Genomic DNA, 56578 nt, shown 5'->3' on the forward strand with positions numbered 1-56578 from the left:
GCTCGCGCCCAAACCCTTCCCATCGGGCGGGGGCCAGGGAGTTACACGATGACGATGATCCGAAAGTCGATCCTTACCGCTGCCGTTGCCGCCGTCGCGCTCGCGGGCAGCGCGATGCCCGCCGCCGCGCAGGAGCGGTGGGACTGGGGTGGTGGCCGCCCGGGTGACCGCGACTATCGCCTGGTTGGCGCGGGCGTGCCGATCCTGTTCCCCGAGCTGCGCGGGACCAACCGCGGCCGCGCGTTCGTGCTGCGCAATTTCGACTTCAACCATGACGGTCGCGTCAATCCGCGCGAGGCGGATGCCGCCAACCGCGCCTTCGCGCAGGTTGCCGGCCCGCGCCGCGACCGGTTCGACTGGGCGTCGCGCGACCGCGTCGTCGTGGTCGAGGACCGCCGCGGTCCGCCGCGCGGCGGCTGGGACCAGCGCGCGATGCGCGGCTACGGCTTCCGCCAGACGTCGCGCGGCGCGATGATGCGGCTCGATGAGGACGTGCTGTTCGCGACCGACAGCGCGGTGTTGCGCCCGGGCGCGATCGACAAGCTCAAGGGCCTTGCCGACTATCTGCGGTCGGAATCGGGGGTGCGGGTCGCGATCGACGGCTATACCGATTCGCGCGGGACCGATGCGCACAACCAGGCACTGTCCGAGCGCCGCGCGGATGCGGTGCGGACCGCGTTCGACCAGATGGGCGTGACTCGCGCGCGCTTCTCGGTGGTCGGGCATGGCGAGGCCAATCCGGTCGCGCCCAACACGACGCCGCAGGGCATGCGCCAGAACCGCCGCGTCGAGGTGACGTTGCTGGGGCAGCGCGCCGACCGGTTCTGAGACTTGCTACCGCCCCGGCAGCGTGCCGGGGCGGACTGGCGCCTTCGCAACACATTTGCAAAAACGTCCGTCATCCTGAACTCGTTTCAGGATCCAGCTCTCCGCGAGTCCGGACCGGGTTCGTTGCGGGGTGGATGCTGAAACACGTTCAGCATGACGGCAGCTTTAGAGCGAGCGGTGACGATCAGGCCTCCGATTGCTTTTGTGGTCCCGCACCCCGCCGGGGTCGCCGCCGCCATGCATCGGATGCACGCACGATTGCGTTGCGCGGATTCCGATTGCGATTGTAGCGAACGCGTTACGGGCAGATATTCCCACCCGCACCCCTGACGGGGCGCTGCGGCCCCGGCATCCTTCGGGGGCGTTCGGGGCAAACCTTTCATGAAATCGCTGGATCTGTGGCTCGTCGGCTTTGGCTTGCGCTGCGCGGGGCTGCTCGTCTGCGAGCTGGCCTGTTTCGGCTTCGTCATCCCCACGCTGTTCAACCTGCATAGCGACCTCGCCAATCTCGGCGCGGCGCTGCTCGCGCTCGTCGCGCTCGTGGCCGGCTTCCTGTCGGTCACCGCGCTGACGCGCGAATTCACCCTCCTCCTATTGGACCCAGATAATGAAAAGAACAGGGACAATGACTAGACTCGTTCGTTTCGCCCCTCTCGTGCTGATCCCGTTGATCGCGATCCTGCCGATGAGCTCGTGCAGCCGGGTGGAGCCGGGGCATGTCGGCATCAAGGTCAGCAATTTCGGCAGCGCCGCCGGCGTCGCCGACCATGCGCTCGGCGTGGGCTGGTACTTTACGCCGTTCGGCACCAACATCTTCGAATATCCGATCTATACCTCGACCTATGCCTGGACCAAGTCGAGCACCGAGCAGAGCGGCGTGGACGAGGAGTTCCCGTTCCAGGATCGCAACGGGCTCAACCTGTCGGCGGATGTGTCGGTGGCGTATCGCGTCGATCCCGTGAAGGCGCCGATCCTGTTCCAGAAATACCGGATCGACATGGCGGGGATCGTCGCGGGGCCGTTGCGCAACGCGGTGCGCAGCGCGCTCAACGAGGAAGCGGCGGGGCTCGGCGTCGAGGAAATCTACGGCCCGAAGAAAGCGGCGTTGCTGTCGGCGGTGCAGCGCGATGTCGATCGCTATTTCGAACCCGTCGGGCTGCATGTCGAGCAGCTCTATTGGGCGTCGAACATCCGCGTGCCCGACCAGGTGCTGAACCAGATCAACACCAAGATCGCCAACGAGCAGGCGGCACTGGCGGCGCAGGCGAACGTCGCGACGGTCAAGGCCAATGCCGACGCGCGGATCGCCGAGGCCGAGGGCAAGGCGAAGTCCTCGCAGATCGAGGGAGAAGCGCTGCGGGCCAACCCCGCGATCCTGCGGCAGCGTGCGATCGAGAAATGGGACGGCAAGCTGCCGACCTACAACGCCGGGGGCGGGCAATTGCCCTTCATCGTCGAGAAGTAGCGCAATTCGGCCCGGGGGTGGCGTCCCGGGCCGCCTACCCATTTCGCTTCCGTTTCCAGCCCTGAATCCCTATACGCTTGGCATGGCAGAAGACCCCAATACCAACGACTATGGCGCAGACTCGATCAAGGTGCTCAAGGGCCTCGACGCAGTGCGCAAACGCCCCGGCATGTACATCGGCGATACCGACGACGGCTCGGGCCTCCACCACATGGTGTTCGAAGTCTCCGACAACGCGATCGACGAGGCTTTGGCCGGGCATTGCGACCGGATCGACATCACGCTCAACGCCGAGGGATCGGTCACGGTCGAGGATAACGGCCGCGGGATTCCGACCGGCATCCACACCGAGGAAGGCGTCAGCGCCGCCGAGGTGATCATGACCCAGCTTCACGCGGGCGGTAAGTTCGAGAACACCTCGAACGATAACGCCTACAAGGTGTCGGGCGGGCTCCACGGCGTCGGCGTGTCGGTCGTCAACGCGCTCAGCGAGTGGTTGGATCTCACGATCTTCCGCGACGAGCAGGAGCATTACATGCGCTTCGCGTTCGGCGATGCGGTGGCACCCCTCAAGATCATCGGCCCCGCGCCCGGCAAGAAGGGGACGCGCGTCACCTTCTTCCCGTCGCCCGCCACGTTCAAGATCACCGAATTCGACTTCGACAAGCTCGAGCATCGCTACCGCGAGCTGGCGTTCCTCAATTCGGGCGTGCGGTTGTTCCTCAACGACGCACGGCACGCGGACGTGAAGACGGTCGAGCTCTATTACGAAGGCGGGATCGCCGCGTTCGTGAAATATCTCGACCGCAACAAGGTCGCGCTGATGCCCGAGCCGGTCGCGATCAGCGGCACGCGCGACGACGTCACGATCGACGTCGCGCTCGAGTGGAACGACTCGTATTACGAGAACGTCCTCGCTTTCACCAACAACATCCCGCAGCGCGACGGCGGGACGCACATGGCGGCGTTCCGCGCGGCGATGACGCGGACCCTCAACAATTATGCCGAGAAATCCGGCATGTTGAAGAAGGAGAAGGTCAGCCTCACCGGCGACGACATGCGGGAAGGTCTGACCGCGATCGTGTCCGTAAAGCTGCCTGATCCGAAGTTCAGCAGCCAGACCAAGGACAAGCTCGTCTCATCCGAGGTGCGCCAGCCGCTCGAATCGCTGATGGCGGACAAGCTTGCCGAATGGCTCGAGGAAAACCCCGCGCACGGCAAGGCGATCGTCCTCAAGATCATCGACGCCGCCGCCGCGCGCGAAGCCGCGAAGAAGGCGCGCGAGCTGACCCGGCGCAAGGGCGTGATGGACATCGCGTCGCTTCCGGGCAAGCTCGCGGATTGCCAGGAGCGCGATCCGGCGAAGTCCGAACTGTTCCTGGTCGAGGGTGACTCCGCTGGCGGGTCGGCGAAGCAGGGGCGCGACCGCCACTTCCAGGCGATCCTTCCCTTGCGCGGCAAGATCCTCAACGTCGAGCGGGCGCGGTTCGACCGGATGCTGTCGTCGAAGGAAATCGGCACGCTGATCCAGGCGATGGGCACGGGCATCGGGCGCGACGACTTCAACGTCGAGAAGCTGCGCTACCACAAGATCGTGATCATGACCGACGCAGACGTCGACGGCGCGCATATCCGCACGCTGTTGCTGACGTTCTTCTACCGCCAGATGCCCGAGATCATCACCAAGGGGCATCTCTACATCGCGCAGCCGCCGCTCTACAAGGCGACGCGCGGACGGTCCGAAGTGTATCTCAAGGACGACAGCGCGCTCGACGAATATCTGGTCGAGAATGGCGTCGCGAGCGTCGTGCTCGAGGGTGCGCAGGGATCGCGTTCTGGCGCGGACCTGCGGACGCTGGTCGATCATGCGCGGCGGATGCGGACGCTGATGCGCTTCGTGCCGAGGCGCTACGATCCGACGATCGTCGAGGCGCTCGCGATGGGCGGTGCGCTCGATCCGGCGCTCGAGATGGACGCACGGCGCGAGCGCGTGGTGCAGGTCGTGCGCGGGCTCGACGCGGCGGACCAGGACGCGCGCTGGTCGGCGACGCTCGCCGAGGACGGCGGCTTCCATGTCGAGCGCGTGTGGCGCGGCGTGACCGATCACCACATCATCGAGGCGGCGTTCCTCGGCTCGGCAGAGGCGCGCAAGCTCCACACGCTCGCGGCGGAACAGGCCGAGGCGTTCGTCGACACAGCCCGTCTCGTGTCGAACAAGGCAGCGGCAGCCGCACAGGCGGAAGCGGATGCCGCGGCGGACGAAGCCGAGGCGACCGCGCCCGAGGGTGGCCGCGCCGGCGCGCCCGCGACGGTGAGCAAGGGGGCGACGATGGTCGCACGCCCGTCACAGCTGCTCGACGCGATCCTGACCGCGGGGCGCAAGGGTCTCGCGATCCAGCGCTACAAGGGGCTGGGTGAGATGAACGCGGACCAGTTGTGGGAAACCACGCTCGACCCGCAGAACCGCTCGATGCTTCGCGTCGAGGTCGATCAGGCGGATGTCGCGGATGAGATCTTCACCCGGCTGATGGGCGACGTGGTCGAACCGCGCCGCGAGTTCATCCAGGAAAATGCGCTTAGCGTCGCCAACCTCGACGTCTGAGCGGTTTGCGACGCCGAAGCCATGAGCGCCGCCAACCCGTCGGGTTGGCGGCGCTTTCGTTATGCGTGGCGGACGGTGGTGCGCACCGCGCTACGACGGCGGGCGGCGCTCCCGATCATGCCGAAGCCGAGCAGCATCAGCGCCCAGGTCGCGGGTTCCGGAACCGCGGCGACCGGCTGGCCGATGTTGAGCGTCACCCGTTCGGTGCCGATCGCATAGACATACGACCCGACGGAGAGGCCCATGCCGGACAGGGTCAGATACTGCCAGGTGGCAGTCGAGTTGATCGCTGCGCCGCTGACATAAGCGACCGGCAGGAAGAGGCGGTTGTTGCCCAGATTGAAGCCGAACGGATCCCCCGACGAGAAGGACGCGCCCGTCATCGCGGTCGTGCCGAACGTGGGACCGGTAAATCCCGAATAGGCGTTGACGATCGCCCCATTGGTGCCGGCAAAGAAGAAGCTCGTGCCACGGACCGTGGGAACCAGCGTCGCGGTGGCGACCTTGGTGAAACCCGCCGTGTTGAGCGAACCGCTGGTCGTCGCGGTCACGCCGCCGGCGTTCTGCGTGATGGTGATGGTCACTGCGGCCTGCGCGGTCGTTGCACCGCACGCCAATGCTACAGCTGCCGTAAGCGCTGAAATCTTCATTGCCCGTCCCCCATGGATGGAGCGTATCTTCGCCCCGTGTTCACGAATAAGCAAGTAATGTACCAATGGTTGATCATTTGGAAAGAAGGCATGAAAATACATTCGGCACATCATGACCTGTAAAAATATATTACGATATTAAGTCATTCCGGTCTCTTGCCAGTTTGGCGAGGGTAACTTCGCCAATCGCCTTCGATACTGGCAAATTGCCTCAAGGGGAGGGGCTCCGTCGGCCAGCGACGCCACGGGAACGGCACACCACCATCGGATGGCTTTGCCAAAGGCCCGTGATCCGGACGCGATCCGCGGAGAATCCCGGCCCGGCATCAGTCGCATTTTCGCGGCGCTTTCCCGACTTGCGGTTGATGCCCTGATTCATGGTACGAAGCGGGATGCTCCGCAGACCTCCCTGGCTCGCCCTACTTCTTCTTGCGGGATGCGGGCCGCAGCGTACCCCGCCGCCGTCGTTGCTGTTCGAAGGGTTGCCGGTGCGCGGCAGCCTCGCCGATGCGCGCCACGCGGGGTTCACCGATTGCGTCCAGCCCGATTGGGACCGTCTGCGGTGTCGGCGGCACGGCGTGACGGTGAAAGGCGCGGGGCCGTTCGAGGCGGCGGTCGATCTGGCAGGGCATGACGGCAGCGGCGGGTTCGACCAGTTGATCGTGTGGCACGAGGCCGACCAATATGCGGTCTACAAGATCACCGACGTGCTCGACGCGGAGCATTGGCGCAATTGCAGTACCGGCACGGGCGATCGTGGCGATCAGATCGTCTATACGCGGACGGGCATGCCGGTGCGGATGTCGATGGACCTGAGCTATTGGGGCAAGCGCCGGTTGCGGGTGATTCCGGATGCGGCGACGAGGCGGCCGTGCTGAGAGGGGGGGGCGCGCGCGGCGGAGGTGCCGCCGAAGTTTTCCACTTTCTATCTGTCCACTTCCCCGGCGAAGGCCGGGGCCCAGTAGCGAGGGCCTGAGTCAGAGGGCGCAGCGTCTGCCATGACCGGCCCGCTACTGGGCCCCGGCCTTCGCCAGGGAAGCGTGTGTCGGGTGCAGGCGCAAACGAACCCTCAGTGCGCCGTCCCCTTGCCGAACAGCGCGATGACGCGCGGCACGATCAGCGCGAGCACGCCCCCCGCGACCAGCCCGACCACCGCCGAAGCCAGCGCGAAGCCGAACCAGTGCCCGACCCCGGGGGCGAACGACAGCACGCCCGCGAACCACGCCGCGACCGCCTCGGCGATGTGCGGGATCGGGGTCAGGTGGAATTGCTCGAGCCCGTGGACCAGGATGCCGCCGCCGACCCACAGCATCGCCACCGTGCCGATCCTCGCGATCGCGCCGAGCACCACGGGCATGGCGGCCACCATGCCGCGCCCGATCCGCTGCGTCACCGCGCTCTCGCGCTGCGCGAGATGCAGCCCGATATCGTCCATCTTTACGATCAGCCCGACGACCCCGTAGACCCCGGCGGTGATCAGCAGCGACACCGCGACCAGCGCGGCGGCCTGCGTGAGGATCGTCTGGTCGGACACTTCGGCAAGCGCGATCGCCATGATTTCGGCGGAGAGGATCAGGTCGGTGCGGACCGCCCCCGCGACCTTGCTGTTCTCGAGCTGCTCCGGGGTCTGGTCGCCGACTGCGGCCTCGTCGTCGGCGGCATGGTGCCCGAGCAGGCTCCCGAGGATCTTCTCCGCGCCCTCGAACGCGAGATACAGCCCGCCGAGCATCAGGATCGGCGTGATGGTCCACGGCACGAACGCGCTGAGCAGCAGTGCGGCGGGCAACAGGAACAGCAATTTGTTGCGGAGCGACCCCTTGGCGATCCGCCAGATGATCGGCAGTTCGCGCGCCGGGGTGAGGCCGGAGACGTATTTGGGCGTCACCGCGGCATCGTCGACCACCACGCCGACCGCCTTGGACGAGGCCTTCATCGATGCCGCCGCAACATCGTCGACCGACGCCGCGGCAAGCTTCGCGATGGCAGCGACGTCATCGAGCAGGGCGACCAGACCAGATGGCATGCGTAGTATCTCCGGGGGATTATGAACGATATGTCATGAAGCTGTGCGAGCGGGAACGGCGGGGCCGTCATATCGATCCGTCGCGGTTGCGCAACGAAGCCCGCGACCGTGCCACCTTTCGTCACGAAGCCGCTTGTTGGAACGGCAGCGTTATGGTGAACTGCGCCAAACCGCGACGGATCGTCGCGAAGGGGAGACGATGATGCGCACGATCCTGACAGCTTTGGCGGCGACCGCCCTGATGACGACCGGCCCGGTACCGACGGGCGCCGGCGCGGCGACGGTGACGCCCGCGTCGAAGCACGCCGCGAAGGACACGCAGCGCGCGGTCGCGAAGGCGCTCGCCGACTCGGCGCGCGCCGACCAGCAGGGCGACGACGCGCGGCGCAAGGCCGCCGAGGTGCTCGCCTTCTCAGGCGTCGGCCCGGGGGACGAGGTGCTCGATTTCCTGCCGGGCAGCGGATATTGGACGCGGATCTTCTCGGGCATCGTCGGCAAGACCGGGCATGTCTATGCGGTGTGGCCCGCCGCCGGCGCGAAATATGCCGAGAAGGCGATCCCCGCGCTCGAGGCGAAACATATGGCCAACACCTCGCTGACGGTGATGTCGGGACCCGCCATTCGGGCGTCGGAGCCGGTCGACCTGTTCTGGACGGTGCAGAATTACCACGACGTCAATAACGAACCCGGCGGCGAGGCCGTGCTCGACGGGTTCAACCGGCAGGCGTTCGCCGCGCTCAAGCCCGGTGGCACCTATATCGTGATCGACCACGCCGATGCCGCGGGCAGCGGGATGACGGGGACCTCGACCCGGCACCGGATCGATCCCGCGGCGGTCAAGGCGCAGGTCGTCAAGGCCGGCTTCGTGTTCGAGGCCGAGAGCGACGCGCTGCGCAACCCGGCGGACGATCACAGCGCCGCGGTGTTCGACCCCGCGATCCGCGGCAAGACCGACCAGTTCGTGTTCCGCTTCCGCAAGCCACGCTGATCGTCACGCCGCGACGGCGTGATCCGATTGCAGAAACGAGACGAAGGCATCGGTCGAGGATAACAGATCGCGCGCGCTGACCGACAGGTCGGCGGCGCTGCGGGTGACCGAGGCGGAGAGCGCGGTCGCCTTGCCCCCGGCGCGCGCGACATCTGCGATCCGCCGTTCGACTTCGTCGGCAGTGGTCGCCGCGCGCGCGGCCCCGGCGTCGACGTCCCGCGCGGTGTGGCGCTGTTCGGCGACCGCAGTGGCGATCCCCGACGCGGCGAGCGAGACCTGCCCGATCGCGCCGTTGACGCTGCGGAGCTTGTCGCTGGTGTCCGCGACGCCTTCGCGAATCCCCGAGATGAGGCTGCCGATCCGGTCGCTCGCGCGCGTGGTGTCCGCCGACAGCGTCTTCACCTCGCCCGCGACCACCGCGAAGCCGCGCCCCGCGTCCCCCGCACGCGCCGCCTCGATCGTCGCGTTGAGCGCGAGCAGATTGGTCTGCGCGGCGATCTTGCGAATGTCCGCGAGGAAGCCCTCGATCTGGATCGCATGTTCCTCGAGCATCGCGACGGTCTGCACGCTGCGCTTGGCCTCGCTGCTCGCGGTCTCGGTCAGGGCCGACTGGCGGTCGGCGGCGATCGCGATCGTCTGGACCGATTCGGAGAGCGTGCGGATCGAGGACGCGACCTGCGCGATGTCCGTCGCCGCGCGCCCGGCTCCCGCCGCGACCTGGTCGGCTTCGTTGGTAGTGCTCTCGGTAATGTCCTCCAGTTGCACCGCCGCCTGTTCGAGCTGCTCGGTCGCCTCGCCGATCGCCTTGATCACCGAGGTGACCGAGCGTTCGAATTCGTTCGCGATTCCGAACAGTTCGGTGCGCCGCGCCTGGGCGATCCGGGTGGCCTGTTCGGCGCGCTCGCGGCGTTCGCGCGCGGCCTCGGCTTCGGCGAGCCGCGCCTGCTCCATCGCGCGCTCGGTCTGGCGCTGCCCGTGTTCGGCGGCTTCGGTCAGCTCATGCGAGCGGCGCAGCGCCGCCTGCTGGCCGAGGAACAGGCGTTCGAGCTGGACCGTCAATGCCGCCAGCACCCCGAACTGGAGCCCGACCGCGACGACGTGGAACAGGATCCGCCCGACGTTGCCCGAGCCCGTAAAGACCCATTCGGGCGCAAGCCACTCGAGCGAAATGTGGTGACCCGCGGTCAGCACGGTCGCAAGCGCGATCGGGCGCCAGTCGGCGAGCATGACGAGCGCCGCCATGCCGACGAAGAAATACATGTGCGCATCCATCTGCCAGGGATGCCCCTTGAGCAGGAACACCAGCATCGCGGGGATGACCGCAGCGCTCGCGCCGATCATCGTGCGCGCCTCGCCGTCGTATCGCCCCGCCAGCGCCATCAACGTCGGGCCGATGTTGATCGCGATGCCGACGACCAGCAAGGGCAGCCAGACGCCCGCGTGGAGAATCGCATTGCCGATCAGCAGCAGCGCGAGCGAGACCCAGCCGATCAGCGCCCACAGCCGCACGCCGCGCCGGCGCAGCGTATCGAGCGAGTCGAGCGCGGGCGGCTTCGGCGCGTCCGCGCGGCGCCGTGCGAACGGTGCGAGGAGGCGCGTCATGCCGCGGGTCCGAACTGGCGGTCGTCGCCGCAGCCCGCAGCCGGGGCGGCGAGCAGGATGACGTTCCACGCCCGGATCTGCCGCAGCAGGCGGGCGCGATCCCCGAGCACGACGAGCGACCCGGGGAACGGCCCGTTGCCGACGAGCAACGCCCCGCTCGCGCGCGCCAGCGGGACGAGCGACGCGGCGTTGTTCTGCAGCATGGGGATCAGCAGGATCGCCCCCTTGGCGGGCGGCCAGAGCGCCAGCCCGAGCACGGCAAGCACCGCCACTGCCGCCTGCAGGGGTATCGCTATCGGAAAGGGGATGTGTCGCATCCCGCCGGTCTATGGGTATGCGGTTAACGGATGGTAAGTTATCGGAAAAAGGGGCGTGCGTCTTTAGTCTTAGCGGGGTGGCGGTGCCGCTCAGTCCCGCGCCGCGCGCAGCGTCGCTCGGACGCCGTTGCCGATGCTGTCATACTCGACGATCGTCTGCAGGCTTTGCGCCATCGCGCGGATCAGCTTGGTGCCGACCCCGGTGCCCTGCGGAGTCGCGTCGGCGGGCATGCCGATGCCGTCGTCCTCGACCAGCAGTTTGAAGTGCGTCGCCCCGTCCTCGTGGAGCGAAACGCGGACTTCGCCGCCGCCGACCGGATAGGCGTATTTACACGCGTTGCTGACGAGCTCGGTGACGATCACGCCGAGCGACACCGCGCGATCGGTCGCAAGCCGGATCGGTTCGGCGAACAGCGACAGCGTGCGCGGGGCGGTCGGGGTCGACCAGGTCTCGCCCAGCTCGTCGACCAGCGCTTTCAGATATTCGCGCATGTCGACCTGTTCGACGTCGTTGCTGGTGTAGAGGCGACGGTGGACCTGCGCGATCGCGGCGATGCGGCGCTGCGTATCCTCGAGCGCGAGCCGCGCATTATCGTCCTGCAGCGCCGTCGATTGCATCCGCACCATCGCGGAGACGATCTGCAGGCTGTTGGCGACGCGGTGGTTGACCTCGCGCAGCAGCGCTTCGAGCCGGGCGTTGCTGGCGCGCAGCTGGTCCTCGGCGGCGGTCTTGTCGCGTTCCAGCGCCGCGCGTTCGAGCACCTGCGCGAAGGCGCTGGCGAGCAGGTCGAAGAAGTCGCTACCGACCGTCTTGACGACATAGTCCGACGCGCCCGCCTTGAGCGCGGCGACCGCGATCCGGCCTTCCTCGGACCCAGTGACGTAGACGACCGGGGGCGCGGCCGGCAGCTGGCGGATCGCGTCCAGCGTCTCGATCCCGTCCATTCCGGGCATGTAATGATCGACCGCGATCAGGTCGAAATGCTGTTCGCGCGCGAGCGCCAGCCCTTCGGCCCCGCCCTCGGCGACCGTGACGGTAAACCCGAGCCGCGACAGCGCGCGCGCCGCGAGCCGTCGCAGCCCCGCGTCGTCATCGATGTAGAGGACCGCTGGCCCGGCAGTCTGGCCCGAGCGTTCGATCACCCGTGGCCCTCGGCGTCGGGGACCTGGATCACCGACAGGAACAGCCCGAGCTGGCGGATCGCCTGCGCGAAGCTTTCGTAATTGACCGGCTTGGTGATGTAGACGTTGCAGCCGAGATCGTAGCAGCGCTGGATCTCGACCTTGTCGTCGGTGGTCGTCAGCACGACGACCGGGGTGCGCTTGAGCGGACCGTCCGAGCCCTTGATCTTCGCGAGGATGTCGGTGCCGCCCATGTCGGGCAGGTTGAGATCGAGCAGGACGAGCGCGGGGCCACCGTGGCCGGGGCCGCGATCGCTGTTGAACAGATATTCGAGCGCGCTCGTGCCGTCGGTGAAATGCTGGATTTCGTTGAGGATGCCCGCGCGCCGGATGTTCTTCTCGATCAGCCGGGCGTGCCCCTCGTCATCCTCGATCATGATGATGCTGACGGTCTGGTGGTCGGTCATCTCAGCGTCCTCGGGTATCGGGCTTGGGTTCGGCATAGGTCGCCGGAAGCGTCAAATGGAAGGTCGCGCCGCGTCCGAGTTCGGACGTGACATCGATCACTCCGCCAAGCCGATACGCGAGCGCGCGGACATGTGCGAGTCCGATCCCTTCGCCCGGCTGGTCCTGCGTGCCCGAGCGGCGGAACAGGTCGAACACGCGTGCATGATCCGCGGGCGCGATGCCGCGGCCATTGTCCTCGATCTCATAGCGGATCCGCTTGCCCTCGCGGTGCCCGCGCACGACGATCCGGCCGGGGCGCTTGGGATCGAGATATTTGACCGCATTCTCGATCAGGTTGGAAAAGATCTGCTCGACCGCGAGCCGGTCGCTGACGAGATCGGGTAGCGGGCGCTCGACCGACAGCGTGGCGTCGCGCTGCTCCATCTGCTGCGTCAGGCTCGCGCCGATCCCGTCGATCAGCGCAGGCATGTCGAGCGGCTCGGCGGTGATCATCCGGCGACCCTGGCGCGACAGCTTGAGGATCGCGTTGATCAGCCGGTCCATCTTTTGCGTCGAGGTGCGGATGAAGCGGATCGCCTCGGGCAGGTCCTCGCGCGCCGCCAGCCGGGCGTCCTCGCTGACGATCTCGGGCGCCTTTTCCTCGGCACGATCGATCAGTTCGGTGATCGCGCCGGTCGCCGCCTCGAGCTCGGCGGTGAAGCCCATCACGTTGACCAGCGGGCTGCGCAGGTCATGGCTGACGATATAGGCGAAGCGCTGGATTTCTTCGTTCGCGCGGCTGAGGTCGGCGGTGCGTTCCTCGACCTGATTCTCGAGCGTATCGGCGAAATCGCGCAGCGCATCGCGCGAGGTCGCAAGCTCGCGGGTGTAGCGCAGCACCGTCACCAGCGTGACGAGCGCGACCAGCGCGAGCAGCAGCCCGGCAAGCCCGAGCGTGACGTAGAACAGACGGACGCTGGACTGCTGCGCCGCATCGCGGATCGCGAGCAGGCGCTGTTCCTCGGCGACCATCCGGTCCGCCAGCGCGCGGACGGTGCGCATCCGGCGCGCGCTCGTTTCGGCTTCGAACTGCGCGACCGCGGCGGTACGGTTGCCCTGCCCGGCGAGGACGATCGTGCGTTCGCGCTGTTCGGCGAGCGCTGCGGTCTGCCCGCGCAACGCGGCGACATTGGCCTGCTGGCGGGGGTTGTCCGCGGTGAGCGTGGCGATCCGGTTGATCGCACGGGGAAGCTGGGCCATCGCGGCGCGATAGGTCGTCAGATAGATCGGATCGTCGGTGATCAGATACCCGCGCCGCGCGGTTTCGCCCTGTTCGATCGCGATCCGCGCGCGGCCGATCGAGAGTTCGACCTCATAAGTGTGGTTGACGTCGCGGGTGTGACGCTCGTTCTGATCGGTCGACCAGGCGGCCGCGACTCCGGCGGCGACGAGCAGCAGGAATCCGAGCGACATGCACGCCACCAGGAACCGGCCCATGCGGCCTTCGCTGACGCCAAACCCTGGGACCAAACGCTTGTACATGGCTGCGTCCTTACGCAGCGGCAACGATAAACGCCAGTGGCACGGCGTTGATGACGATCAATCAGATCCCCCGCCGTTCGCCCTCAGCGACGTCGCAAATTCCGACCGTTCGCCCTGAGCGAAGTCGAAGGGCCAGCGCTGCGCAAAGGCTTCGACTTCGTTCAGCCCGAACGGAACGGGCCCGAACGGAATCGGGCCGCCCGCGAGGACAGTGCCCTACAACAGCTTCCCCTGCGGCGACGGCCGCCCGACGACACCCCCGCCGCGTCTGCGCGCAAGCTCGGTTTCGGCGGTGAAGCGCACGTCCAGGTCGCGGTCGCCCAGCATGATCGACAGCGAATCATCGCTGATCTCCTGCCAGCTCTTGCCGCGATCCGGCCCGGGGCGGATCACGCGGGGCAGCAGCCCGGGGACCGCGGACCAGGCGAGCAGCTGCTCGGGACCGACTTCGTTCAACATGTCGCGCAGGTGGAAGGCGGTGACATAGGCGTCGGGGAAGGCGCGGTGCGCGGGCAGGCCAAGCTCGTGGACCATCCCCTCGGGCTTGCGCCAGTAGCGGAGCATCTGGTTGGAAAAGCTCGGCGTATCGGGCCACAGCCGCAGCGCGCATTTCCACGTGCAGATCCACGGCGCGCCGCGCGTCAGCGGAGACGTGCAGAACTTCTGTTCGTAATCCGCGCGATGCGCGGCGAGCGCGATCCGGCGCGGATAGGGATCGAGCACCCCGCGCGCGACGTCGTGCCAGAAGGGCGCGTCGGCGACCTGTTCGTCGAGGATGTGGTGGATCGCCTGGGTCAGCGGCGGGATCGGGCGACCGGGGTTGACGAGCCGCGCGCCGCCTTCGCCCTCGATCTCCCAGCGGCCGTCCTTCTGCAGCGCGACGTCCTGCCAGCCGATCTCGCACACGCCGTGGATCGGCGGGCCTTCGCCGGTGGTCTCGAGGTCGATGACGCGGATGATCTGGGGCGCGGGGGGAGGCATTGCGCCTAGGTGGCGTGTTTTGAAGGGGATTGCGAGGGGAGTGTAGTGCGCTCTTCAGCTTTCGTCGTGCCGGGCGTGTCCCGGCATTCACCGTAGTCTGCGGCTGCGCGCGTCGGGCAAGGCCACGGTAGACCCCGGGACAAGCCCGGGGTGACGGCTGGGGTGGACCCCGGGCAAAGCCCGGGGTGACGGTCAGGACAGGACCTTAGTGCGCCGCCTGCGGGCCACGCTGCAGTCCGCTCTTCTCGAGCTGGTCGTCGATCATCGCGAGCAGGCGGTCGAGCGCGGGCTGGTCCTTCGCCTCGGCGCGCGCGACGAGGACGTCCTGCGTGTTCGATGCGCGGAGCAGCCACCAGCCGTCGGGGGTGTTGACGCGTGCGCCATCGGTGCGGTCGACCTCGGCACCATCCGCCTCGAGCCGCGCGAGCACTTCCTCGACCACCGCGAACTTGCGGCTCTCGTCGACCTGGAAGCGCATCTCGGGCGTATTGACCAAAGCGGGCATCGCGCCGCGCAGCTCGGTGACCGACTTGCCGATCATGTGCGCAGCCCGGATGAAACGAACCGCAGCGTATTGTGCGTCGTCGAACCCGTAATATTCGTGCGCGAAGAAGATGTGGCCGCTCATCTCGCCCGCGAGCGGGCTGTCGGTTTCCTTCATCTTCATCTTGATCAGGCTATGCCCGGTCTTCCACATCAGCGGCTTGCCGCCGAGTTCGGCGACCCGGTCGTACAGCATCTGCGACGCCTTGACGTCGGCGATGATCGTCGCGCCGGGAAGCTCCTTGAGGACAGGTTCGGCCAGAATGGAGAGAATCTGGTCCCCCCAGATCACGCGGCCTTCCCCGTCGATCGCGCCGATCCGGTCGCCATCGCCATCGAACGCCAGACCGAAATCGAGGTTCTTTTCCGCGACGAGCCGCTTGAGATCGACCAGATTGGCCTCATCGGTAGGATCGGGATGATGGTTGGGAAATTTGCCGTCGACATCGGTGAACAGCAGGTGATGCTCACCCGGGAGGAGCTTGACGAGCTTCTCGATGATCGGGCCCGACACGCCATTGCCCGCGTCCCAGCCGATCTTGTAGGTGCCGCCCGCGAACCCGGCCATCAGGCGGCCGACATATTCGTCCTCGACGTCGGCGGTCGAGACGGTGCCTTCGCCCGTCTCCCAATCGCCTTCCTCGGCCATCCGCCCGAGATCCTGAATGTCCGCGCCGAAAAACGGCTTGTGCTGCAGCACCATCTTGAAGCCATTGTAATCGGAGGGATTATGGCTGCCGGTTATCTCGATGCCGCCATCCACTTCTAGCGTGGCCTCGGCGTAATAGAGCATCGGGGTCGGCCCCATGCCGATCCGCACGACGTCGACGCCCGCCGCGGTCAGACCGCCGACGAGCGCGGCTTCGAGTTCGGGCGAGGACAGGCGGCCGTCATAGCCGACCGCGACGCGCGTTCCCCCGGCGCGGCGCACGCGCGTGCCGAAGCCGCGACCGATCGCGTCGGCGTCTGCAGTGCCGAGCGTTTTGCCGACGATGCCGCGGATGTCATATTCGCGGAGCGAAGTCGGGTCGAAACGATGCGTCATGGTGGTCCTCCTGGGATTCGTTGCACGATCAAATCGATCAGACGTGCGAAAGTTCAATGATCAGGGTTTAAGCAGTACATCCCGCGCCGCGTTGATACGACGGGTAAGCTCGGCCGATCCCCCCTTGTCGGGGTGGAGCGAGGTGACGAGGCGACGGTGCGCGGCGCGGATCGCGGCGGCATCGGCCGTCGGGCCGACCCCGAGCACCGCGCGCGCTTCGCTCTCCGCGGTCTGCGGGCGCGGTTTCGCCTTGGGCCTGGGCCGCAGCAGCAGCCACACGCCGACCAGCAGCGCGACGAGGAGCAGGACCTTGCTCATCAGGCGAACGTCGGCAGCACGGATTCGGGCAAGGCGAGCGCGCCCATCATCTCGCGCAGCTCCTGCCGCGCGGCGACATGCGCCAGCCCCATCGCGCCGAATTCGCCCGAATCGAGCATCGTCAGCCCGGCAGGGAACAGTTCGCGATAGATCACGCGCTCGCCGAGCCCCGGCACGATGCGGAACCCGACTCGCTTGGCGAGCTGGTCGAGCGCGTCCGACACGCGGCGCATGTTGCGCGCCTCGATATGCTGGACGCGGTTGCGCAGCACGACCCAGTCGATCGTCGAGCCGTCCGCACGCGCGCGGGCCTTGCGCGCGTCCCAGATCATCTCGGCGTAGAAGCTCGGGCGGGTGACCTTGTAAGTCTCGGGATGGACTTGGCCGATCAGGTCGAAATCGACGAAACTGTCGTTCATCGGCGTGACGAGCGTGTCCGCGCGTGCTGCCGACAACCGGCCGAAACGGTCGTCGCGGCCCGGCGTGTCGATTACGAGGAAATCGGTATCGGTCGCGAGGTCGGCGAACAGCGCCTCGAAACGCTCGTCGGTCTCGCCGTCATGCGTCGCGTGGCGCGGGATCGGCAGCGCGCGACCGGTCCGCTGGACGGTCGCTGCGCGATTGTCGAAATAGCGCCCCATCGTGCGCTGGCGGTGGTCGAGATCGAACGCGGCGACCTTCGCCCCGCGCGCGGCGAGCGCGATCGCGACATGGACCGCGGTGGTCGACTTGCCGGTGCCGCCCTTTTCGTTGGCGAAAACGATGATGTGTGGTTTTCGCGCAGCAGTGGCCAACGGGATGATGTCCTAGCGTCTTGTTCGGTACGGCCTGCCCCCATAGAAGGCCTGCCCGTCCTTACCGAAGGCCCAACCCGCGTGCAAACCATCCGTACTCTCGACGCGCTTCGCTCCGCGATCGCCGATTTTCGTAGCGACGGGGCGGGCATCGCGCTCGTGCCGACGATGGGCGCGCTCCACAGCGGGCATATCGCGCTGATCGAGACCGCGCGGCGGCAGGGGCGCAAGGTCGTCGCGTCGATCTTCGTCAATCCCAGGCAGTTCGGCCCGAACGAGGATCTCGCGCGCTACCCGCGACGCGAGGCGGCGGATGCGCGAATGCTGAGCGAGGCGGGGTGCGACCTGTTGTGGCTGCCCCCGGTCGACGTGATGTATCCGGCGGGCTTCGCGACCAATATTTCGGTGTCGGGGGTGAGCGAGGGGCTCGATGGCGCGGCGCGGCCGGGGCATTTCGACGGGGTCGCGACGGTGGTCGCCAAGCTGTTCAACCAGGTCCGGCCCGATGTCGCGCTGTTCGGCGAGAAGGATTTCCAGCAGCTCGCGGTAATCCGGCGGATGGTCGCGGACCTCGATTTCGGGATCGAGATCGAGGGCGTTCCGACCCAGCGCGACGACGACGGCCTCGCGCTGTCGTCGCGCAACGTCTATCTCGAGCCCGAGCAGCGTGCCGCCGCAGTGGCGCTGCCGCGCGCGCTGGGCGAGGCGGCGCGCGCGATCGCGCGGGGTGATTCGCCCGCGGATGCGCTGGCGGCGGCGCGGGAATCGCTGATCGCGGCGGGGTTCGTGGTCGATTATGTCGAACTGGTCGATGCCGCGACGCTCACATCGGATATCGCGGAAGACCGGCCCCGGCGGCTGCTCGCGGCGGCGCGGCTTGGGGCGACCCGGCTGATCGATAATCTGGACGTGCCGGCGCAGGGGTAGCCGGGGCCGGAGGCAGCGACAAAATTCTAGAATGTGACGGCTCTCCCTCACGCCGCTTCCCCGGCGAAGGCCGGGGCCCAGGAGCGCAGCGGAAGACGGTGAGCGCCGCCCTCCGTTACCCTGGACATCGCGACTGGGCCCCGGCCTCCGCCGGGGAAGGCCTTGGAAGGCTACCAGCTACGACCCTTGATGGCCCCCGCTACGACCAAAGGCTAATCCCCCCGTTAACCTTTCCTTGACCGGCCGCCGCGCACTGTCGGGGCGAGGGTTTGGTTAACCGGGAAGATTCGACATGGGCACGAGCCTCAAGAACGCACAGTTTCTCATCGACAGCAAATTGGCCGAAGCCGCGTGCGGCGATGCCGACGCCTGCTACGAACTCGGCATGGTCTATTCGAGCGGCACCGCCGGGGTCTCGGTCGACCTGGTCGAAGCGCACAAATGGTTCAATCTCGCCGCGGTCGCGGGGAGCGAGGCGGGGATGGCGAGCCGCGGCGAAATCGCCGAAGACATGACCGCGCGCGAAATCGCGACCGCACAGGCCGCCGCGCGCGCCTGGCTCCGCGCGACGCAGCGCCGCGCGGCCTGATCCCGTTTCGGCCCGCCGGGCTGGCCCCGGCGTCCCCTGGTGCTTGCGTCCCCCGGTTGGTTAGCCCGGCCGACGGTGGACCCCGGGACGAGCCCGGGGTGACGGTTTCCAGAGAGGCTAAGCGGTCGCCTTCTTCGCGGCGGGCTTCTTCGCCGCAGGCTTCTTGGCGGCGGGCTTTTTCGCGGGAGCCTTCTTTGCAGGGGCCTCCGCCGCGCCGTCCGCGGTTGCCGCCGTCTTCGCCTTGGCCGGAGCCTTTTTCGCCGCCGGCTTCTTGGCCGCCGCCTTCTTCTTCCCCTTGGCCGGCGGTGCCGCCGCCGCGCGCGCGTCGATCAGCTGCGCGGCTTCCTCCAGCGTCAGCGCGTCCTTCTCGATCGATTTGGGCAGCGTCGCATTGGTCGTCCCGTCGGTGACGTACGCGCCGTAGCGGCCCTCCATCAGCTTGATCTCGGCCTCGCTGCGCGGATGCAGGCCGAGCACTTTGAGCGGGGCCTGCGCGCCGCGTTGCGGACGTCCGCCGCCCGCCGCGGCTTCGGCGAGTTTCACCACCGCCGCGTTCATCCCCGTCTCGAACACGTCGTCGGTCGAGGTCAGCCGCGCATATTTGCCCGCATGCTTCAGATACGGACCATAGCGGCCGATCGCCGCCGTGATCGGCTCGCCGGTTTCGGGATGCGTGCCGATGGTCCGCGGCAGCGACAGCAATTTGAGCGCCCATTGCAGGTCGAGCTCGCCGATATCCTTCGGGATCGACGCCATCTTGCGCGTCTCGCCCTCGCCGATCTGGATATACGGCCCGAACCGCCCCGATTTGCGTTCGACCGGCAGCCCGGTCTCAGGATCGTTGCCGAGCGTTTCCGGCCCCGTATCCACACCCTCGCCGTCCGCACCCGGCTGGCCGAAACGGCGGGTGTATTTGCATTCGGGATAGTTGGAGCACGCGACGAACGCGCCGAACTTGCCGCCGCGCAGCGCAAGCTGCCCCTGGCCGCAATTCGGGCACAGCCGCGGGTCGCTGCCGTCCGCCATCGGCGGGAAGAGATAGGGGGCGAGGAACTTGTCGAGCTCGGCGGTCACTTCGGACGGCTTCTGCTCCATCACCTCGGTCGTGCGCGGCTTGAAGTCCTTCCAGAACGCTTCCAGCACCGCCTGCCATTCGGCGCGCCCGCCCGATACTTCGTCGAGCTCGTCCTCGAGGCCCGAGGTGAAGTCGTAACTCACGTATTTCTCGAAGAACCGTTCGAGGAATGCGGTCACCAGACGCCCAGATTCCTCCGCGAAAAAGCGGTTCTTCTCGACCCGGACATACTCGCGGTCCTTCAAGGTCTTGATGATCGACGCATAGGTCGACGGACGCCCGATCCCGAGCTCTTCCAGACGCTTGACCAGCGATGCTTCCGAGAAGCGCGGCGGCGGCTGGGTGAAATGCTGTTCGGCGGTGACGCCCTTCTTGGCGGGCGCATCGCCTTCGCGCAGGCGGGGCAGGCGCTTGGCGTCCTCGTCCTGCGTGTCGTCCGAGCCTTCCTCGTACAAGGCGAGATAGCCGGGGAAGAGCATGACCTGACCGGTCGCACGCAGCGCGGTATGGCCGGTGCCGTCGGCCATCTCGACCGTGGTGCGCTCCATTCGCGCGGACGCCATCTGGCTCGCGAGCGCACGCTTCCAGATCAGATCGTACAGCCGCGCATGATCGCCGCCGCCCGCCTTGTCCTTGCCGAAATCGGTCGGGCGGATCGCTTCGTGCGCTTCCTGCGCGTTCTTTGCCTTGGTCTGGTAGACGCGCGGCTTGTCCGGGACATAGCTCGCGTCATAGCGGTTCGCGACCGCATGGCGCGCGGCCGAGATCGCGCTCGAATCCATCTGCACGCCGTCGGTACGCATGTAGGTGATCGCGCCATCCTCATAGAGGCCCTGCGCGATCCGCATCGTGTGATCCGCCGAGAAACCGAGCTTGCGCGACGCTTCCTGCTGGAGCGTCGAGGTGGTGAAGGGCGGCGGCGGGTTGCGCGTCGCGGGCTTCACCTCGACCGACTGGACGGTGAAATGCCCTTGCTCGACCGCGGCCTTGGCACGGTTGGCGACACCTTCCTCGCCGATCGACAGGCGATCGAGCTTCTTGCCCTCGAAGGTGACGAGCCGCGCCTGGAACGGCGTGCCGTCCTGCTCCATGTCGGCGATGACCGACCAATATTCCTGCGCGCGGAACGCCTCGATCTCGCGCTCGCGGCTGACGATCAGCCGCAGCGCGACCGATTGCACGCGGCCCGCCGACTTGGCGCCGGGCAGCTTGCGCCACAGCACCGGCGAAAGCGTGAAGCCGACCAGATAGTCGAGCGCGCGGCGGGCGCGATAGGCGTCGATCAGATCGGTATCGAGCTCGCGCGGATGCTTCATCGCATCGGTGACGGTCGCCTTGGTGATCGCGTTGAAGGTGACGCGCTGGACGTCCTTGGGCAGCGCCTTGCGATTGCGCAGCACTTCCTGGACGTGCCAGCTGATCGCCTCGCCCTCGCGATCCGGATCGGTCGCGAGGATCAGGCGGTCGGCGGTCTTGGCGAGATCGGTGATCGCCTTGAGCTGCTTGGTCTTGTCCGCATAGTTTTCCCACTCCATCGCGAACCCCTCGTCGGGGTTCACCGATCCGTCCTTGGGCGGCAGGTCGCGGACGTGGCCGTAGCTCGCGAGCACGCGGTAATCCGAACCGAGATATTTCTCGATGGTCTTCGCCTTGGCGGGCGATTCGACGATGACAAGCTGCATGGGGGTCTATTGCGTCCTTACGTGTACGCGCGAGGGTGACGGGGTGGCGGCGGGGTCGTCAAGCGTCGGGTTTCGTTTTTGGCCGGATTGGCCTAATGTGGGCGTCATGCCTGCGATGATCGATCCGCTCGAGGTAGCCAAGTCATGCGAAGACGCTGGTCTTGCTAACGTGCAGGGGGAAGATCTGGTCACCCGGGATTATTTCAAGGGCGAGATGGTCGCGTTGAAGAACGATATCGTGTGCTGGATGCTTGGGTCGCAGGTCATGCTCATCGTGGTGCTTGTTGCCTTGGCTCACTTCACGACGCTGCTGGCCGCCTATTCCTAAGGTTTCATGACACCATCCCCTCCGTTCGTTTCGAGCGCAGTCGAGAAACCTGGCACAGCGCTGGTTTCTCGACTTCGCTCGAAACGAACGGGTGGGGGGACTACGGAGACGGCACGCTTCGACGTCAGGCCAACGCTACCCGCCCGCCCGCATGCCGTTCCAGCCGCCCGGCCAGTTCCAGTTCCAGCACCACCGTCTGGACGATCGCGGGCGACGCCCCCGATTGCCGGATCAACTCGTCGATCGCGACCGGCACCGGGCCGAGCAGGCTGAGGATCTCGCGCCGGTCCCCATCGCTCGCATCCTCGGGGGGCGGCGCGCGGAAGGGGCTGTGCGGGCTTTCGATCATCCGCGCGTCGATCGGGCGGATCGTCTCGAGCACGTCGGCGGCGGACTGGACCAGCGTCGCACCGTCGCGGATCAGCCCGTTGCACCCCTGCGCGCGTGGGTCGAGCGGGCTGCCGGGGACCGCCATGACCTCGCGCCCGAGCTCGCCCGCCAGCCGCGCGGTGATCAGCGAGCCCGACTTGGGTGCCGCCTCGACCACTACCGTGCCGAGCGAGAGCCCCGCGATGATCCGGTTGCGATACGGAAAGTGCCGCGCGCGCGGTTCGGTGCCCGGCGGCTGCTCCGCGATCAGCAGGCCCTCGGTCGCGATGCGTTCCTGTAATTCGGCGTTTTCGGGAGGGTAGACCACGTCGATCCCGCCCGCGATCACCGCGATCGTGCCGGTCGCGATCGATCCGACATGTGCCGCGGTATCGACCCCGCGCGCCAGCCCTGACACGACCACCACCTGCTCGCGCGCCAGTTCGGCGGCGAGCTGGCGCGCGAAGCGGCACGCCGCCGCCGAGGCGTTGCGCGCGCCGACCATCGCCACGGGGATGCGCGCAAGCAAATGCGTGTCGCCGCGCACGATCAGCGCGGGGGGTGCATCGTCGAGCTGCGCGAGCAGCATCGGATAATCAGAATCGCCGAGGAACAGGTGGCGCGCGCCGAGGCGGCGGACCTGCGTCAGTTCGCGCTCGGCCAGCGCAACGGGGGCGACCGCGGGGGGCTTGCCGCCGCCGCGCGCGGCGAGTTGGGGCAGGGCGGCGATCGCCGCGCCGGCCGAGCCGAACCGCGCGATCAGTTGGGCATAGGTGACCGGGCCGACCTGCGGGGTGCGGATCAGGCGGAGCCGCGCGATCGCGTCGCCCCCGACCTGCTCCGAATCAGCCATGTTTCTGGCCGATGCGGGGTTCCGTGCCGCTCATCAGCCGGTCGATGTTGCTGCGGTGCTTCCACAGCACGAGCAAGGCGAGCGCGAGGAGCAGCAGGACGATGTCGAACTTGGAAAAGTAGGACGCGCACAATGGCGCGCTGACCGCGGCGGTCATGCCCGCCAGCGACGAGATCCGCGCGAACGCGAGCAGCGCGATCCACACCGCGGCATAGACCACTCCGATCGGCCAGTGCAGCGCGAGCACGATCCCGAGCAGTGTCGCGACGCCCTTGCCGCCCTTGAACCCGAGCCAGACCGGATAGAGATGCCCGAGGAACACTGCGGCGGCAGCGACCACGCCGTTGCCGTCGAGATAGACGTCCGCGAGCCACACCGCGACGAACCCCTTCGCCGCATCGAGGAACAGCGTCGCCGCGGCGAGCCCCTTGCGCCCGGTGCGCAACACGTTGGTCGCGCCGATATTGCCCGATCCGACCTGGCGCAGGTCGCCCGCGCCCGCCATTCGCGTCAGCAGCACGCCGAACGGGATCGCACCCAGCAGGTAGCCGAGGACCAGCGCCGTCACCGGAGCGATCCACAGATATTCGGTCGGCACTGTCTGCAACCCCCCTCGATTGATCCTGTGATAGCAGGATGCGGGCCATGGCCCAACACCGTCCTTCAGGCCATGGTTTTGTGATCCCCGGCGCTTCGGCTAAGGGGCAGGGCGATGGATGAAAGACCCGTTCTGTTCTTCGATTCCGGCGTCGGCGGCCTGTCGGTGCTGGGCGCGGCGCGCATGCTGCTGCCGCGGATGCCAGTCGTTTATGTCGCCGATTCGGGGGGGTTCCCGTATGGCACCAAGAGCGAGGCCGAGATCGGCGCACGCGTGCCCGCGCTGCTCGGGCGGCTTGCCGAGCGCTATCGCCCCCGGCTGATCGTGATCGCGTGCAACACCGCCTCGACGATCGCGCTCGCGGCGGTGCGCGGCGCGCTCGATGTGCCGATCGTCGGGACGGTGCCCGCGATCAAGGTCGCCGCGCTCCACAGTCGCACGCGCGTGATCGGCGTGCTCGGGACCGATGCGACCGTGCGCCAGCCCTATGTCGACGATCTCGCCGCGCGCTTCGCCAGCGACTGCCTGGTGCTGCGACACGGCTCGGCCGAACTGGTGACGCTCGCCGAGGCGCGGCTGCGCGGGGAGGTGACCGACCCGGCGCGTTATGCCGCGATCCTCGACGGGCTGTTCGCGCAAGGCGGCGGCGCGCGGATCGACACGATCGTCAACGCCTGCACGCATTTCCCGCTGGTCGAGGGCGAACTGCGCGCCGCCGCGCCGCATCCGGTTGATTTCGTCGACGGGTCGGACGGGATCGCGCGGCGGATCGCGTTCCTGACGCAAGGGCAGGACTGGCCCGAGACACCGGGGCCGGGCCGGGCGGTGTTCACCGCGCGGATGGCGGGGATGGCGGCGCTCGACGCGACGCTCGGCAGTTATGGCCTGGCCACGGTCGAAATCCTGTGACGTGCCCGCTCGATCAGACTGATCGTGCGAAGGCGCTGGAATTCACAGGGGGCGAGGGCTATTTGGGGCGCATGGACATGGACTCACCACCGCGCGGAGTCGACTACTCGCGCATCTTCGCGCAAGCGATCGACCGCCTCCATGTCGAAGGTCGCTATCGCGTCTTCATCGACATCCTTCGCAACAAGGGCGCGTTCCCCAACGCGCGCTGCTTTGCCGGGCATAACGGGCCGAAGCCGATCACGGTGTGGTGTTCCAACGACTATCTCGCGATGGGTCAGCATCCTGCGGTGATCGGCGCGATGGAAGAGGCGCTCCACGATGTCGGCGCAGGCTCGGGCGGGACGCGCAACATCGGCGGCAACACGCATTATCACGTCGATCTCGAGGGCGAACTTGCCGACCTCCACGGCAAGCAGGCCGCTTTGCTGTTCACCAGCGGCTATGTCTCGAACGAGGCGACGCTGGCGACGCTCGCCAAGATCCTGCCGGGCTGCATCATCTTCTCCGACGAACTCAACCACGCCTCGATGATCGCGGGGATCCGCAATTCGGGATGCGAGAAGCACGTCTTCCGCCATAACGACCTCGCGCATCTGGAAGAACTGCTCGCGTCGGTCGACCCGGCGACGCCCAAGCTGATCGCGTTCGAGAGCGTCTATTCGATGGAAGGCGACATCGCGCCGATCGCCGAGATCTGCGACCTCGCCGACAAGTATAGCGCGCTGACCTATCTCGACGAAGTCCATGCGGTCGGGATGTACGGCCCGCGCGGCGGTGGCATCTCGGACCGGGAAGGCCTGGCCGACCGGTTGACGATCATCGAGGGGACGCTCGGCAAGGCGTTCGGGGTGATGGGCGGCTATATCGCGGCCGACCAGACGATCGTCGACGTGATCCGCTCCTACGCGCCGGGGTTCATCTTCACGACCTCGCTGTCGCCGGTGCTGGTCGCGGGCGCGCTGGCAAGCGTGCGGCATCTGAAGGCATCGAGCGTCGAGCGCGAGGGGCAGCAGGCGGCGGCGGCGGGCCTCAAGGCGATGTTCGCGGAGGCCGGGTTGCCGGTGATGAACTCGACCACGCATATCGTCCCGCTGATGGTCGGCGATCCGATCAAGGCCAAGAAGATCAGCGACATCCTGCTCGCCGAATATGGCGTGTACGTCCAGCCGATCAACTACCCGACCGTCCCGCGCGGCACCGAGCGGCTGCGCTTCACGCCGGGTCCGGCGCATGACGCGGGGATGATGCGCGACCTGACCGATGCGTTGGTCGAGATCTGGAGCCGGCTGGAGTTGCGCAAGGCGGCGTGACCGGGGGCTGACGGGGCGTACCCCCTCCCATCCGTCATCCCCGCGCAGGGGGGGATCCATACTGGCTGAATCCCGTAACGGTCCGACGCTGCGCTAATGGATTCCCGCCTTCGCGGGAATGACGGCCCGAGCTAGGAACCGCTTTCATTTCAATCCGTTACGCTTCCGTATTTATGGAGGAAGCGTTATGGGCAAGGGATGCATATTGTGGGCAATCGGTGTGCCGATCCCGGTGATCATCGTCCTCTGGTTGTTGTTCGGGCACTGAGCGCGACGCGTCGTCCCGGGCCAACCCCGGGATGACGCAGCCAAGCGCGATCAGCCCAGCGCCAGCAACAGCGTAAGCCCGCCCAGCCCGAGCGACAGCGGCAGTCGCAGGCTCATCCACCACGACGGCACGAGACCCTGTCGCGCAAGGATCAGGTCGACCCCGAGCGCGGCGAGCAGACCGACGCCCAGCACCACCAAAGACGGCCCCGGCCACGGCGCGCCGATTGCCCAGGGGATCGCGCTTGCCAGTGCGATCAGCGACGGCACCACCGAGGCGACCCACAGCCAGTGCGGCGGCCTGGTCGCTGCGGCCGCGATGCCCCACCACAAGCCACCCAGAAAACTCAGGATCAGCGCGGCATAGGCATAGCCCAGCGCAATCGCGGAAAAATGCACCGCCTCGTCCCCGCCGAATACCAGCGCGACCGCCGCAAGTTGCGGCAACAGCCCGGCAAGGCCGAGCCAGCGCGGGAGGGGCGGCGGGCTCACGAGCGGGTCTCGGTCAGATGCATCATCAAGCCATTACGCGCGGACAAGCGATGCGCTCCACGCGTATCCGCGCCGCAGCGACGCGAACCGCCCGATCAGTCCATGCTCGCGCGCGGTCGCGCGGACCACGTCGGGCAGCGCGGCGCGCGGGGTGACGTCGAATTTCGCGAGCCACGCGAACAGCATCACCTGGAACGGGCGCGGCAGCCCCTCCTGCTGGCCGAAATCGACGATGTCGAGCCGACCGCCCGCCGCGAGCTTGCCCGCCGCCTCGCGCAAGGCACCCTGCCAGTCGGGGATCATCGACAGCGTATAGCTCTGGAACACGCGGTCGAACGCGCCGACGCCGAACAGTGCCGCCGAATCGAACGCGGTCGCATCACCCTGCGCGAGCTCGATCCGGTGCGACAGCCCCGCGGCGGCGATCTTCGCGCGGGCGGTCTCGAGCATCGCGGACGAGATATCGATCCCGAAATAGCGCGCGTTGGGAAACGCGCGCGCCGCCGCGATCAGGTTGCGCCCGGTGCCGCAGCCGACCTCGAGCACCAGGCCGCCCGGCGGCGGCGCGATCCCCGCGATCAGGGCGTCGCGGCCGAGCAGGTAATATTTCCGCGTCAGATCATAGATATGACGCTGCGACCGATAGATCGCATCCATATGCCCCGCATGGCCGCCCGACTGCGTCACGCCAGAACGTAAAGGTGGACGCCACCGTAGATCGAGGAGCGGTCGCGACGCGTGTAATCGAGCGATTCCGCCGCGCGATAGTCCCAGCGATCGAGGATCGCGGCGGGGACGCGCCCGGGCAGGATGCTCGGGATGCCCGCGGTGCGGAACAGCACGCGCGACCCGGGCCGCGCGGTGCGGGTGATCTCGCCCCACAGGTCGGTGAGCTGCTCGTCGGTCATCCAGTCCTGCGCGTCGAGCAGGATGTAGCGGTCGAGCGTCGCATCGCCCTGCTCGCGCAGATAATCGGTGAAATTGGTGTGGCGTACCTCGATCCGCTCGGCGCGCTCCACGATCTCGGCGTGATGCGCGGCTTGGAGATACGGCGGGAGCGGGGCAGCGGCGTCCTTGCCATAGCCACGCCCGAACGCCTGCCACGCGAAGTAATTGTCCTTGATGTCGAAATCGCACGCGAGCTTCTCGAGCCGTGCGCGGAGGACGACCGCCATCTTCTCGTTGCCGGCAAGCGCCTCATATTGCGCGGGCGGGATGCCGAGCCCGAACAGCGATGCGGGCTGGTCGGTGATCCATTTGACCACGCCCTTGTCGAAGAAGGGCGCGAAATCGCGGTCGAAGATCGCGCGCTGTTCCTCGATCGATGTCGCCTCGAGCAATACCCGGGGGTTCACCCCGTTGAGCCGCGCGAGCAGATGCGCGACGCCGATGAAATTCCCGAGCAGCCCGCGCTTGTAGACGTTCTTCGAGAAGCCGCCGATCCGCCGCCGGCCGATCATGTCGCGGCCTTCCCAATAGGCCAGCGTCGCCTCGTCGAGATGCGGGCGGATGTAGGTGCGATAAGCGCGGACGTTGTCGCGCGCGTTGGCGGTCGCGAAGAAGCGGTGGAAGCTCGCGTGATCGGGCAGATGCCGCGCGGCGACCAGCTTCAGCTTGTTGAGCGCGATATGCGCGGTGTTGAGATCGACCGCGGTGATCGCACGCGGGTTGGCGGTGAGGTAGGACAGCACGTTGCACCCGCCCGACGCGATCGTCACGACATGCGAATCGGGCTGGATCGCAAGCGCCTCCATGTCGACCGCGGGGTCTTCCCAGATCTGTGCATAGACGAGGCCCCGGAAGGCGAAGGTGAACGCCCGTTCGAGCAGGCCCTGTTTCGACAGATGATCGTGCCGCAAGACGGCGCTGCGCACCGCTTCGTTCTTGGGGGCACCATTCTTGGGGGACCGAAGCGCAATCGCCATCTGAACACTCTCCATCCGGATCGCGCGAAATCTGTAGGCGCGGGGGGCAGCGTTGCCGCTACGACGATCCGATGACGCTTCCATGACGCGATTGCGTCCAAATGAAAAGGACCTGCCGGCTAAAGGGGGGCCGACAGGTCCTCTACAATCAACCGTTCGCCGCATAGGAGGGGAACCGGCGAACGGATACACTCTACCGCTTGGGGCGGAAGCAGGGAAGATACGCACAAACACGGTAAGCGGATGCGCGTATTGCCCGTTTTTTTACGGGAGCATCACGGTGTCGATCACGTGGATCACGCCATTTGACTGCATCACGTTGGCAATAGTGATTTTTCCGGTGTGACCCTTGTCATCGGCGACGGTGTAGCCCTTGCCCGATTTCATGAACGTCAGTGACCCGCCCTGGACGGTTGCATAGGTTGCCTTGCCCATGTTCGCCTTGATCTTGGCGGCGATATCCTGCGCGGTGACCTTGCCCGGGACGACATGGTAGGTCAGCACCGACGTCAGTTGCGCCTTGTTCTCGGGCTTGAGCAACGTGTCGACCGTACCCGCCGGAAGCTTGGCGAAGGCGGCGTTGGTCGGTGCGAAGACGGTGAACGGCCCCGGGCCCGACAGCGTCTCAACCAGGCCGGCGGCCTTGACCGCGGCGACCAGCGTGGTGTGGTCCTTCGAATTGACGGCATTCTCGACGATCGTCTTGTTGGCGTACATCGCGGCGCCGCCGACCATCGGGTTGGTGGCTGCGGCGACGAGGGTGGGGGCGCTGACGGCGATCGCGGTTGCGACGATCGCGGCACGGAAGGTGCGGTTCATGACGGCTCTCCTATCTTGGCGTTCAGGTCGAACGCGCCGGAGATACGCGGCACCCGGAATGGCGGATGCAGGACGCCGTTGCGGGATCGTAATTATTTTCGGGTGACCGGTCAGACCGGCGACAGCGCGCCCTTGGCGACCACCGGACCCGTCGGTGCTCCGGTCTTCGACCCGCCGACCGGCTCGATCGACACAGCGAGCGTAGCGCCCGCCGCGAGATACGCGCGAACGGTCGGGCTGAGCGCGAGCGCGGTCCCGCCGCTATCGTGCAGCAGACCCAGCGACCGTGGCGTCCCGTCGCCGGGAATGACCCACAATTCGGCGCTATGCTCGGCGCGCGCGAGCGTCGTCTCGGTCAGCCGGAGCGTGCCGCTGCGCTGGTCGTAGACGACCGTCATCGGTGCCTGCTTGCCTTCGGGCTCGAGCGAGGCGACCAGCGTCGGCAGCGGCGCGGCGACCGGGGTCGCCCGCGACGGCGGCGGGGGTGGCGGTACGGTCGGGAGCGATAGCGGGCGGACCAGCAGGATCGCCAGCAGCCCAACCGCCGCGATGCTCGACAATGCCGCGAGCGACGGCCACAGGCGGCTCGCGCGGGGATGCGGCGCGACGTCACCGGTCGCCCCGTTCAGGCGATCGATCGAACGTTCGATCCGCGGCAGGATGTCGGGCGCGGCCATCGCCGGCCACAGGTCGAACAGTTGCGCCAGATAGCCGCGCCATTGCTCGACCGCGCGCGCGAAACCGGGTTCGGACAGCACGCGCCGCATCGCCTGCGCGCGCTCGTCGCCCTCGAGCACGCCGAGCGCGAGTTCCGCCGCGGTCATGTCGGGGCCGTCGTCGCCTGGAATGTCCGGATGCCGCACGTCGGTCATCGCTCGAGGCACTCGCGCAGCCGGGCAAGCCCGCGCCGCACCCAGCTCTTCATCGTGCCGAGCGGGATGCCCTGGCGTTCGGCGAGTTCGGCATAGGTCACGCCGTCGAAAAAGGCGGTGTGGATCGCGCCACGCTGGCGCTGTTCGAGCGTCTCGAGGCACTCGCGCAACAAATGGTTCGCCTCGTCGTCGAGCATCGTCTCGCTTGCGATCGGCGCGGTGTCGCGGATCGGCGGCGCATCCTCGATCGGGGTGGAGCGGCGGACGGTCTGCGCGCGCTGCCAGTCGATCGCACGGTTGCGCGCGATCGTGGCGAGCCACGTGATCGGGCTGGCGCGCGAGGGTTCATACGCCCCGGCGCGCTTCCAGATCGTGAGATATACGTCGTGCAACACGTCTTCCGCTGCCTGCCTTTCGCCGCAGATACGGTAGCAAATCCCGAAAAGCTTCGCAGACGTGAGGGAATACAAATCCCGGAATGCGACACGGTCTTCCTCGCCGGTGCGCACCAGCGCCTCGACCAGCCGTGCCCGCGCCATCGCCTCGGGCGATTCGCCCGTCGGCCGTGGGGCCGGGGCGGGGGCTGCTGCAGCATCGGGCGGGAAATCCGTCACGGTCAATGGCGTAGCCCGGCAATATCCGGGCGGCAATCGCCCGAGGTCGATTTGGTCGAATTGTTTTTCGCGATCGTGGTTCGCTGTGGCATTTTGGCGGCTGCGCCGGTAAGGGCGCGGTCATCCAACCCGCCCCGCACCGGGGCTCTTACTTGGGAGCGCGTGCAGCCTTGCGCATCGCCATCGCATCCGATCACGCCGCCTTTGCGCTCAAGCAGGGGCTGGCCGGCTGGCTCGCCGAGCAGGGCCATGACGTGCTCGATCTCGGCCCCGACAGCGATGCGCGCGTCGATTATCCCGATTACGGTTTCGCGCTCGCCGCCGCCATCGCCGACGGGCGCGCGGAGCGCGGGATCGCCTTGTGCGGCTCGGGCATCGGCATCTCGATCGCGGTCAACCGCAACCCGGCGGTGCGCTGCGCACTCGTATCCGAACCGCTGTCCGCCGCGCTTGCGCGCGAGCATAACGATGCGACGGTCATCGCGATGGGCGCCCGGCTCGTCGGCGAGGACATGGCCCGCGCGTGCATCTCCGCCTTTCTTGCCACCGGTTTCGCCGGTGGCCGTCATCAACCCCGCGTCGACAAGCTCGGCGCCCCCGCTTTCCTGAGAGAACCGGCATGAGCACCAACCCGACCCAGCTCCACGACGTCCAGCCTGACGGCTTCTTCACTCAGGGCCTCGCGGACGGAGACCCCGCAGTGTTCGGCGCGATCGCGCACGAGCTGACGCGCGAGCAGACCCAGATCGAGCTGATCGCGAGCGAGAACATCGTCTCCAAGGCGGTGTTGCAGGCGCAAGGGTCGGTCTTCACCAACAAGTACGCCGAGGGCTATCCCGGCAAGCGCTACTACCAGGGTTGCGCGCCGTCGGACGAGGTCGAGCAGCTCGCGATCGACCGCGCCAAGGCGCTGTTCGATTGCGCTTATGTCAACGTCCAGCCGCATTCGGGCGCGCAGGCGAACGGCGCGGTGATGCTCGCTCTGGTCAAGCCGGGCGAGACGATCCTCGGCATGAGCCTCGACGCAGGCGGGCACCTGACGCACGGCGCGCGCGCGGCGATGTCGGGCAAGTGGTTCAACGCGGTGCAGTACGGCGTCGATCCGGTCAGCCACCTGATCGACTTCGACGAAGTCGCCACGCTGGCGCGTGAGCACAAGCCCAAGCTGATCATCGCGGGTGGCTCGGCCTATCCGCGCCAGATCGATTTCGCCAAGTTCCGCGCGATCGCGGACGAAGTGGGCGCGTATTTCCTCGTCGACATGGCGCATTTCTCGGGTCTGGTCGCAGCCGGGCTGCATCCGTCGCCGCTGCCGCACGCGCATGTCGTCACCACGACGACGCACAAGACGCTGCGCGGCCCGCGCGGCGGTATGATCCTCAGCAATGACGAGGCGCTCGGCAAGAAGTTCAACTCGGCGGTGTTCCCGGGGCTGCAGGGTGGCCCGCTGATGCACGTCATTGCGGCGAAGGCGGTCGCGTTCGGCGAGGCGCTCCAGCCCGGCTACAAGAGCTACATCGCTGCGGTGATCGAGAATGCCAAGATCCTCGCCGCCACGCTCAAGGAGCGCGGCGCGGAGGTCGTCTCGGGCGGGACCGACACGCATCTCGCGCTGATCGACCTGACGCCCCTGGGCGTGACCGGCAAGGATGCCGACGAGGCGCTCGAGCGTGCCGGCATCACCTGCAACAAGAACGGCATCCCCAACGATCCGCTCCCGCCGACCAAGACCAGCGGGATCCGCGTCGGTTCGCCTGCCGGCACGACGCGCGGGTTCGGCCCGGCCGAGTTCCGCGAGATCGGCAACATGGTCGCCGACGTGCTGGGCGGGCTTCGCACCCACGGCGAGCATGGCGACCCGCAGGTCGAGGCCAATGTCCGCGAGCGCGTTCGTACCTTGTGCGCGCGCTTCCCGATCTATCCCGAGGGCATGTGATTGCGCTGTCCGTTCTGCGGCCATGAAGACAGCCAGGTAAAGGATTCGCGCCCGACCGAGGATGCGGGCGCGATCCGGCGGCGGCGGCAATGCGAGGGCTGCGGCGCGCGCTTCACCACGTTCGAGCGGATCCAGCTGCGCGAACTGACCGTGGTGAAGAGCGAAGGGGCGGGCCTGAAGCGCGAGCCGTTCGACCGCGAGAAGCTGCGCCGCTCGGTCTCGATCGCGGCGCGCAAGCGGCCGATCGAGGCGGTGCAGCTCGAGAAACTGGTGTCGGGGATCCAGCGCCAGCTCGAGACGCTCGGCGAGAACGAGGTGCGCTCGGGGCGGATCGGCGAGATGGTGATGGAGGGGCTGAAGGGCCTCGACTCGGTCGCCTACATCCGGTTTGCGAGCGTGTATAAGGACTTCCGCGAGGCGCGCGACTTCGAGGAGTTTGCGGGGAATGTGAGCGAGGTGGGGAAGGGGTAGGGGCGGATCGTTTGCCTCTGCTTTCATCCCCGGTTTCACCCACTTCCGTTCGTCCCGAGTAGCGGCTGAGCGAAGTCGAAGACGCGTATCGAAGGATAGGGCCGCACGATGAGCTTCTGGGTCTACATTCTTCGCTGTAGCGACGGCAGCTATTATACCGGGCACACCGACAACCTTGAGGGCCGCATCGGGCAACATCAGTCCGGTACGATTGAAGGTTATACGCAGACGCGCCGACCCGTTGTACTGGCGTGGTCGCAGGATTTTCCCTCGCGGATCGAGGCGCTTGAGGCTGAGCGCCAGATCAAGGGGTGGACACGGGTAAAGAAGGAAGCGTTGATGCGATCGGACTGGCAGGCGCTGCATGAGGCCGCGATACCGCCCGCGGAGAGGGCCCTTCGACTGCGCTCAGGGCGAACGGAAGAAGGGGAGAGCGTAACGAAAACGGATGAACAGATGGACGACGTTGCGTTGGACACTCCTCCATCCGTTCGTGCTGAGCGAAGTCGAAGCACCGCCCCAAGCGAAACGCCCGAAACCGCGCCCGCCCCACCCCCCGTCCTCGTCCTCGTCCGCCCCCAGCTCGGCGAGAACATCGGCAAGGCCGCGCGCGCGATGCTCAATTTCGGGCTGACCGAACTGCGCCTCGTCTCCCCGCGCGACGGCTGGCCCAATCCCGGCGCCGGTCCGGCCGCGTCGGGCGCGGACATCGTGCTCGAACAGGCGCAGGTGTTCGAGACCGTCGCCGAGGCCATCGCGGATTGCGCGCACGTCTATGCCACGACGGTGCGCAAGCGCGGCGTGACCAAGCCCGTCGTCACGCCCGAGGCTGCCGCGCAGGCGATCCACGCGACCGCAGGCCGCTCGGCGATCCTGTTCGGCCCCGAACGCTCCGGCCTCGAGACCGACGACGTCGCGGTCGCGCGCAGCATCATCACCGTGCCGATCAACCCAGAGTTCGGCTCGCTCAACCTGGCGCAGGCGGTGATCCTCGTCGCGTATGAATGGTCGAAGGGCGTCGCGCTCGCCAGCCCGCCCGAGGTCGACCTGCCGCTCCCGGCGCCGCAGGCGGAGCTCGACGGGATGATCGCGCAGCTCGACGCGATGCTGGTAGAGAGCGACTTCTTCTTTCCCCCCGCGCGGACGCCGGTGACGCGTCGGACCTTGCGGACGTTGCTGACCAAGCCCGGCTGGTCGACGCAGGAAGTCCGCACGATGCGCGGCGTGCTGAGTTCGCTCAGCGGAAAGAAGCCGCGCGGTTCTTGATTGGCGGATCGTCCCCCGATACGCTCGGGCGATATCGGATTCGGGGGACGTTATGAAACTTGTACTTGCCGCGATTTTGCTGAGTTCGCCCATGATCGCCCACGCAGCCGATCCCGCGGTCGCCGCCAAGCCGATCGCCGATCCGGACAAGAAAATCTGCCGCGCCGAGGACGTCACGGGATCGCTCTTCCCGAAGCGCGTGTGCCACACCCGCGCCGAATGGGCCGAGATCGGCGCGAGCCGGCAGACCGCCGCGGAACGCTATATCTCGCAAAAGGAAATGAGCGGGCACGCCCTGCCGCTTCCGAACTGAGACGCGTCTACCGCCGGTCGAACGCCGCCAGCTCATAGGCGATCGACGCCTCGACCAGGCGCTCCCAGAGGTCGGCCACGACATCCTCGGGCACGCCGGCCGCGCGCGCTTCGGCGCAGGCGTTCGCGATGACCTGCGTCTTGCGCGCTTCGTCGCGGACCGCGGTGCGCGCGGGTTTGATCCGTGCCGCTGCATCCATATAGGCGAAGCGGCGCGCCAGCAGCGCGACCAGATCGCGGTCGAGCGCGTCGACGCCTGCGCGCACCTCGGTCATCGTCGTGCAGTCGGGGCCGGGGAGGATCGGATCGGTCATGCGCACAGCCCTTGGCGCGGCATTGCCAGCCTGTCCAGCTTGACTCACGCCGCATCCCCCGCTACCCGCCCGCCTTCGCAAAAGGCCCCGCACCCCGGTGAAGCGGTGGCCCCGACCAGACCCTCGGGTCAGGCGGAGCGATGACCGGGTATCGATCAGCAAAGCCTCACCGCGGCGTTGGTCTTGTTATTGGCACTTGCAAGGAATTCATCATGTCGAAGCGTAGCAGCGCAAAGTACAAGCTCGATCGCCGGATGGGCGAGAATATCTGGGGTCGTCCCAAGTCGCCCGTCAACAAGCGTGAGTACGGCCCCGGCCAGCACGGCCAGCGCCGCAAAGGCAAGGTCTCGGACTTCGGTATCCAGCTCCGCGCCAAGCAGAAGCTCAAGGGCTACTATGGCGACGTGACCGAGAAGCAGTTCCGCGCCTGCTACACCGAGGCAGCGCGCATGAAGGGTGACACCGGCCAGAACCTGATCGGCCTGCTCGAGCAGCGTCTCGACATGATCGTGTATCGCGCGAAGTTCGCCCCGACCGTCTGGGCGGCGCGTCAGCTCGTCTCGCACGGCCACGTCCGCGTCAACGGCGTGAAGTGCAACATCGCGTCGCGTCGCTGCTTCGTCGGTGACGAGATCACGCTGGGCGACAAGGCCAAGGAAATGGCGCTGGTGCTCGAAGCGCAGCAGCTCGCCGAGCGCGACATCCCCGATTACGTCGCTCCGGACGGCGCGGCCAAGGTCACCTTCACGCGCGTCCCGTCGCTCGACGAAGTGCCTTACCCGGTGAAGATGGAACCGAACCTCGTGGTCGAGTTCTACTCGCGCTGATGACGCGGATTAGCCTCGGCTAATCCGGACATCCCTCGCGAGCGGCCGGCGGGGCACCGCCCCGTCCCACGACGTGGCTTTGCCACGGCGCGGTTCGAGACAAAAAGGGCGGTCCCGCTGGGGCCGCCCTTTTTCGTGGCGCTGCCTGCCCCCCCCCCCCGTCCCGTTCGCTCTGAGCGCAGTCGAAGGGCCGCGCGCACACAGGCCAAGGCCCGTGGGGAGAGGGGGCTTCGACTGCGCCCAACCCGAACGGATGGGGGGTGGGGAAAGCCTGAAACCAGCCCCCTACTGGATCCCCATCGTCGCGCGCAGGAACGTGTCGCTGCGATCGAGCATCGTGGTCCGTGCCTCGCTGTCGTCGAGCTGGTGCGTCAGCCCCTTGAACTCGACCAGCTCGACCTTCTTGCCCGCGTTGCGCAACCGGCTCGCCATCAGGCGCGATTCGCCGATGCCGACATTCTGGTCGAGGTCGCCGTGGAACATCAGCACCGGCGCGGTGATCTTCGCCGCATTCTGCGCGTGCGAGCCCTGGCGGACATGCGGTCCCTTGCCGATGAAGGCGTCGACGAGATTATAGTCCATGTAATTGTCATGCTCGTGCCGCAGCGTGTCGAGATCGGTGACGGGGGCGATCGCGACGATCGCCTTGAACAGCGCCGGGTCGAGCACCGCGGATTGCAGCGCGGCATAGCCGCCATAGGACCAGCCGACGATCGCGAGCGTCGACGGGGCGGCAATCCCCTCCTTCACCAGCCAGTGCCCGCCGTCGTTGACGTCGCCGATCACGGTGCGCCACGACTGGAAGCCGTTCTTCTGGAACCAGCCGTCGCCATACCCCGTCGATCCGCGATAGTTGGGCTGGAGCACGGCATAGCCTCTCGCCGCGAAGAATTGTGCGAGCCAGTCGAACCCCCATTCGTCGCGCGCGCCCGGCCCGCCGTGCGGCATGACGATTGCGGGCAGGTTCTCCGGAGTCTGGCCGACGGGCAGCGTCAGATAGGCCGGGATCGGCGTCCCATCGGCGGCGGGAAAGGTGATCGCCTTTACGGGCGCGAGCGTGACGCCCTCGAGCGGCGGGCGCGAGCGGAGCAGCCCGCCCAGATGCCGCGTCTTCTTGTCGAACAGCGCAAAGCCGCCCGGGTCGACATCGCTTCCGGTCCATAGCAGCAGCTTGGATTCGTCCGCGCTGGCATCGACGAAACGGACGAGCGGCTGCTTGGGCAGCGCCTTGGCAAGGCTCGTCTGGAGTTTTTTCAATTCCGGATCGAAGAATTCGACCTGTCGCCGATCGGTGACATAGGTAGCACCGACGACGCGGTGCTGTCGGCCGATCACGACGAGCCCGGCAACGTCGACATCGGGCCGCGCGAACACGAGGTCACGCTTGAGGCTGCCGTCCAGTGCGATCTTGTAGAGGGCCTTGCGCCCGTTCTGCGCGTCGAACCCGTAGGTGACGTTGAGCGCCGGATCGACCGCATAGGGATCGAAGCCTTGCTCGGTCTGCGAATCGCTGGCCACGGTGCTGAGCGGAAGCCAGGCGGTCGCGCCGGGCTTGCGATATTGGTAGATCATGCGTGCGCCGCTGTAGCCCGCCCCGGTCGTCGGCCGCAGCCCCATGATGCGGACATGGCCTTGCCCGTCGGCAATATATTCGCGCGCGATCGGTCGCGGCCGCTCGACCGTCTGGCGGTGGAGCGTAACCGGATCGATCCGCTCGACCCCCATGCCCTCGCCTTCGCCCGCGATATGCGTGCCGGTATCGGACTTCGCGACGTATTGCCGCGTCATCAGCACGGTGTCGCCCTTGGCGTCGCCCTGCCAGTCGATGACGTGCCCGCCATCCTGCATGATCCCGACCGAATCGAGCGAGGTCCGCGCGCTCAGCAGTTTCATGTCCTTGCCGTCGGCGCTGAGCGTGACGATCCGGTCGAACCCGAGCATCCCGCTGACGCGCCCGACGGTGATGCTGAGCCCGCAGATCAGCTGGGTGTTGTTCGACCATTGGCAGTAATCGAGCTGTTCCTTCTCGCCGGACGACGCCACCACGACGACCGGGGGCGTGTCCGAGTCGGTCGGGAAGACCATCGCGCGGACCCCGCGCTTTGCATCGGACACCAGCGCGACGAAATGCTTGCCGTCCGGCGACAGGCTGATCTGCTGGACTTCCTCGCGCGCGCCGAACTTTTTGGCGGCATCGCTGGCGGCGTGCACGGGCGTTGCGGCCGTTGCCAGCAACACCATCACAATAAAGCGCTTTCTCATCCCCATTTCTCCCCTGGGCGGGATGATAGCAGGCAAATTCGCGCCGCCAAGTCACCTGGCTGGCGTTATTGCGCCCGACACGCGAGGCTGTCAGAACACCGGCCAAGCAATAGGGGTGCGTGCCGGTGAAGAGCTTCGAGACACTTGGATTTGGCGTTGTGTTGGCAATGCTGCCGGGACTGGCGCAACCGATCGCGGCGCAGGCGACGAAGCCTGCCCCCGCGATCTCGGTCGAGACGCTGAAGGACGTGACCAAGACGCTGTCCTCCGACGCGTTCGAGGGCCGCAAGCCGACCACGCCGGGCGAAACCAAGGCGACCGAGTACATCGTCGAACGCTTCAAGGCGGCGGGGCTCAAGCCGGGCAACGACGGCAAGTGGTTCCAGGACGTGCCGCTGGTCGAGCTGACCGCGCGCAACGTCACCCCGATGACGTTCAAGGGCGGCAAGACCCCGGTCAGCTTCGCCTATCGCAGCGACATGGTGCTCGCGACCTACCGCGTCACGCCGAAGATCGACCTGAAGGACAGCCCGGTCGTGTTCGTCGGCTATGGCATCACCGCGCCCGAGCGCGGGTGGGACGATTATGCGGGCGTCGACGTGCGCGGCAAGACCGTCGTCATCCTGGTCAACGATCCCGACTGGCAGGCCCCCAACAACACCGGCCTCTTCGAGGGCCGCGCGATGACCTATTACGGCCGCTGGACCTACAAGTTCGAGGAGGCCGCACGCCACGGCGCGGCGGGCGCGCTGATCGTCCACGAGACCGCGCCTGCGGCCTACGGCTGGGGCGTCGTCCAGTCGAGCTGGACCGGGCCGCAGCTCGAGCTCGACGAGAAGGGCGACCATGCCGACCAGAGCCAGGCGATCGGCTGGATCCAGCTCGACAAGGCGCGCGCGCTGTTCGCGAGCGCCGGGCAGAATTTCGATGCGTTGAACAAGGCCGCCAAGGTCAAGGGGTTCAAGGCAGTGCCGCTGGGCGTGACCGCATCGGCGTCGTTCGACACCACGATCAAGCGGCAGGCGTCGAAGAACGTCGTCGGCATCCTGCCCGGCAAGCCCGCCGCGCAGGGCGGCGCACCCGGCGAGTACGTCTTCCACACCGCGCATTGGGACCATCTCGGGCGCTGCGACCCGGTCGATGGGGATAACATCTGCAATGGCGCGCTCGACAACGCGAGCGGGGTCGCCGGGCTGGTCGCGCTGGCCGAGGCCAACACCAAGGCGGGGCCGGCACGGCGCTCGACCGTATTTCTCGCGGTGACCTGCGAGGAGTGCGGGCTGCTGGGTTCGCGCTATTATGCCGAACATCCGATCTACCCGATGGCGCAGACCGTCGGCGGCGTGAACATGGACGGATTGAACGTCGTCGGTCGCGCGAAGGACTTCGTCGTGACGGGCGCGGGCAAGTCCGAGCTCGAGGACATGATGAAGACGCTCGTCGTGGCGCAGGACCGCGTCGTGAAGCCCGAGCCCAACCCAGAGCGCGGCAGCTATTTCCGTTCGGACCATTTCGCCTTTGCGCGGGCTGGCGTGCCGATGTTCTACGGTGAATCCGGCGAGGATCTGCGCGTCGGCGGGACCGCGGCTGGCCATGCCGCGACCGAGGACTATATCGTCCACCGCTATCACAAGCCGCAGGACGAATATAATGCGGCGTGGGACTGGTCGGGGGCGGTCGAGGACCTGACGCTCTATTACGGTCTCGGCCGTGCATTGGCGGATGGGACGCGCTGGCCGAACTGGTACAGCACCGCCGAATTCCGCGCGATTCGCGACAAGAGCCGCGCGGGCAAGTAAACACAGGAACGTTTGAAGCATGACACGCGCCGTCCCGCCCGCCGAATGGGCCCCGCACTCCGCCGTCTGGATCGGCTTCCCGAGCCATCCCGAATTGTGGGTCGAAGACCTCGAGCCCGCGCGGACCGAAGTGGTCGCGTTCGCGCGCGCGGTCCATGCCGAGGGGCGGGGCGAGCGCGTCCTGCTCGTCGCGGCGGATGACGAGGCGGCCACCGCCGCGCGCGCGATGGCGGGCGATTTCGCCGAAATCGTGGTCGAATCGTTCGGTGACATCTGGCTGCGCGACACTGCCCCGATCCTGCTGTCGGACGGCAGCGCGCGGGACTTCGCCTTCAACGGCTGGGGCGGGAAATACGATCTGCCGGGCGATTCCGACATCGGGCGGCGGCTCGCCGAGGACAGGCAGATCGCGGTCGAACGTTGCGACTGGGTGCTTGAGGGCGGCGCGATCGATGGCGACGGGACCGGACTGCTCGTCACGACCCGGCAATGCCTGCTCAACCCGAACCGCAACCCGGCGCTCGACCAGGCGCAGATCGAGCAGCGGCTCCACGACGATCTCGGCTTCGCGCAGATCCTGTGGCTCGGCGACGGGCTGATGCACGATCATACCGACGGGCATGTCGACAATCTCGCGCGCTTCGTCGCGCCGGGGGTACTCGCAATTCCCGAGGCCGCGGACAACGACCCCAACTGGCTGGTCTATCAGCACGCCGCCGCCGCTGCCGCCGAGATGCCGGGGATCGACCTGGTGCGCATTCCCTCGCCGGGCCGGGTTCTCCGCGACGAGGAGATCGTGCCCGCGAGCTACATGAACTTCTATATCGGCAACGCCGCGGTGGTGGTGCCGCTGTACGGCGCGCCCAACGATGCGGCGGCGGTCGCGGCGTTGCAGGCGCTCTTCCCGGGGCGCGACGTGGTCGGCCTGCGCGCGGATGCGATCCTGACCGGGGGCGGCAGCTTCCACTGCATCTCGCAGCAGATTCCGGGGTAAGGGGAAGGCTCCCCTCCCATCCTCCCCCGTTCGCTTCGAGCGAAGTCGAGAAGCCGGGCACAGCGCAGGTTTCTCGACTTCGCTCGAAACGAACGGGGGGGGCGGTGTCTTAGATGCTCCCGCGAACCGGTCGAACCACGCCCGCAAACCCCAGAAGGAACGCCTGATCTTCCACCTGCTTTTCAGCCTGCCATGGCTGTTCGTCACGCTGCGCTTCATCCTGCCGCTCCCGTGGCATCCGGCGGCCAAGGTGATCCTCGCGGGCGTGCTGCTGATCGGATCGCAATTCCTGTTGTGGAGCCGGCTGTCCTCGGGGTCACCGTTCGCGCCCGAGATGCCGCGCGGCGTCGTGCTCGCGTTCAACCTAGCATATGGCGCGATCCTGTTGCTCGCGGTGTTCCAATTGGCGGTCGATCTTGCGCGCCTGCCCGCGCTGCTGATCGGGCAGGGTGGCTTCGTGGTGCCGGTGGCGGTGCGCTACGCCATGGGGTTGGCGGCGCTGGTGCTGGCCGGCCTGGGCGTGGCGCAGGCGCAGCGGGTGCCGCCGGTGCGCGATATCGACGTGGTCATCCCCGGGCTGCCCGCGGCGTTCGACGGCTATACGCTGGTGCAGCTGACCGACCTCCACATCAGCCGCCTGTTCCCCGCGCGCTGGACGCAGGCGGTGGTCGATCGCACCAATGCGCTGCACCCCGATCTGATCGTCGTGACCGGCGACTTCATTGACGGATCGATCGCGATGCGCCGCGCGGATGTGGAACCGCTGCGGGGCTTGCACGCCGCCGACGGGATCTACGCGATCCCGGGCAACCACGAATATTTCTTCGAATATGAGGCGTGGATGGCGCATTTCGCGGGGATGGGAATGCACTTGCTCCCCAACGCGCACGCGGTGCTGACGCGCGGCGACGGGCGGCTGGTGATCGCGGGCGTCACCGATCTGTCGGCGCGCGAAACCGGCCATTCCGTGCCCGATCTGGGGAAGGCGCTGGCAGGCGCACCGGCGGGCGCGCCGATCATCCTGCTCGATCATCAGCCGCGGATGGCGCGGGCGGCGGCGGCGCGCGGTGTGGCGTTGCAACTGTCGGGGCATACGCACGGCGGGATGATCGTCGGGCTCGACCGGCTGGTCGCGCGCGGCAACGCCGGGTTCGTCTCGGGGCGCTACGCCGTCGAGGGCATGACGCTGTACGTCAGCAACGGCACGGGGTTGTGGCCGGGGTTCGCGCTGCGGCTGGGCGTGCCGTCGGAGCTGACGCGGATCACGTTGCGCGCGGGGCCACGCTAGACTGACCTCTTCCGTTCGCCCTGAGCGCAGTCGAAGGGCCGCTTGCCGCCCTCAGCGGGGCCTGTGGCGCGAGCGGGGCTTCGACTTCGCTCAGCCCGAACGGGTCGGGGGATTCCGTCAAACGAACGCGACGTCTGCAACTCTGGGTTCCTGCCGGCGCAGGAACACACAGCGGCGGGACCCTAAAGCCGCCCCAACAACCGCTCGATCGATTCATGATGCGTCGTGTCGTCCCCGCACTCCCGCTCGAGCACGCGCTTGATCCGCTCGAGTTCGTCCTGAGTCATGTGCTCGATCCCGATGAACTCGTTGCGCGCGTCCGTCGTCGCGCGGATGATCTCGTCGAGCTTGGCCTGGATCGCCGACGCATCGCGATTCTGCGCATTCTGGATCAGGAACACCATCAGGAACGTCACGATCGTCGTCGAGGTGTTGATGACGAGCTGCCACGTGTCCGAATAATGGAACAGCGGGCCGGTCATCCCCCACACGACCACCACCGTGAAGGCGGTGACGAAGGCGATCGGGCGCCCCGCCCAATTGGCGACACGTTGGGCAATCGTCTCGAACAGGCGTTCCATCAGCGATATCCCGTTTGAATCTGGCGCACGAAGCACGATATGGCGGCGCATGACCGAAATCACCGTCGCCGCGCTGCAACTCGCTTTCTCGAACGATATGGACGCGAATATCGAGCATGTCTCGGAACTCGTGCGCGAGGCCGCGAGCCGGGGCGCGCAGGTGATCCTGCCGCCCGAATTGTTCGAGGGCGAATATTTCTGCCGGGTCGAGGACGAGGGCCTGTTCTCCAACGCCAAGCCGGTCGGCGAGCACAAGGCGGTGCTCGCGATGCAGGCGCTCGCCGAGGCGCTCAAGGTGACGATCCCGACCAGCTTCTTCGAGGCGGACGGGCCGCATCACTATAACAGCCTCGCGATGATCGGCCCCGATGGCGAGGTGCAGGGCGTCTATCGCAAGAGCCATATCCCGGACGGCCCGGGCTATGAGGAGAAATTCTATTTCCGCCCCGGCAACACCGGCTTCAAGGTGTGGCCCGGTCCTGCGAAAACGACGCTCGGCGTCGGGGTGTGCTGGGACCAATGGTATCCGGAAACCGCGCGCGCGATGATGCTGATGGGCGCGGAAGTCCTGTTCTACCCGACCGCGATCGGCAGCGAGCCGCACGACACGTCGCTCGATACCGCGCGGCTGTGGCGGCGCGCGATGGTCGGCCACGCAGTGTCGAACGTCGTGCCGATCGTCGCGGCGAACCGCGTCGGCGTCGAGCACGACCAGACCTTTTACGGCACCAGCTTCATCGCGGACGAGCGCGGCGACATCCTGGCGGAGCTGGGGCGCGAGGAAGAGGGCGTGATCACCGCAACGATCGATCTCGATCGCGTCAAGCGCCACCGCGCCGCGTTCGGATTCTTCCGCGATCGTCGGCCCGAATTGTACGGGCGACTGGTCCAGGATATCTGAAGCGGATCCGGCGGGTCGAGGGGAGACCCGCGGGAGCGACCGGGCCGGGGGCGGCGGTTTGACCCGCCTGTTTGCCGTAATCACTCCCGCGTATCGGTACGCTACGCGCCACGACCGCTGCAATACTCCGCCGCGGTCACCGTTGTCCTATCGGATTTGGACGACCAAATCTCTCATCCATTCGACCGAAAATATTCCGTTAACGTGCCGTAGTGTCACGCAATTCTACCGCACGTGCGAACACGGCAGAGAACATCTCGGCGGTCAGCCGGCCGGTGTTCTGGTTGTAGCGCGAGCAATGGTAGCTATCGATCAGGATCCGCCCGTCGGGCATGCGATGTTCGGCGAGATGCCCGAACTTGCACTTGGGCAATCGCCCGCCGAGCACCTTGACCGCGGACTGATGCGCGATCTGCCCCAGCGCGACGAACACGCGCGCCTGCGGGACAGCGGCGATCTGCCCCTCGAGGAACGGGCGGCATGTGCGGATTTCCTCGGGTGTCGGCTTGTTCTGCGGCGGCAGGCATTTGACCGCGTTGATGATCATCGCGCCCTGCAATTGCAGCGTATCGTCGGGCTTGGCCTCATAGGTGCCCGTTGCGAGCCCGTGCTGCGCAAGCGTGTCGAACAGCAGGATCCCGGCATGGTCCCCGGTGAAGGGGCGCCCGGTGCGATTCGCCCCGTGCTTGCCCGGCGCTAGGCCTATGATCCCGAGCCACGCCGTCGGATCGCCAAAGGCGTTGACCGGGGCATTCCACCAGGTCGGAAATTCCTGACGGAGTTCCTCGCGGAAGCCGACGAGGCGGGGGCACAGCGGGCAATCGCGGGGCGGTTCGGATTCGGGGATCGGGCTGGGTGCGAAGGTCATCGAAACCCGATAGGCGTGTTCGGGTGACGATCTCAACCACTTCCCCGCTTTATGCGATCGCAATCGGTTCGAACCGCCGCGGGCGGCACGGGGGCCCGCGCGCCGAAGTGACTGCCGCGATCGCGGGGTTGCCAGGGGTGATCGCAGTATCGCGGCTGATCGAGACCGCGCCGGTCGGCCCGTCGATCCGGCGGTTCGTCAATGCGGTCGTGGTCGTTGCCTGCACCGATTCGCCGCCCGAACTGCTGCGGCGGCTGAAAGCGATCGAGCGGGACTTCGGGCGCCGCCGCGGGCGGCGCTGGGCAGCACGCGTGATCGACCTCGACATCGTCCTGTGGTCGGGTGGGGCGTGGCGTTCGCCGGGGTTGCGCGTGCCGCATGTCGCCTATGCCGACCGCGACTTCGTGCTCGGCCCGCTCGCGACGATCGCCCCGCGCTGGCGCGATCCGTCGAGCGGACGGACGATCCGTCAGCTCGCCAGCCGCTTGCGCAAGGTTGACCCGACGCCGATCCGCTCCTAACGCGCTTCGACGTGAGGGCTCGTAGCTCAGTCGGTAGAGCAACGGACTTTTAATCTGTAGGTCCCGGGTTCGAATCCCGGCGAGCCCACCACGCACCTTCGTTTACCGGGCGTCTTCGTTGTCACCAGTTATCATAAAATACACGATTGGATGACCATTGTGTGTTGCCCGGCAGTCGACGAGCAGAAATCGTTTGAAGCGAATACATAGTCGAACACTCATGGCTCCATGGCTCGTGGGGACTGCCGAGGCAACTAGGCATCGTGGACAAAGGGTGTCCACAGTTTGATCGAAGCGACTGCGACGATGCCGAGTTAGGATTACTTGGTTTTGTCCATTCGGGTGGCAACGCGCTGCCAGTTCTTGAGCTTGCTGAACAGGCGCTCGACGAGATTCCGCCAGCGGTGTTTCTCGCAATCATGCGGGATGGGGACGCGGCGATTGCACTTGGTGGGGATGACCACTTCAACACCGGCTGCGGCAAGCCCTGCGCGGATGGTATGTGCGTCGTAACCCTTGTCCGCAAGCAGCGCGTCGACGCGTTCATCAAGCATACGGAACAGCGGAGCGAAGCCTTTCACATCATGCGTCTGGCCGAAGCCAATCGGTCGCCCGTGCCCATCGCAGCCGGCGTGGAGCTTGGTGGTGAAGCCCCCGCGCGAGCGGCCGAGTCCCTGGGCCTCTTGATCCCCTTTTTTAGCCCGACGGCGCAATGATGCGCCCGGACCACCGTGCTGTCGATCATGTCGGCGCTGGTATCGCTCGCCACTATCTCGGCCAGCGTCTCCAGCAGGGCGTCAAACACACCCGTTTCGACCCAGCGCCGGTAGCGCCGAAACACGCTGTTCCACTTGCCATAATCGTCAGGTAGCAGCCGCCACTGCGCCCCCGATCGCGCCATTCCCATCATGCCTTCGAAAAAGCGCTGGTTGTCGCCTGCAGGCCGACATCCGCGGCTGTGTTCGGGCGGAAGCAACGGCCCGATCAGCGCCCACTCGTCGTCCGATACCCCGATCCGCTCACCCAAAGCCGCCTCCAAAAGGCAGCCTTGAATCAACCCGCGAGTCTCAGGTCAAGCTTTGTCCGAGATGAACTGGTCGCGGTTATCGCTTGGCGTTCATGTGCCCTGATCCGCGGAATTTCATGCATATTTTCATGGCCCGACCTTCAAGCTGTTGCGGTCACACCCTGCATTGCCGTCTGAGGTTACCCAGAGAGATCCCAGCTATCGTGACCGATCGATTCGGCCTCGTGTGCCCTAATTTAGAATCTTCTAGTCCGTCCGGATCACCTGCATCCGATACATTCCGGCAAGCCGTTCAACTCCCTCTGACTTCCGAGTTGCGCCGCGGCGCAATAAGAGGCAGAAGGCGCGGCATCGCTCAACCGGGTCGAACCAAAGCCCAGTTGTGGGCAACTGAAAGGGCGGAAGGGCTTGTTGAATTCGCAGAGCGATCCGAGCGTTGACGATATGGAACGACCGATTCCTGCCACGCAGACCTCAAGAGGCCTCGGTCGTATGGCAGTAGCGCTCCGAACGAAGGTAGCGGGTTTCTTTGCCATCGTTGTGATCCCGAGCTTGCTTTTCTTTCTGTATCTGACGCTTGTGGTGTCACCGGAATACTCGTCGGAGTTTCGGGTACTTGTGCGCAGCGCAGGCCAACAGAAAGACATGAGCTTACCTCAGATCCCAGGTCTGTCGTTGTCGTCGTCTGCTAATGAGAACTCGTACGCGGTTATTCAGTATCTAGAAAGTCAAGCTGCAGCGTTAGCTTTGAACAAAATGGTATCGATTAAGGATCTTTATGCGGATGGCCAAATTGATTATACTTCTAGACTGAATTTAAAGTCTTCAAATTACGATCTTACCCGATACTGGAACAGAATGCTCGACGCGTATTTTGAGAATACGACGGGCACCATCGTAGTCAAGGTCTTCGCTTTCAAACCCGCAGATGCGCAGCAGATCGCCCAAGCGACGTTGCGTCTTTCGGAGACGCTCGTAAACGACATGTCCAAGCGCTCGCGCCGGGATTTGTTGCGCTATGCAGAGAAGGATTTGGCTGATGCTCAAAGCGATCTGAGGCGGATCGATGCCAATATCTTCAGGCTTCGCAACGAGCGAGGCATTCTTGATCCTCGGCAGTCGTCAACCGCTGTTCTAGAGCGGCAGGCAAAGCTGCAAAGCGAGATTACGGAGGTGCAGGCTGCATATGATAGCCGCTCTTCATATTTGTCGCCAGGCGCGCCAACGATGCAAGTGTTACGCCAGCAATTGTCGGCATTGCGAGCGGGGCTGAATGCGGTAAAATTGGAAATGGTGGCTCCAAACAACGGACGCAGCCAAAGCCTATCAAGCGCAATCAACGCATTCGAGCGCCTTCAGGCCGACGAGAACTTTGCCCAAAAGCGGTACCAGGCCGCGTTGGCAAACTTCCAGTCCGCCAGGACCCAGGATATCCAGCAGCATCTTTACCTCGAGACAATCGTTCCGCCTACCCTGTCGGACCAGTATGCATATCCTTCGATATTCAAATATCTTGCTGTATTTGCCCTTCTGGCGACCGCCGTATGGGCGGTCGTAACGATATTCCTTGAAAACGCTTTTGAGCGCGTATGATCATGAAACCATCTGTCTCCCGCGTGCGCAACACGTTTGCCTGGTTTGTTAAAAGTATTCTGCCCGTGTTGGGCGGGTGCAGCACGTTACCAACCAGCGGTCCTACCGCGCATCAAATCGTCAACGGGATTGCACGGGACCAAAGTCAGTTGGCGCTAAACGTGATCGACGTTTCATCCACGAATTATACTGCCCTTCTTGCCACAGACAGTGACCATGATGACCAAACGCATCTGGCCGCGCTTGCAGAAACCGTTGCAACCGACGTCATTGTACCGGGCGACAAACTGGGAATCGTGATCTACGAAGCTGGCTACACTCTGTTCGGTTCGAGCTCATCGCCTATAAGCAGTGGCAATGCGAGCGCGGGATCCTCGCAAGCCGTAAGCGCTAGCCAGGAGAAGATGGCCGACATTACCGTCGACGCAAACGGGACGATCCGGTTGCCCTACGTCAGTCGCCTGCGGGTTGTAGGGCGTACCCCTGATGAGGTGGCGAGACTGATCGAGCGGGGGTTGGCAGGAAAATCCCAGGTTCCGCAGGTTCTTGTGACTATCATCAGCAGCACGGCGAACGCGGCATACGTCTCCGGAGATGTCCGGCAGAGCGTTCGCGTTCCACTGGGGGTCGTTCCTACGCGATTGCGTCAAGGTATCGTTCTTGCGGGCGGTTCGGTAGCGCCCAGCTCAGACTCGATGGTCCGAGTATACCGCGCGTCAAAACGCATCGAGCAGCGGTTGAGTGCGATTACTCCTGGAGGTGATGACGATCTCATACTCTCGCCCGGGGATCAGATCGAAATCATCAAGACGCCCCGTAGTTATAGCTTGCTTGGCGCCAGCGGTCGAGTGAATCAGGTCAGTTTTGACGTTCCAACGCTGTCGTTGGCGGAAGCGATTGCCCGTGCCGGCGGGCCGAATGATAACCAGGCAGACCCGAAATCTATCTTCATCTTTCGTAACAACCGTGGGGCACCACAGGTGTTCCGCGTTAACTTTATGAAGCCCGAAAACTATATTTTAGCTCAGCGGATTCAAGTAAGAGACAAGGATGTCATCTACTTTGCAAACGCTTCAGCGAATCTTCCCACTAAGTTGGTTTCGGTAGTCAACCAGCTCTTCTCACCTTTTGTTACCACGAGAGCACTTCTCAATAACTAATTTTACAAAGGGCATGGTTTTGCAGCGCGTGATTGTGACAGGAGCGAATGGAGTTATCGGTAGAGCGCTAGTTGCACGTCTGGAGCAAACTGGCGCTGATGTCGTCACGCTTGGTGGGCGAACAGATTGCAACCTCGAAGATCCTTGCTCGACCAATTCCTTTTTCGAAAAGGCTGAGCCTGAATTAGTTTATCATCTCGCCGGTGCGGTATTTGGCGTGGGGGGCAATACTACTTTTCCGGGTGATGCTTTTCGCCGTAACACGTTGATCAATACCAACGTCGTAGAGGCGACGAGGCTCGCTGGTGCCAAAAAAATCGTCGCGATGGGGTCGGCAGCTATTTACGCAGATGGTTTGCCGCAGCCGATGCAGGAGGTAGATGCCCTCGTTGGAGAGCCTCACGGTTCAGAATACGCGTATGCTTTTTCCAAACGTGGCATGCTCGTGCAGTTGGAGAGTTACCAGCGCCAGTATGGTCTCGACTACGCTTACGTGATTTCTACCAACCTGTATGGTCCGCATGATCGTTTCAACAGCGAGTACGGGCATGTAATTCCGTCTCTTCTGACCAAATTCGAGCGTGCCCAACGCGAGGGTGGAGAAGTCATTGTTTGGGGAGACGGTACCCCAACCCGCGACTTTCTCTACAGCAAGGATGCCGCAAAAGGTCTCATGTTATTGATGAAAAAAGGTGACGGACGGTATAATCTGGCTTCCGGTGTTTCGTGTTCAATACGACAGATGGCCGATTCTATCGCAGCCTTTTATCCCGAGGTTGTGCATAGGTACGATGTTACTAAGCCCCTTGGCCAACTATCCCGTTCCTACGAAGTTAAGCGCTTGCAGAGCTTGGGTTTCACTTGTGAATATACCTTGGAAAAAGGACTCGCCGAAACGGTCGAATGGGTTCGCAACAACTATAGCAAATTACGGGTCTGACTTTTCAACGATCCCGGTTACTGGCGAATATGCTGCGAAAGGTTGCAAGGGCTGATCAACAAAAGGTTGCAGTTGGGGAAGTGCTTTTTCAAAAACTGGAGGTGCCAACACACATCCGTACTGTTTTGGCGAGGGCGATTTTGGCCCAACGGCGGCGCGAGCTGCCGTACCAAGACCCGTGGTCAAGTGAGCCTGCGGCAGTCAGCCACGTACAGTAGGATGGCGCATTTTTGGCCCCAGCTGGCTAGTCCGAATTGACTTCGTCAAGTGGCAATCATAGGCCACTCCTACCCTATGAGCCTGATCCGGCTTGAGTTAAACGCGGAGCAATATCTCGCATGGCAAGGCTGGCAATCGTTAGCACGTACAATGAAAATTGCGGAAATGCATCGTACACTCATGTACTTAAGGTGGGATTTACTGAATTTGTCGAAGTGGATGTTATTCCACTCGACTTGTTTCTACTTCAAAAAAAGGCCGATTTGTTTCGCGACCCCGCAGATAAGCATATCAAAGGCATCGCGAAGATGCTCGAAAATTACGATTATGTAAATATTCAATTTGAAGCCGGACTGTTTGGCGCGTCAATTCCCGATATCCGTCGCCGGATTGGCTGGCTCATCGAAGCCGCTCCGAACCTGATTCTCACGATGCATCGCATTGACGTAGGTCATATCCAGCGTAAACATGCCATCAGCGATGCTTTTTCAAAGCGTTCTCTCAAGCCGTGGAAAAAGTACGCAGGCGGGCAGAAATATGCGGTGCTCTACCATGACATCATCGAAATGGTTCAAAAGGCAGCCAAGACTCGGAACGCTTGGATCAAAGTTCACACCCGACGGGAACGTCGTGTCGTCCGCGACATCTACAATTTTAAAAATTGCTTCGATTACCCGCTGGCGTTTTTGAACGACGAGCAGCGCGCAGACGCTCTCAAACGATTCGATCGTGCCGCCTTCCTGAAGAAGCATGGGTTCAAGGAGACCGACAAAGTATTCGGTCTGTTTGGATATATTTCGGAATATAAGGGAATCGAGACAGCGATTCAGGCATTGGGTGAATTGCCGAACAACTACAAGCTTGCCTTCTTTGGTAGCCATCACCCGCAGTCGATCCGGGCAAATACGGCTGTACACCCGTATATTGAATCCTTGATCGATATGATCAATGATGTTGATGAAGAGATTTATGACGCTGATTTGCGGGAAGCCCGCCTGACGCGCATGTTGATTCCAACAGTGAATATTGCCCGGTCCGGGCCGGCAGAGAAAACGGAGGGTGGCAATTCACGGTCTGCAGATCGTGTGCCCACTTCCGAGCGGGTTCGCTTCATCGGAACTCTTGACGATCCTGAGTTCATCGAAGCCCTTCGCCTTTGCGACGCGACTGTGTTGCCGTACACGGAAGTCGGTCAGAGCATGTCCGGCGTCGTTGTCTTAGGAATGGAGGCAGGCGCAAAGTTGATATGTGCGAACAACCATTCTTTTAGCGAAACAAAGAAATACTTTGGGACTGTGTTTTCGTCATTCGACATGGGCAACTATGTCGAGCTTGCTCAGAAGATCAGGTTTTGCGCTGAGAATCCGTCGGCATGGTTGTACGCAGATGAGCGTGAGGAAGCCTATGCGAAATACAACATTAGAGACAGTATCGTGCAGCAGCTGACGCGTTTCGGCCATAAGTTCAATTGAGGAATACCATGTCCAAGATAGCATTAATTACTGGTATTACCGGTCAGGATGGGGCGTTTCTGGCGCGCCATCTCATCGATCTAGGATATGAGGTTCACGGTGTCATTCGCCGTTCCTCAGCGCCCAACATTCACCGTCTGAGCCGCATCGTCGCGCCCGAGCTGGCGAACGGTACGCTGAAGCTCCATTACGGCGACATGACTGATTTCTCGTCGATGGTCCGCATCGTCGGCGATACCCGCCCTCATGAGATCTACAATCTGGCCGCCCAGAGCCATGTCGCGGTGAGTTTCGAGACCCCAGAATATACCGCGAGCGCAGACGGCATTGGGCCGCTTCGTTTGTTAGAAGCCATCCGGATTGCGGGGCTTACGCACCACACGCGGTTTTATCAGGCTTCCACTTCTGAACTTTATGGCAAAGTCCACGAAATTCCGCAGCGGGAAACGACGCCCTTTCATCCTCGTAGCCCCTACGGCGTTGCCAAACTCTATGGCTACTGGATAACGGTGAACTACCGAGAAGCCTATGGCATGCACGCGTCCAATGGCATTCTGTTTAACCACGAAGGAGAGCTTCGTGGCGAATTGTTTGTTACGCGCAAAATCACCAAGGCGGTTGGACGTATGGCGTTGGGTCACAGACAGCCGTTACGTCTCGGCAATCTCGACGCGCAGCGTGACTGGGGCGATGCGCAGGAATATATTCGAGGCATGCATTTGATACTGCAGCAGGAAACACCGGACGACTATGTCCTTGCGACCGGCGAAATGCACAGCGTGCGGGAGTTTGTCGAGGTGGCACTGAACCACATCGACAAGCAGGTGGTCTGGGAAGGCGAAGGCGTGGACGAAGTCGGTATTTGCAAGGCTACCGGAGAACGTCTCGTGATGGTCGACAAAGACTTCTTCCGCCCGGCCGAGGTCGAGCTCTTGCTTGGCGATCCCAGCAAGGCGAAGGAAAAACTCGGTTGGTCCCATGAGAAGGACTTCAAGCATCTCGTTGCGGACATGGTTCAGGCAGACATCCGTCGCCAGGAACTGATTTCACAGAACGGCATCGAGTTGGAGGATTTCCTGTAATCTGACGGTGCCGGCGTTCGCCGACCGCCGGAAGCCGGCACGTACAGAACGGGAATTACAATGATTTCGACCGACCATCTGGATCCAGCGACGATAGCGGCGGATACCGAAGCGGGGCTGACGAGAAACGATCCGGAAGCTGCTTCTGTTGAAATCCGCGGCGGACTTTCGGCGTATCCCACGGATCCAACGTTACTGACGTTAGCCGAAGCGGTGTTTGTCGCGTTGACGCCGACATCGGCCGACCGACGGGCTGCCCGTTCGCCCGATTTCATGGCCGATGTCGGGTCCTGGCTTCTCAGCGCTACACTCCCGACGTCCGCGGAACTCTTTCTGCGTGACGCCGTCAAACAAAGCCCTGGCAATCCGATTTATCGCCATCTCTGGTTAGCGGCGCTCAATCAATCCGGGCGACATGGCGACGTATTGTCTGCTTCAGTGCAGCGCATTCGTTCGGCGCAGGCAGATATCGATGAGGTGATACAGGCGCTTTCCGCCGCGTTGGGCGACGCCAGATTCCGCCTGGCGCTGCTGATCCAGCAGCGCGCGCGTCGGAATATCGGCCCTCATCAATATCTGGATACGGTACGTTTGCACGCCCTGGTATCGATCCAGGCTTTCGAGGAAGCGCGTTCTCATCTGCGATCGGACGAGTCGGCAGCCGACTTACTGTTCATCGGCAGCGTCGTGCACGCCAGCCTGTCCGATTACAAAAGTGCATTGCACTCGATCGAGGCGGCTCGTGTCATCGAGCCTGATAATCCCATTTACGCCAATCATCATATTGCAGTGCTCGGCGGCTTGGGCCGTCACCGGCAGGCGGCGGAAATCTACGATCGCTTGTCTGCCGACCACATTTCCGACTTGCCGGCGTTGCGTTCTGCCTTTGCGGTCTATGCCGAGGCGGGACGGTACGACAGCGCAGTCAGGATCGGCGCGCGTATTGTGGAGGCAGAGCCGGATGACATCGCGTTCCTGTCTGTCTACCAGGCGCTGCTGGGCAAAAACATTTACGCCAATCTTCTCCAGGAATCCAATCGAGCAAGCCCCGAACCTGCTCGTATCAAGCGGCCCGACGCGGCTACCCCGACTTTGCGATATCGGTTTGCCTTAACTCGGCGTTCAATCCTGGCGCTCGTGCATCGTGAGACCAAAACACGGTTTGGAAGGTCGCGCATAGGATATCTGTGGGTGATCTTCGAGCCGCTGGCGCACATCGGGATCATGATTCTGTTGATCCAAACGATGAGCCATGGTGGCCTCCCGCCGATCGGTAACAGTTTTGCAGTATTCTACTTTACGGGAATCGTTCCGTTCCACCTGTTCACGCATACGGCGGGCCATCTCATCGGTTCCGCTACCGAAAACCGTCCACTTCTGCAAATCCCCCGTGTCAAACTTCCGGACATTTTCATCGCACGCGCGATCTTGGAAGGAATTACGGAAATCATCGTATCCGGAATCCTAATTTCCTTGTTTCTGCTTGCAGGGATGGATGCATTGCCCATCGATCCGCTTGGTGTACTGGGCGCCCTAGCGCTGTTGTGGATGGCAGCGTTTGGCGTTGGTATGATCAACGCTGCGATCAATAGCGTCTTTGCCGGTTGGGAACGTATCTGGGGGGCTGCGACGTCCGTGCTCTACTTCAGCTCCGGTACGTTCTACATTCCTCGCGTAATGCCGCCCTGGCTGCGCGACATATTAGCGTGGAACCCAATTTTGCAGACAATCGAGCTCGTACGTTTTCATTATTTTCATGAGCCGAGACCAGAGTGGCTCAGCGTTACATATCTGGCAGGCCTAGCCGTTGCCCTTCTGGGTATCGGATTCATCACAGAGAAGCTCATGCGGCGACGCATGCTTGATGTCGAATGATCGATATCCAATCTCTCACCAAAACGTATCACCCACGGGGTGGTCGGCCCAACGTTGTCTTGAACAACGTCTCGATCACATTCCCAACCGGGCGAAACGTGGGCGTTCTTGGGCTGAACGGAGCCGGTAAGAGCACGCTCATCCGACTCCTCTCCGGTACCGAAATGCCTGACAGGGGAAAAATCGTTCGGTCCGGATCCGTGTCCTTTCCGCTTGGATTAGCTACGATATTTCATCCGGATCTATCCGGACGGGAAAATCTAGAGTTCTTGGCACGGATCTACGACATAGACTTTCGAGAACTGTATGATTACGTGGCTGACTTCTCGGAGTTGGGTGCGCAGTTGAACAACCAGACGAAGACCTATTCGTCAGGTATGCTCGCCAAGGTCGCCTTTGGTGCATGTCTAGCGATCAACTTTTCTGTCTATCTGATCGACGAGATAACCGAGGTTGGCGATGGACGCTTTCGCGAAAAGGCGCTTCGGGAGTTTTCCAAGCGGACGCAGAGCTCTGATATCATTATCGTGTCGCACAATGTCGACACTATCCGTCAGTATTGCGACATGGGCGCTATCCTCGGGGGGGGGCGGATTCAGCTATATGATAGTATCGAGCTAGCGATTGCCGACTATCGCAATGAGACGCTTCGAACGCCTCCGAATGGCCTAGGTCCCCCGTCGTGACGGCGTTTTGGCAATGGACAGGATAGCGGCCACTTGAGTAGCGGCGAACAGCGTGGCGTGAGCCGACGTGGATTGCTCGGCGGCGCGGCAGCGGCATCGGTCGGCGTTGCTTCTGTTGACGTCTCAAACGTAACGTCAACGGCCCCAAATTCGGCACATATATCCCTCAATCCCGCGCTTTCGATCGAACGTTTTGGAGCTCGCCCGGATGCGAGCCCCGAGATCAATCTCAAAGCGTTTCTCCGCTGCCTCGCGCAATGTCGGCAGGACGGCACTCCCCTTCTCATTCCGGCAGAGCGCTATGAACTTCAGTCGCCGCATGCGCCGATAGATTTGACGCGAATTGCTCGTAACGCACGCAGAGCGATTGCCATTATCGGTACAGGCGGTCCGGGTAGTTCGGTTCTGTCGCTCAAAGCAGGCGGCTTGCAGTTTGCTTCGTTAACGGACTGGTTTGATCCAACCTTTGAAGGTTTCAGTGTCATCGGAAACACGAACCGAGCTTTGTTCGAGATCGGCAACTCAGACTTTTCCGACCCAGTGAACATGATGCGAATACGGGACGTTTACGTTGAAAACTCGTCGGCGCAGCAATCAGCGACTGGAGTTGTCCTCAATTATATCGCGCCTGGATCTTACGCGATTGGCTTGAAGAGCAACGTCTATTCTGACGGTAAAACGGCTTTCGCCGGCACCGCGCTCCGCTGCAGACAGGTCGAGGCAATGAGTTTCGTTGGCGGGGCGGCGGGTAATGCCGCCGTGGGTGTGCACATCGTCGATGGCTTCAACTTCGGCTTGTCGTTTACCGGCATGACGTTCGAGAATTGCGCCGTTGCTGTGCAGCATGTTTCTGACAAGTCGGGCGGTCATGTTTTTCAAGGCTGTCAGTTCTCCAATCTGCGAGACTGGAGCATCGAAAGCTTCGCCGCGAATGAATCCGCATGGATCGAGTTGATCGCCTGCAATTTTACAATGGCTGAGCCGCTCGTAAATCCAGTTCGATACCATGGCGTAAGGATAAGGGACCGGCGAAACATCGAAACGCCTGTAGTTCCAAAATCCGGTACGGCCGTCAACAACGCAACAGGCCGTGACGTAGATATCTATATATGGGGTGGAAACATCACGGAAATGGAGATTTTGGGGGCATGGATGCCATACGGTAACGCAGACGTACGAATGGTACGTCTCGCACCAGGGCGACAGATCTCGCTACGGTGGAAAGCGATGCCGTCCTGGAAGTGGCATAACGGCGGATAGCGATTGCGGAGTACGCAAACGCCGG

55 protein-coding genes, 1 tRNA gene and 1 pseudogene are annotated in these 56578 nt (G+C 64.7%); 31 read left to right on the top strand and 26 right to left on the bottom strand.

Annotation, left to right across the window (positions count from 1 at the left end; all coding sequences use genetic code 11):
• Window positions 1-48 precede the first annotated feature (48 nt).
• From RH91_RS06375 to gyrB, 4 genes are all read left to right on the top strand, one after another.
• Window positions 49-828: an OmpA family protein gene (locus tag RH91_RS06375; protein ID WP_010161784.1), complete on the top strand. Its 780-nt coding sequence runs from the start codon at window positions 49-51 to the stop codon at window positions 826-828.
• A 381-nt stretch (window positions 829-1209) separates the two neighbouring features.
• A complete protein-coding gene (locus RH91_RS06380; RefSeq protein ID WP_010161785.1) occupies window positions 1210-1461 on the top strand; it encodes a hypothetical protein in 252 nt (83 codons plus the stop codon).
• A complete protein-coding gene (locus RH91_RS06385) occupies window positions 1454-2293 on the top strand; it encodes an SPFH domain-containing protein (RefSeq protein WP_198283231.1) in 840 nt (279 codons plus the stop codon). Before RH91_RS06380 ends, RH91_RS06385 begins: the two co-directional genes overlap by 8 nt.
• A gap of 82 nt (window positions 2294-2375) precedes the next feature.
• Complete coding sequence (gyrB, locus tag RH91_RS06390) at window positions 2376-4895, top strand: DNA topoisomerase (ATP-hydrolyzing) subunit B (protein ID WP_010161787.1); 2520 nt, start codon at window positions 2376-2378, stop codon at window positions 4893-4895.
• A 59-nt stretch (window positions 4896-4954) separates the two neighbouring features.
• Here gyrB and RH91_RS06395 read toward each other — a convergent pair whose 3' ends face one another.
• Window positions 4955-5479 carry a PEPxxWA-CTERM sorting domain-containing protein gene (locus tag RH91_RS06395; protein ID WP_232283423.1) on the bottom strand — a complete coding sequence of 175 codons (525 nt, stop codon included), beginning with the start codon at window positions 5477-5479 and terminating at the stop codon, window positions 4955-4957.
• 458 nt (window positions 5480-5937) lie between these two features.
• Here RH91_RS06395 and RH91_RS06400 point away from each other — a divergent pair, with 458 nt between their 5' ends.
• The gene (locus RH91_RS06400; protein ID WP_029623655.1) at window positions 5938-6423 is read left to right on the top strand and encodes a hypothetical protein; all 486 of its coding nucleotides are present in this window, start codon (window positions 5938-5940) and stop codon (window positions 6421-6423) included.
• Window positions 6424-6614: 191 nt separating this feature from the next.
• Here RH91_RS06400 and RH91_RS06405 read toward each other — a convergent pair whose 3' ends face one another.
• Entirely contained in the window at window positions 6615-7568 is a 954-nt protein-coding gene (locus RH91_RS06405) for a DUF808 domain-containing protein (protein ID WP_010161790.1), read from the bottom strand.
• Window positions 7569-7704: 136 nt separating this feature from the next.
• On the opposite strand from RH91_RS06405, the gene RH91_RS06410 reads away from it, so the two are divergent.
• Complete coding sequence (locus RH91_RS06410; protein ID WP_010161791.1) at window positions 7705-8556, top strand: class I SAM-dependent methyltransferase; 852 nt, start codon at window positions 7705-7707, stop codon at window positions 8554-8556.
• Between the two features lie 3 nt (window positions 8557-8559).
• On the opposite strand, the gene RH91_RS06415 is transcribed toward RH91_RS06410, so the two are convergent.
• From RH91_RS06415 to RH91_RS06455, 9 genes are all read right to left on the bottom strand, one after another.
• Complete coding sequence (locus tag RH91_RS06415; RefSeq protein WP_010161792.1) at window positions 8560-10158, bottom strand: methyl-accepting chemotaxis protein; 1599 nt, start codon at window positions 10156-10158, stop codon at window positions 8560-8562.
• The gene (locus tag RH91_RS06420) at window positions 10155-10430 is read right to left on the bottom strand and encodes a hypothetical protein (protein WP_010161794.1); all 276 of its coding nucleotides are present in this window, start codon (window positions 10428-10430) and stop codon (window positions 10155-10157) included. Before RH91_RS06420 ends, RH91_RS06415 begins: the two co-directional genes overlap by 4 nt.
• A gap of 135 nt (window positions 10431-10565) precedes the next feature.
• Window positions 10566-11618: a sensor histidine kinase gene (locus tag RH91_RS06425; protein ID WP_010161795.1), complete on the bottom strand. Its 1053-nt coding sequence runs from the start codon at window positions 11616-11618 to the stop codon at window positions 10566-10568.
• A complete protein-coding gene (locus RH91_RS06430) occupies window positions 11615-12064 on the bottom strand; it encodes a response regulator (protein WP_010161796.1) in 450 nt (149 codons plus the stop codon). Before RH91_RS06430 ends, RH91_RS06425 begins: the two co-directional genes overlap by 4 nt.
• Window position 12065: 1 nt before the next feature.
• Complete coding sequence (locus RH91_RS06435) at window positions 12066-13586, bottom strand: sensor histidine kinase (protein WP_010161797.1); 1521 nt, start codon at window positions 13584-13586, stop codon at window positions 12066-12068.
• A 216-nt stretch (window positions 13587-13802) separates the two neighbouring features.
• Entirely contained in the window at window positions 13803-14567 is a 765-nt protein-coding gene (locus RH91_RS06440; RefSeq protein ID WP_010161798.1) for a 3'-5' exonuclease, read from the bottom strand.
• A 205-nt stretch (window positions 14568-14772) separates the two neighbouring features.
• Window positions 14773-16155 (bottom strand): phosphoglucomutase/phosphomannomutase PgmG, encoded by a 1383-nt coding sequence (gene pgmG / locus RH91_RS06445; protein WP_010161799.1) that lies wholly within the window; start codon window positions 16153-16155, stop codon window positions 14773-14775.
• Window positions 16156-16215: 60 nt separating this feature from the next.
• The gene (locus tag RH91_RS06450; RefSeq protein ID WP_010161801.1) at window positions 16216-16473 is read right to left on the bottom strand and encodes a DnaJ domain-containing protein; all 258 of its coding nucleotides are present in this window, start codon (window positions 16471-16473) and stop codon (window positions 16216-16218) included.
• The gene (locus tag RH91_RS06455) at window positions 16473-17267 is read right to left on the bottom strand and encodes a division plane positioning ATPase MipZ (protein ID WP_010161802.1); all 795 of its coding nucleotides are present in this window, start codon (window positions 17265-17267) and stop codon (window positions 16473-16475) included. The genes RH91_RS06450 and RH91_RS06455 overlap by 1 nt, the downstream gene beginning before the upstream one ends.
• Window positions 17268-17348: 81 nt before the next feature.
• Between RH91_RS06455 and panC the strand changes: the two genes are divergently transcribed.
• Both panC and RH91_RS06465 read left to right on the top strand, forming a co-directional pair.
• Window positions 17349-18194, top strand: a complete 846-nt coding sequence (panC, locus tag RH91_RS06460) for a pantoate--beta-alanine ligase (protein ID WP_010161803.1) — start codon at window positions 17349-17351, stop codon at window positions 18192-18194.
• 292 nt (window positions 18195-18486) lie between these two features.
• On the top strand, window positions 18487-18783 hold the full coding sequence (locus RH91_RS06465) for an SEL1-like repeat protein (protein WP_010161804.1): 297 nt from the start codon (window positions 18487-18489) through the stop codon (window positions 18781-18783).
• Window positions 18784-18900: 117 nt separating this feature from the next.
• Here the strand turns inward: RH91_RS06465 and topA are convergent, their stop codons facing one another.
• Window positions 18901-21540 (bottom strand): type I DNA topoisomerase, encoded by a 2640-nt coding sequence (gene topA, locus RH91_RS06470; RefSeq protein WP_010161805.1) that lies wholly within the window; start codon window positions 21538-21540, stop codon window positions 18901-18903.
• A gap of 106 nt (window positions 21541-21646) precedes the next feature.
• Here topA and RH91_RS06475 point away from each other — a divergent pair, with 106 nt between their 5' ends.
• Window positions 21647-21868: a hypothetical protein gene (locus RH91_RS06475; protein WP_157136866.1), complete on the top strand. Its 222-nt coding sequence runs from the start codon at window positions 21647-21649 to the stop codon at window positions 21866-21868.
• A 124-nt stretch (window positions 21869-21992) separates the two neighbouring features.
• Here RH91_RS06475 and dprA read toward each other — a convergent pair whose 3' ends face one another.
• Complete coding sequence (gene dprA / locus RH91_RS06480; protein WP_010161807.1) at window positions 21993-23090, bottom strand: DNA-processing protein DprA; 1098 nt, start codon at window positions 23088-23090, stop codon at window positions 21993-21995.
• Window positions 23083-23688 (bottom strand): glycerol-3-phosphate 1-O-acyltransferase PlsY, encoded by a 606-nt coding sequence (plsY, locus tag RH91_RS06485; protein ID WP_010161808.1) that lies wholly within the window; start codon window positions 23686-23688, stop codon window positions 23083-23085. The genes dprA and plsY overlap by 8 nt, the downstream gene beginning before the upstream one ends.
• Before the next feature lie 114 nt (window positions 23689-23802).
• Between plsY and murI the strand changes: the two genes are divergently transcribed.
• A complete protein-coding gene (murI, locus tag RH91_RS06490; protein WP_010161809.1) occupies window positions 23803-24597 on the top strand; it encodes a glutamate racemase in 795 nt (264 codons plus the stop codon).
• Window positions 24598-24668: 71 nt separating this feature from the next.
• Window positions 24669-25910 carry a 5-aminolevulinate synthase gene (gene hemA, locus RH91_RS06495; protein ID WP_029623659.1) on the top strand — a complete coding sequence of 414 codons (1242 nt, stop codon included), beginning with the start codon at window positions 24669-24671 and terminating at the stop codon, window positions 25908-25910.
• A gap of 318 nt (window positions 25911-26228) precedes the next feature.
• On the opposite strand, the gene RH91_RS06500 is transcribed toward hemA, so the two are convergent.
• From RH91_RS06500 to RH91_RS06525, 6 genes are all read right to left on the bottom strand, one after another.
• Window positions 26229-26669 (bottom strand): DUF3429 domain-containing protein, encoded by a 441-nt coding sequence (locus tag RH91_RS06500; RefSeq protein WP_010161812.1) that lies wholly within the window; start codon window positions 26667-26669, stop codon window positions 26229-26231.
• Window positions 26670-26702: 33 nt separating this feature from the next.
• Window positions 26703-27326 (bottom strand): class I SAM-dependent methyltransferase, encoded by a 624-nt coding sequence (locus RH91_RS06505; RefSeq protein WP_010219076.1) that lies wholly within the window; start codon window positions 27324-27326, stop codon window positions 26703-26705.
• Between the two features lie 26 nt (window positions 27327-27352).
• Entirely contained in the window at window positions 27353-28594 is a 1242-nt protein-coding gene (locus RH91_RS06510; RefSeq protein WP_010161814.1) for a DUF3419 family protein, read from the bottom strand.
• A gap of 264 nt (window positions 28595-28858) precedes the next feature.
• Window positions 28859-29413 (bottom strand): fasciclin domain-containing protein, encoded by a 555-nt coding sequence (locus tag RH91_RS06515; RefSeq protein WP_010161815.1) that lies wholly within the window; start codon window positions 29411-29413, stop codon window positions 28859-28861.
• A 110-nt stretch (window positions 29414-29523) separates the two neighbouring features.
• Window positions 29524-30285 carry an anti-sigma factor gene (locus RH91_RS06520; RefSeq protein WP_010161816.1) on the bottom strand — a complete coding sequence of 254 codons (762 nt, stop codon included), beginning with the start codon at window positions 30283-30285 and terminating at the stop codon, window positions 29524-29526.
• Window positions 30282-30824 carry a sigma-70 family RNA polymerase sigma factor gene (locus RH91_RS06525; RefSeq protein ID WP_010161817.1) on the bottom strand — a complete coding sequence of 181 codons (543 nt, stop codon included), beginning with the start codon at window positions 30822-30824 and terminating at the stop codon, window positions 30282-30284. Before RH91_RS06525 ends, RH91_RS06520 begins: the two co-directional genes overlap by 4 nt.
• Window positions 30825-31069: 245 nt before the next feature.
• Between RH91_RS06525 and rpiB the strand changes: the two genes are divergently transcribed.
• From rpiB to RH91_RS06550, 5 genes are all read left to right on the top strand, one after another.
• A complete protein-coding gene (gene rpiB, locus RH91_RS06530) occupies window positions 31070-31522 on the top strand; it encodes a ribose 5-phosphate isomerase B (protein WP_010161818.1) in 453 nt (150 codons plus the stop codon).
• Window positions 31519-32835, top strand: coding sequence for a serine hydroxymethyltransferase (glyA, locus tag RH91_RS06535; protein ID WP_010161820.1), 1317 nt, complete (start codon window positions 31519-31521; stop codon window positions 32833-32835). The genes rpiB and glyA overlap by 4 nt, the downstream gene beginning before the upstream one ends.
• Window positions 32836-33306, top strand: a complete 471-nt coding sequence (gene nrdR / locus RH91_RS06540) for a transcriptional regulator NrdR (protein WP_010161821.1) — start codon at window positions 32836-32838, stop codon at window positions 33304-33306.
• 108 nt (window positions 33307-33414) lie between these two features.
• A complete protein-coding gene (locus tag RH91_RS21535; protein WP_010161822.1) occupies window positions 33415-34572 on the top strand; it encodes a TrmH family RNA methyltransferase in 1158 nt (385 codons plus the stop codon).
• Window positions 34573-34663: 91 nt separating this feature from the next.
• Window positions 34664-34885 carry a hypothetical protein gene (locus RH91_RS06550; protein ID WP_010161823.1) on the top strand — a complete coding sequence of 74 codons (222 nt, stop codon included), beginning with the start codon at window positions 34664-34666 and terminating at the stop codon, window positions 34883-34885.
• Window positions 34886-34892: 7 nt separating this feature from the next.
• Here RH91_RS06550 and RH91_RS06555 read toward each other — a convergent pair whose 3' ends face one another.
• Window positions 34893-35198: a chorismate mutase gene (locus RH91_RS06555; RefSeq protein WP_010161825.1), complete on the bottom strand. Its 306-nt coding sequence runs from the start codon at window positions 35196-35198 to the stop codon at window positions 34893-34895.
• Window positions 35199-35410: 212 nt separating this feature from the next.
• On the opposite strand from RH91_RS06555, the gene rpsD reads away from it, so the two are divergent.
• Window positions 35411-36025: a 30S ribosomal protein S4 gene (rpsD, locus tag RH91_RS06560; protein ID WP_010161826.1), complete on the top strand. Its 615-nt coding sequence runs from the start codon at window positions 35411-35413 to the stop codon at window positions 36023-36025.
• Window positions 36026-36310: 285 nt separating this feature from the next.
• Here rpsD and RH91_RS06565 read toward each other — a convergent pair whose 3' ends face one another.
• Window positions 36311-38287: an alpha/beta hydrolase family protein gene (locus RH91_RS06565; RefSeq protein WP_232283424.1), complete on the bottom strand. Its 1977-nt coding sequence runs from the start codon at window positions 38285-38287 to the stop codon at window positions 36311-36313.
• Between the two features lie 167 nt (window positions 38288-38454).
• Here RH91_RS06565 and RH91_RS06570 point away from each other — a divergent pair, with 167 nt between their 5' ends.
• The 3 genes from RH91_RS06570 (at window position 38455) to RH91_RS06580 (ending at window position 42368) form a co-directional block, all read left to right on the top strand.
• Window positions 38455-40086: a M28 family metallopeptidase gene (locus tag RH91_RS06570; RefSeq protein WP_010161828.1), complete on the top strand. Its 1632-nt coding sequence runs from the start codon at window positions 38455-38457 to the stop codon at window positions 40084-40086.
• Between the two features lie 19 nt (window positions 40087-40105).
• Window positions 40106-41080 carry an agmatine deiminase family protein gene (locus tag RH91_RS06575; protein WP_010161829.1) on the top strand — a complete coding sequence of 325 codons (975 nt, stop codon included), beginning with the start codon at window positions 40106-40108 and terminating at the stop codon, window positions 41078-41080.
• A gap of 250 nt (window positions 41081-41330) precedes the next feature.
• Window positions 41331-42368: a metallophosphoesterase gene (locus RH91_RS06580; RefSeq protein ID WP_010161830.1), complete on the top strand. Its 1038-nt coding sequence runs from the start codon at window positions 41331-41333 to the stop codon at window positions 42366-42368.
• Between the two features lie 182 nt (window positions 42369-42550).
• Here the strand turns inward: RH91_RS06580 and RH91_RS06585 are convergent, their stop codons facing one another.
• Window positions 42551-42949 carry a low affinity iron permease family protein gene (locus RH91_RS06585; protein WP_010161832.1) on the bottom strand — a complete coding sequence of 133 codons (399 nt, stop codon included), beginning with the start codon at window positions 42947-42949 and terminating at the stop codon, window positions 42551-42553.
• Window positions 42950-42998: 49 nt separating this feature from the next.
• Between RH91_RS06585 and aguB the strand changes: the two genes are divergently transcribed.
• Window positions 42999-43850 (top strand): N-carbamoylputrescine amidase, encoded by an 852-nt coding sequence (gene aguB, locus RH91_RS06590; RefSeq protein ID WP_010161833.1) that lies wholly within the window; start codon window positions 42999-43001, stop codon window positions 43848-43850.
• 199 nt (window positions 43851-44049) lie between these two features.
• On the opposite strand, the gene RH91_RS06595 is transcribed toward aguB, so the two are convergent.
• Window positions 44050-44718 carry a uracil-DNA glycosylase gene (locus tag RH91_RS06595; protein WP_010161834.1) on the bottom strand — a complete coding sequence of 223 codons (669 nt, stop codon included), beginning with the start codon at window positions 44716-44718 and terminating at the stop codon, window positions 44050-44052.
• A 23-nt stretch (window positions 44719-44741) separates the two neighbouring features.
• Here RH91_RS06595 and folK point away from each other — a divergent pair, with 23 nt between their 5' ends.
• Both folK and RH91_RS06605 read left to right on the top strand, forming a co-directional pair.
• Window positions 44742-45239 carry a 2-amino-4-hydroxy-6-hydroxymethyldihydropteridine diphosphokinase gene (gene folK, locus RH91_RS06600; RefSeq protein ID WP_010161835.1) on the top strand — a complete coding sequence of 166 codons (498 nt, stop codon included), beginning with the start codon at window positions 44742-44744 and terminating at the stop codon, window positions 45237-45239.
• Window positions 45240-45254: 15 nt separating this feature from the next.
• Window positions 45255-45330 (top strand) — tRNA-Lys (locus tag RH91_RS06605).
• Between the two features lie 229 nt (window positions 45331-45559).
• Here RH91_RS06605 and RH91_RS21540 read toward each other — a convergent pair.
• Window positions 45560-45952, bottom strand: coding sequence for an IS5 family transposase (locus RH91_RS21540; RefSeq protein WP_157136868.1), 393 nt, complete (start codon window positions 45950-45952; stop codon window positions 45560-45562).
• An 89-nt stretch (window positions 45953-46041) separates the two neighbouring features.
• Window positions 46042-46296 (bottom strand): annotated as a pseudogene (locus RH91_RS23455) (transposase); the annotation flags it as partial.
• Between the two features lie 462 nt (window positions 46297-46758).
• On the opposite strand from RH91_RS23455, the gene RH91_RS06620 reads away from it, so the two are divergent.
• From RH91_RS06620 to RH91_RS22285, 8 genes are all read left to right on the top strand, one after another.
• Window positions 46759-47859 (top strand): hypothetical protein, encoded by a 1101-nt coding sequence (locus RH91_RS06620; RefSeq protein ID WP_029623661.1) that lies wholly within the window; start codon window positions 46759-46761, stop codon window positions 47857-47859.
• 2 nt (window positions 47860-47861) lie between these two features.
• Window positions 47862-49019, top strand: a complete 1158-nt coding sequence (locus tag RH91_RS06625; protein WP_198283233.1) for a polysaccharide biosynthesis/export family protein — start codon at window positions 47862-47864, stop codon at window positions 49017-49019.
• A gap of 13 nt (window positions 49020-49032) precedes the next feature.
• Complete coding sequence (locus tag RH91_RS06630; RefSeq protein ID WP_029623662.1) at window positions 49033-49959, top strand: NAD-dependent epimerase/dehydratase family protein; 927 nt, start codon at window positions 49033-49035, stop codon at window positions 49957-49959.
• A 338-nt stretch (window positions 49960-50297) separates the two neighbouring features.
• Window positions 50298-51650, top strand: a complete 1353-nt coding sequence (locus RH91_RS06635; RefSeq protein WP_157136869.1) for a hypothetical protein — start codon at window positions 50298-50300, stop codon at window positions 51648-51650.
• A gap of 8 nt (window positions 51651-51658) precedes the next feature.
• Window positions 51659-52732 (top strand): GDP-mannose 4,6-dehydratase, encoded by a 1074-nt coding sequence (gene gmd / locus RH91_RS06640; protein ID WP_010161842.1) that lies wholly within the window; start codon window positions 51659-51661, stop codon window positions 52730-52732.
• Between the two features lie 60 nt (window positions 52733-52792).
• On the top strand, window positions 52793-54607 hold the full coding sequence (locus tag RH91_RS06645; protein ID WP_081469512.1) for an ABC transporter permease: 1815 nt from the start codon (window positions 52793-52795) through the stop codon (window positions 54605-54607).
• Complete coding sequence (locus tag RH91_RS06650) at window positions 54604-55293, top strand: ABC transporter ATP-binding protein (RefSeq protein ID WP_010161845.1); 690 nt, start codon at window positions 54604-54606, stop codon at window positions 55291-55293. The genes RH91_RS06645 and RH91_RS06650 overlap by 4 nt, the downstream gene beginning before the upstream one ends.
• A gap of 33 nt (window positions 55294-55326) precedes the next feature.
• The gene (locus RH91_RS22285) at window positions 55327-56553 is read left to right on the top strand and encodes a hypothetical protein (RefSeq protein WP_157136870.1); all 1227 of its coding nucleotides are present in this window, start codon (window positions 55327-55329) and stop codon (window positions 56551-56553) included.
• Window positions 56554-56578 lie beyond the last annotated feature (25 nt).

The organism is Sphingomonas sp. PAMC 26617, assembly GCF_000242835.1.
GTDB lineage: Bacteria > Pseudomonadota > Alphaproteobacteria > Sphingomonadales > Sphingomonadaceae > Sphingomonas.

Excerpts from the sequence above, each read along its gene's own strand:
- RH91_RS06375 (WP_010161784.1), top strand. The coding sequence starts at position 49 with ATGACGATGATCCGAAAGTCGATCCTTACCGCTGCCGTTGCCGCCGTC.
- RH91_RS06380 (WP_010161785.1), top strand. The coding sequence starts at position 1,210 with ATGAAATCGCTGGATCTGTGGCTCGTCGGCTTTGGCTTGCGCTGCGCG.
- RH91_RS06385 (WP_198283231.1), top strand. The coding sequence starts at position 1,454 with ATGACTAGACTCGTTCGTTTCGCCCCTCTCGTGCTGATCCCGTTGATC.
- gyrB (WP_010161787.1), top strand. The coding sequence starts at position 2,376 with ATGGCAGAAGACCCCAATACCAACGACTATGGCGCAGACTCGATCAAG.
- RH91_RS06400 (WP_029623655.1), top strand. The coding sequence starts at position 5,938 with ATGCTCCGCAGACCTCCCTGGCTCGCCCTACTTCTTCTTGCGGGATGC.
- RH91_RS06405 (WP_010161790.1), bottom strand. The coding sequence starts at position 7,568 with ATGCCATCTGGTCTGGTCGCCCTGCTCGATGACGTCGCTGCCATCGCG.
- RH91_RS06415 (WP_010161792.1), bottom strand. The coding sequence starts at position 10,158 with ATGACGCGCCTCCTCGCACCGTTCGCACGGCGCCGCGCGGACGCGCCG.
- RH91_RS06430 (WP_010161796.1), bottom strand. The coding sequence starts at position 12,064 with ATGACCGACCACCAGACCGTCAGCATCATCATGATCGAGGATGACGAG.
- RH91_RS06435 (WP_010161797.1), bottom strand. The coding sequence starts at position 13,586 with ATGTACAAGCGTTTGGTCCCAGGGTTTGGCGTCAGCGAAGGCCGCATG.
- RH91_RS06440 (WP_010161798.1), bottom strand. The coding sequence starts at position 14,567 with ATGCCTCCCCCCGCGCCCCAGATCATCCGCGTCATCGACCTCGAGACC.
- pgmG (WP_010161799.1), bottom strand. The coding sequence starts at position 16,155 with ATGACGCATCGTTTCGACCCGACTTCGCTCCGCGAATATGACATCCGC.
- RH91_RS06450 (WP_010161801.1), bottom strand. The coding sequence starts at position 16,473 with ATGAGCAAGGTCCTGCTCCTCGTCGCGCTGCTGGTCGGCGTGTGGCTG.
- RH91_RS06465 (WP_010161804.1), top strand. The coding sequence starts at position 18,487 with ATGGGCACGAGCCTCAAGAACGCACAGTTTCTCATCGACAGCAAATTG.
- topA (WP_010161805.1), bottom strand. The coding sequence starts at position 21,540 with ATGCAGCTTGTCATCGTCGAATCGCCCGCCAAGGCGAAGACCATCGAG.
- RH91_RS06475 (WP_157136866.1), top strand. The coding sequence starts at position 21,647 with ATGCCTGCGATGATCGATCCGCTCGAGGTAGCCAAGTCATGCGAAGAC.
- dprA (WP_010161807.1), bottom strand. The coding sequence starts at position 23,090 with ATGGCTGATTCGGAGCAGGTCGGGGGCGACGCGATCGCGCGGCTCCGC.
- murI (WP_010161809.1), top strand. The coding sequence starts at position 23,803 with ATGGATGAAAGACCCGTTCTGTTCTTCGATTCCGGCGTCGGCGGCCTG.
- hemA (WP_029623659.1), top strand. The coding sequence starts at position 24,669 with ATGGACATGGACTCACCACCGCGCGGAGTCGACTACTCGCGCATCTTC.
- RH91_RS06505 (WP_010219076.1), bottom strand. The coding sequence starts at position 27,326 with ATGGATGCGATCTATCGGTCGCAGCGTCATATCTATGATCTGACGCGG.
- RH91_RS06510 (WP_010161814.1), bottom strand. The coding sequence starts at position 28,594 with ATGGCGATTGCGCTTCGGTCCCCCAAGAATGGTGCCCCCAAGAACGAA.
- RH91_RS06515 (WP_010161815.1), bottom strand. The coding sequence starts at position 29,413 with ATGAACCGCACCTTCCGTGCCGCGATCGTCGCAACCGCGATCGCCGTC.
- RH91_RS06520 (WP_010161816.1), bottom strand. The coding sequence starts at position 30,285 with ATGACCGACGTGCGGCATCCGGACATTCCAGGCGACGACGGCCCCGAC.
- RH91_RS06525 (WP_010161817.1), bottom strand. The coding sequence starts at position 30,824 with ATGGCGCGGGCACGGCTGGTCGAGGCGCTGGTGCGCACCGGCGAGGAA.
- glyA (WP_010161820.1), top strand. The coding sequence starts at position 31,519 with ATGAGCACCAACCCGACCCAGCTCCACGACGTCCAGCCTGACGGCTTC.
- RH91_RS21535 (WP_010161822.1), top strand. The coding sequence starts at position 33,415 with ATGAGCTTCTGGGTCTACATTCTTCGCTGTAGCGACGGCAGCTATTAT.
- RH91_RS06550 (WP_010161823.1), top strand. The coding sequence starts at position 34,664 with ATGATCGCCCACGCAGCCGATCCCGCGGTCGCCGCCAAGCCGATCGCC.
- RH91_RS06555 (WP_010161825.1), bottom strand. The coding sequence starts at position 35,198 with ATGACCGATCCGATCCTCCCCGGCCCCGACTGCACGACGATGACCGAG.
- rpsD (WP_010161826.1), top strand. The coding sequence starts at position 35,411 with ATGTCGAAGCGTAGCAGCGCAAAGTACAAGCTCGATCGCCGGATGGGC.
- RH91_RS06565 (WP_232283424.1), bottom strand. The coding sequence starts at position 38,287 with ATGAGAAAGCGCTTTATTGTGATGGTGTTGCTGGCAACGGCCGCAACG.
- RH91_RS06570 (WP_010161828.1), top strand. The coding sequence starts at position 38,455 with ATGCTGCCGGGACTGGCGCAACCGATCGCGGCGCAGGCGACGAAGCCT.
- RH91_RS06575 (WP_010161829.1), top strand. The coding sequence starts at position 40,106 with ATGACACGCGCCGTCCCGCCCGCCGAATGGGCCCCGCACTCCGCCGTC.
- RH91_RS06585 (WP_010161832.1), bottom strand. The coding sequence starts at position 42,949 with ATGGAACGCCTGTTCGAGACGATTGCCCAACGTGTCGCCAATTGGGCG.
- aguB (WP_010161833.1), top strand. The coding sequence starts at position 42,999 with ATGACCGAAATCACCGTCGCCGCGCTGCAACTCGCTTTCTCGAACGAT.
- RH91_RS06595 (WP_010161834.1), bottom strand. The coding sequence starts at position 44,718 with ATGACCTTCGCACCCAGCCCGATCCCCGAATCCGAACCGCCCCGCGAT.
- RH91_RS06620 (WP_029623661.1), top strand. The coding sequence starts at position 46,759 with ATGGCAGTAGCGCTCCGAACGAAGGTAGCGGGTTTCTTTGCCATCGTT.
- RH91_RS06625 (WP_198283233.1), top strand. The coding sequence starts at position 47,862 with ATGAAACCATCTGTCTCCCGCGTGCGCAACACGTTTGCCTGGTTTGTT.
- RH91_RS06630 (WP_029623662.1), top strand. The coding sequence starts at position 49,033 with ATGGTTTTGCAGCGCGTGATTGTGACAGGAGCGAATGGAGTTATCGGT.
- RH91_RS06635 (WP_157136869.1), top strand. The coding sequence starts at position 50,298 with ATGGCAAGGCTGGCAATCGTTAGCACGTACAATGAAAATTGCGGAAAT.
- gmd (WP_010161842.1), top strand. The coding sequence starts at position 51,659 with ATGTCCAAGATAGCATTAATTACTGGTATTACCGGTCAGGATGGGGCG.
- RH91_RS06645 (WP_081469512.1), top strand. The coding sequence starts at position 52,793 with ATGATTTCGACCGACCATCTGGATCCAGCGACGATAGCGGCGGATACC.
- RH91_RS06650 (WP_010161845.1), top strand. The coding sequence starts at position 54,604 with ATGATCGATATCCAATCTCTCACCAAAACGTATCACCCACGGGGTGGT.